43 protein-coding genes and 1 pseudogene (1 of these 44 running past the window's edge) are annotated in these 57,671 nt (G+C 61.8%); 25 read left to right on the top strand and 19 right to left on the bottom strand.

The annotated features are described in order from the left end of the window. A protein-coding gene (gene ybaL / locus OC446_RS10270; RefSeq protein WP_262028931.1) for a YbaL family putative K(+) efflux transporter crosses the window boundary here: on the top strand, window positions 1-1,083 show its 3' portion. Its footprint begins 750 nt before the window's first position; the window shows 1,083 of its 1,833 coding nt (coding positions 751-1,833); its start codon lies beyond the left edge, outside the window; the stop codon is at window positions 1,081-1,083. Here the strand turns inward: ybaL and OC446_RS10265 are convergent. The 7 genes from OC446_RS10265 to OC446_RS10235 form a co-directional block, all read right to left on the bottom strand. Next, window positions 1,006-2,226 carry an FAD-dependent oxidoreductase gene (locus tag OC446_RS10265; RefSeq protein WP_262028930.1) on the bottom strand — a complete coding sequence of 407 codons (1,221 nt, stop codon included), beginning with the start codon at window positions 2,224-2,226 and terminating at the stop codon, window positions 1,006-1,008. The genes ybaL and OC446_RS10265 overlap by 78 nt on opposite strands. A 187-nt stretch (window positions 2,227-2,413) precedes the next feature. Beyond that, window positions 2,414-2,788: an SUF system Fe-S cluster assembly protein gene (locus OC446_RS10260; RefSeq protein WP_262028967.1), complete on the bottom strand. Its 375-nt coding sequence runs from the start codon at window positions 2,786-2,788 to the stop codon at window positions 2,414-2,416. Between the two features lie 19 nt (window positions 2,789-2,807). Continuing rightward, the gene (locus tag OC446_RS10255) at window positions 2,808-4,043 is read right to left on the bottom strand and encodes a cysteine desulfurase (RefSeq protein WP_262028929.1); all 1,236 of its coding nucleotides are present in this window, start codon (window positions 4,041-4,043) and stop codon (window positions 2,808-2,810) included. 152 nt (window positions 4,044-4,195) lie between these two features. Further along, window positions 4,196-5,509: a Fe-S cluster assembly protein SufD gene (gene sufD / locus OC446_RS10250; protein WP_262028928.1), complete on the bottom strand. Its 1,314-nt coding sequence runs from the start codon at window positions 5,507-5,509 to the stop codon at window positions 4,196-4,198. A 1-nt stretch (window position 5,510) separates the two neighbouring features. Continuing rightward, window positions 5,511-6,263: a Fe-S cluster assembly ATPase SufC gene (gene sufC, locus OC446_RS10245; protein WP_262028927.1), complete on the bottom strand. Its 753-nt coding sequence runs from the start codon at window positions 6,261-6,263 to the stop codon at window positions 5,511-5,513. A gap of 125 nt (window positions 6,264-6,388) precedes the next feature. After that, the gene (sufB, locus tag OC446_RS10240; RefSeq protein ID WP_262028926.1) at window positions 6,389-7,861 is read right to left on the bottom strand and encodes a Fe-S cluster assembly protein SufB; all 1,473 of its coding nucleotides are present in this window, start codon (window positions 7,859-7,861) and stop codon (window positions 6,389-6,391) included. A 68-nt stretch (window positions 7,862-7,929) separates the two neighbouring features. Then, window positions 7,930-9,102 (bottom strand): cysteine desulfurase family protein, encoded by a 1,173-nt coding sequence (locus tag OC446_RS10235; protein ID WP_262028925.1) that lies wholly within the window; start codon window positions 9,100-9,102, stop codon window positions 7,930-7,932. Between the two features lie 233 nt (window positions 9,103-9,335). On the opposite strand from OC446_RS10235, the gene OC446_RS10230 reads away from it, so the two are divergent. Further along, window positions 9,336-10,004: an alpha/beta hydrolase gene (locus tag OC446_RS10230; RefSeq protein ID WP_262028924.1), complete on the top strand. Its 669-nt coding sequence runs from the start codon at window positions 9,336-9,338 to the stop codon at window positions 10,002-10,004. An 82-nt stretch (window positions 10,005-10,086) separates the two neighbouring features. After that, the gene (gene tyrS, locus OC446_RS10225; RefSeq protein WP_262028923.1) at window positions 10,087-11,349 is read left to right on the top strand and encodes a tyrosine--tRNA ligase; all 1,263 of its coding nucleotides are present in this window, start codon (window positions 10,087-10,089) and stop codon (window positions 11,347-11,349) included. A gap of 249 nt (window positions 11,350-11,598) precedes the next feature. Here the strand turns inward: tyrS and OC446_RS10220 are convergent, their stop codons facing one another. After that, complete coding sequence (locus OC446_RS10220; RefSeq protein WP_262028922.1) at window positions 11,599-15,060, bottom strand: DUF3971 domain-containing protein; 3,462 nt, start codon at window positions 15,058-15,060, stop codon at window positions 11,599-11,601. A 158-nt stretch (window positions 15,061-15,218) separates the two neighbouring features. On the opposite strand from OC446_RS10220, the gene OC446_RS10215 reads away from it, so the two are divergent. The 3 genes from OC446_RS10215 to OC446_RS30840 all read left to right on the top strand — a co-directional run bounded on the left by OC446_RS10215 (window position 15,219) and on the right by OC446_RS30840 (window position 18,495). Further along, complete coding sequence (locus OC446_RS10215; protein ID WP_262028921.1) at window positions 15,219-15,689, top strand: peroxiredoxin; 471 nt, start codon at window positions 15,219-15,221, stop codon at window positions 15,687-15,689. Between the two features lie 84 nt (window positions 15,690-15,773). Beyond that, entirely contained in the window at window positions 15,774-17,138 is a 1,365-nt protein-coding gene (locus OC446_RS10210) for a matrixin family metalloprotease (protein WP_262028920.1), read from the top strand. Between the two features lie 190 nt (window positions 17,139-17,328). Then, a complete protein-coding gene (locus OC446_RS30840) occupies window positions 17,329-18,495 on the top strand; it encodes a matrixin family metalloprotease (protein WP_315986492.1) in 1,167 nt (388 codons plus the stop codon). 87 nt (window positions 18,496-18,582) lie between these two features. Here OC446_RS30840 and prfB read toward each other — a convergent pair. The 3 genes from prfB to OC446_RS10190 form a co-directional block, all read right to left on the bottom strand. Continuing rightward, window positions 18,583-19,711, bottom strand: a protein-coding gene (gene prfB / locus OC446_RS10200; protein WP_262028919.1) for a peptide chain release factor 2 whose coding sequence is annotated in 2 segments (ribosomal slippage) — window positions 18,583-19,641 and window positions 19,643-19,711 — 1,128 coding nt in all. Because the reading frame shifts where the segments join, the coding sequence is not laid out codon by codon here. Window positions 19,712-19,888: 177 nt separating this feature from the next. Continuing rightward, on the bottom strand, window positions 19,889-22,342 hold the full coding sequence (locus tag OC446_RS10195) for a penicillin-binding protein 1A (protein WP_262028966.1): 2,454 nt from the start codon (window positions 22,340-22,342) through the stop codon (window positions 19,889-19,891). A 110-nt stretch (window positions 22,343-22,452) separates the two neighbouring features. After that, window positions 22,453-23,700, bottom strand: coding sequence for an N-acetylmuramoyl-L-alanine amidase (locus OC446_RS10190; protein ID WP_262028918.1), 1,248 nt, complete (start codon window positions 23,698-23,700; stop codon window positions 22,453-22,455). Window positions 23,701-24,309: 609 nt separating this feature from the next. Between OC446_RS10190 and OC446_RS10185 the strand changes: the two genes are divergently transcribed. Then, on the top strand, window positions 24,310-27,030 hold the full coding sequence (locus OC446_RS10185) for a ribonuclease E/G (protein ID WP_262028917.1): 2,721 nt from the start codon (window positions 24,310-24,312) through the stop codon (window positions 27,028-27,030). A gap of 160 nt (window positions 27,031-27,190) precedes the next feature. On the opposite strand, the gene OC446_RS10180 is transcribed toward OC446_RS10185, so the two are convergent. After that, entirely contained in the window at window positions 27,191-28,372 is a 1,182-nt protein-coding gene (locus OC446_RS10180; protein WP_262028916.1) for a pyridoxal phosphate-dependent aminotransferase, read from the bottom strand. Window positions 28,373-28,557: 185 nt separating this feature from the next. On the opposite strand from OC446_RS10180, the gene OC446_RS10175 reads away from it, so the two are divergent. From OC446_RS10175 to aat, 6 genes are all read left to right on the top strand, one after another. Next, window positions 28,558-29,337: a DsbA family protein gene (locus OC446_RS10175; protein WP_262028915.1), complete on the top strand. Its 780-nt coding sequence runs from the start codon at window positions 28,558-28,560 to the stop codon at window positions 29,335-29,337. A 265-nt stretch (window positions 29,338-29,602) separates the two neighbouring features. Next, the gene (aroQ, locus tag OC446_RS10170; protein ID WP_262028914.1) at window positions 29,603-30,070 is read left to right on the top strand and encodes a type II 3-dehydroquinate dehydratase; all 468 of its coding nucleotides are present in this window, start codon (window positions 29,603-29,605) and stop codon (window positions 30,068-30,070) included. A gap of 26 nt (window positions 30,071-30,096) precedes the next feature. Next, the gene (gene accB, locus OC446_RS10165) at window positions 30,097-30,573 is read left to right on the top strand and encodes an acetyl-CoA carboxylase biotin carboxyl carrier protein (RefSeq protein ID WP_262028913.1); all 477 of its coding nucleotides are present in this window, start codon (window positions 30,097-30,099) and stop codon (window positions 30,571-30,573) included. 8 nt (window positions 30,574-30,581) lie between these two features. Continuing rightward, window positions 30,582-31,940, top strand: a complete 1,359-nt coding sequence (accC, locus tag OC446_RS10160; protein ID WP_262028912.1) for an acetyl-CoA carboxylase biotin carboxylase subunit — start codon at window positions 30,582-30,584, stop codon at window positions 31,938-31,940. An 82-nt stretch (window positions 31,941-32,022) separates the two neighbouring features. Beyond that, on the top strand, window positions 32,023-32,625 hold the full coding sequence (locus tag OC446_RS10155; RefSeq protein ID WP_262028911.1) for a class I SAM-dependent methyltransferase: 603 nt from the start codon (window positions 32,023-32,025) through the stop codon (window positions 32,623-32,625). A 61-nt stretch (window positions 32,626-32,686) separates the two neighbouring features. Then, window positions 32,687-33,361, top strand: coding sequence for a leucyl/phenylalanyl-tRNA--protein transferase (aat, locus tag OC446_RS10150; RefSeq protein WP_262028910.1), 675 nt, complete (start codon window positions 32,687-32,689; stop codon window positions 33,359-33,361). 42 nt (window positions 33,362-33,403) lie between these two features. Here aat and OC446_RS10145 read toward each other — a convergent pair whose 3' ends face one another. Further along, complete coding sequence (locus tag OC446_RS10145; RefSeq protein ID WP_262028965.1) at window positions 33,404-33,997, bottom strand: DUF2155 domain-containing protein; 594 nt, start codon at window positions 33,995-33,997, stop codon at window positions 33,404-33,406. Between the two features lie 236 nt (window positions 33,998-34,233). Between OC446_RS10145 and OC446_RS10140 the strand changes: the two genes are divergently transcribed. Beyond that, window positions 34,234-35,244 (top strand): SDR family oxidoreductase, encoded by a 1,011-nt coding sequence (locus OC446_RS10140; RefSeq protein ID WP_410055055.1) that lies wholly within the window; start codon window positions 34,234-34,236, stop codon window positions 35,242-35,244. A gap of 157 nt (window positions 35,245-35,401) precedes the next feature. Here the strand turns inward: OC446_RS10140 and OC446_RS10135 are convergent, their stop codons facing one another. Both OC446_RS10135 and OC446_RS10130 read right to left on the bottom strand, forming a co-directional pair. Continuing rightward, a complete protein-coding gene (locus OC446_RS10135; RefSeq protein WP_262028908.1) occupies window positions 35,402-36,394 on the bottom strand; it encodes a bile acid:sodium symporter family protein in 993 nt (330 codons plus the stop codon). 175 nt (window positions 36,395-36,569) lie between these two features. Then, window positions 36,570-36,725: a DUF1127 domain-containing protein gene (locus OC446_RS10130; RefSeq protein WP_262028907.1), complete on the bottom strand. Its 156-nt coding sequence runs from the start codon at window positions 36,723-36,725 to the stop codon at window positions 36,570-36,572. 232 nt (window positions 36,726-36,957) lie between these two features. On the opposite strand from OC446_RS10130, the gene OC446_RS10125 reads away from it, so the two are divergent. Continuing rightward, a complete protein-coding gene (locus OC446_RS10125) occupies window positions 36,958-37,575 on the top strand; it encodes a hypothetical protein (protein WP_262028906.1) in 618 nt (205 codons plus the stop codon). 106 nt (window positions 37,576-37,681) lie between these two features. Here the strand turns inward: OC446_RS10125 and OC446_RS10120 are convergent, their stop codons facing one another. Continuing rightward, window positions 37,682-38,095 carry an NADH:ubiquinone oxidoreductase subunit NDUFA12 gene (locus OC446_RS10120; RefSeq protein WP_262028905.1) on the bottom strand — a complete coding sequence of 138 codons (414 nt, stop codon included), beginning with the start codon at window positions 38,093-38,095 and terminating at the stop codon, window positions 37,682-37,684. Between the two features lie 236 nt (window positions 38,096-38,331). Further along, window positions 38,332-40,317 (bottom strand): calcium-binding protein, encoded by a 1,986-nt coding sequence (locus tag OC446_RS10115; RefSeq protein WP_262028904.1) that lies wholly within the window; start codon window positions 40,315-40,317, stop codon window positions 38,332-38,334. Between the two features lie 1,003 nt (window positions 40,318-41,320). Here OC446_RS10115 and OC446_RS10110 point away from each other — a divergent pair. The 4 genes from OC446_RS10110 (at window position 41,321) to OC446_RS10095 (ending at window position 50,273) form a co-directional block, all read left to right on the top strand. Beyond that, window positions 41,321-45,016 (top strand): vitamin B12-dependent ribonucleotide reductase, encoded by a 3,696-nt coding sequence (locus OC446_RS10110; protein ID WP_262028903.1) that lies wholly within the window; start codon window positions 41,321-41,323, stop codon window positions 45,014-45,016. Between the two features lie 534 nt (window positions 45,017-45,550). Further along, entirely contained in the window at window positions 45,551-45,994 is a 444-nt protein-coding gene (locus OC446_RS10105) for a hypothetical protein (protein WP_262028902.1), read from the top strand. Between the two features lie 179 nt (window positions 45,995-46,173). After that, window positions 46,174-46,617: a hypothetical protein gene (locus OC446_RS10100; RefSeq protein ID WP_262028901.1), complete on the top strand. Its 444-nt coding sequence runs from the start codon at window positions 46,174-46,176 to the stop codon at window positions 46,615-46,617. A gap of 149 nt (window positions 46,618-46,766) precedes the next feature. Beyond that, entirely contained in the window at window positions 46,767-50,273 is a 3,507-nt protein-coding gene (locus OC446_RS10095; RefSeq protein ID WP_262028900.1) for a tetratricopeptide repeat protein, read from the top strand. Between the two features lie 63 nt (window positions 50,274-50,336). Here OC446_RS10095 and OC446_RS31010 read toward each other — a convergent pair whose 3' ends face one another. After that, on the bottom strand, window positions 50,337-50,642 hold the full coding sequence (locus OC446_RS31010) for an SPASM domain-containing protein (RefSeq protein WP_410055054.1): 306 nt from the start codon (window positions 50,640-50,642) through the stop codon (window positions 50,337-50,339). A 297-nt stretch (window positions 50,643-50,939) separates the two neighbouring features. Here OC446_RS31010 and OC446_RS10090 point away from each other — a divergent pair, with 297 nt between their 5' ends. From OC446_RS10090 to OC446_RS10070, 6 genes and pseudogenes are all read left to right on the top strand, one after another. After that, entirely contained in the window at window positions 50,940-52,025 is a 1,086-nt protein-coding gene (locus OC446_RS10090) for a radical SAM protein (RefSeq protein ID WP_262028899.1), read from the top strand. Continuing rightward, window positions 52,003-52,974: a TauD/TfdA dioxygenase family protein gene (locus OC446_RS31005; protein ID WP_410055053.1), complete on the top strand. Its 972-nt coding sequence runs from the start codon at window positions 52,003-52,005 to the stop codon at window positions 52,972-52,974. The genes OC446_RS10090 and OC446_RS31005 overlap by 23 nt, the downstream gene beginning before the upstream one ends. A gap of 140 nt (window positions 52,975-53,114) precedes the next feature. Further along, window positions 53,115-53,579, top strand: a complete 465-nt coding sequence (locus OC446_RS10085; protein ID WP_262028898.1) for an NUDIX hydrolase — start codon at window positions 53,115-53,117, stop codon at window positions 53,577-53,579. Between the two features lie 45 nt (window positions 53,580-53,624). Beyond that, the gene (locus OC446_RS10080; protein WP_262028897.1) at window positions 53,625-54,473 is read left to right on the top strand and encodes an EamA family transporter; all 849 of its coding nucleotides are present in this window, start codon (window positions 53,625-53,627) and stop codon (window positions 54,471-54,473) included. Between the two features lie 34 nt (window positions 54,474-54,507). Beyond that, on the top strand, window positions 54,508-55,296 hold the full coding sequence (locus OC446_RS10075; RefSeq protein ID WP_262028896.1) for an aldo/keto reductase: 789 nt from the start codon (window positions 54,508-54,510) through the stop codon (window positions 55,294-55,296). A 101-nt stretch (window positions 55,297-55,397) separates the two neighbouring features. Next, a pseudogene (locus OC446_RS10070) lies at window positions 55,398-56,168 on the top strand (IS5 family transposase). Window positions 56,169-56,959: 791 nt separating this feature from the next. Here the strand turns inward: OC446_RS10070 and OC446_RS10065 are convergent. Then, window positions 56,960-57,253, bottom strand: a complete 294-nt coding sequence (locus OC446_RS10065) for a GIY-YIG nuclease family protein (protein WP_262028964.1) — start codon at window positions 57,251-57,253, stop codon at window positions 56,960-56,962. Window positions 57,254-57,671: the final 418 nt, after the last annotated feature.

Here is a 57,671-nt window from a genome sequence, read left to right as displayed (position 1 = left end):
GCGCTTGGGGCCTTCTTCGCCGGCATGGTGCTGAGCGAATCCGAGCTCAGCCATCAGGCCGCCTCCGAGACCCTGCCCCTGCGCGATGCGTTCGCGGTCCTCTTCTTCGTCTCGGTCGGCATGCTGTTCGACCCGATGATCCTCATCAACCAGTTCGGGCCGGTCCTGGTGACCTTCCTGATCATCGTGGTCGGCAAGTCGCTCGCGGCCTTCGCCATCGTCCGGCTCTTCCGCCATCCGGACTCGACCGCCCTGACCATCGCGGCGAGCCTGGCGCAGATCGGCGAGTTCTCCTTCATTCTCGCCGGGCTCGGCGTGGATCTCAAGCTCATGCCGGAAATGGGCCGCGACCTGATCCTGGCCGGCTCGATCCTGTCGATCCTGATGAACCCGTTCCTGTTCGCCCTGCTCGACCGGTGGACGGCGCAGCGTGAGCTCGCCAAAGCCCCGGCCCCGAACGCCGAACCCTCGACTCCCGAGAGCGTGATCGTGGCGGAGGAGCCCGCCCCTGCCGCCGAGCCGCTGCCGGTCACGCCTCTCACGGACCATGTGGTTCTCGTGGGCCACGGACGCGTCGGCAAGTTCATTACCGGCAAGCTGACGTCCGCCGGAACGCCCTTCCTGGTCATCGAGACCAATAAGAACCAGATCGCCGAGCTGCAGAGGGACGGTCAGCAGATCATCGTCGGCAATGCCGCCGCCCCCGACGTGGCCGCCGCCGCCAACATGAAGGAGGCCCGCTGCCTCCTGGTGGCGATCCCCGACGCCTTCGAGAGCGGGCAGGTGGTCGAGCAGGCCCGGAGGATCAACCCTGACCTGCCGATCGTCGTGCGTGTCCACTCCGACGCCCAGGAGGAGCACGTGATGAAATACGGCGCGTCCCGGGTCGTGATGGGCGAGCAGGAGATCGCCCGGGCCATGTTCGCCGCCGTCCCCGACGCGCCGCGCTCCCCCGTCCTGTCTTCCGTCGAGGATGCGGACGGGATGCCCGATGGCGATGAGCCGCTACCGGACGTGCTCGGGCCGGAAGCCGATGCCGATCAGGCGGGCGGGCAGCCGGCGGAAGAGCGGCCAATGGGCTAGAAGACGGATGAACAAGGGTGCTGAGACCCGTCCCTTGCTGTTCAGGACCGGCTCAATCAACCGGTTATGCAGCAGGACCTGAAGCCTTTGCGTCATTCGCGTCGGCCACTCACGCCGTTTCTGCACGAGGGCGAGAGATTCAGACCCGATAGGACCGTGCTTCAGCAGCGGTCCCAGAATATTGGCCGATGCAACCGCGTCCTGAATGGCGAGATTGATCCCGACCCCGCCGGCCGGCGACATGGCATGAGCGGCATCGCCGATGCACAGGAGGCCCGGCTTGAACCATTGCTTCAGCCGATCCACGGCAACGGCCAGAAGCTTGATGTCGTCCCAGGATTGCAGCTCCTCGACCCGGCTCCCTAGAAAAGGAGCCATTCCTGCGAGCTTGGCCCGGAAAGCAGGAAGTCCCTCCTGTCGGAGTTGCTCGACCGTTCCCTTCGGGATGAGGTAGGCGCATTGCCAGTAATCGCCGCGGTCGATCAATACCAGCATCTGCCCGGCCTCGATCCGCCCAAGCAACTGGGCGGGGTCGCCCGGCAGCTTCGGCACCTTCATCCAGAGCACGTCCATAGGGGCCCCGATATCAAGGACCTCAAGACCTGCCTTCTCGCGCATCACCGAGTGCCGTCCATCGGCCGCCACGACAAGATCGGCCCACACGTCGAAAGGACCGTCAGGGGTCATGACCCGCACGCCCGCCACCTTCCCTTGTTCCTCGATCAGATCGGTTGCTTCCGCCAGCAACTGCAAATGAAAATTCGGATAGGCACGTGCGTGCTCTGCCATGAAATCGAGGAAGTCCCATTGCGGCATGAAGGCAATGAACTTGCACCGGGTAGGCAGGTGCGAGAAATCGCCGATCTTCAGGATCTCGCCCCCAACGACGAGGCTGACATTCTGTGTCTCCTCATGCGGCCGGGCGAGAAACTCCTGCAGCAGGCCGAGTTCGTCCATAATCTCGAGAGTCGAGGGATGAATGGTGTCGCCGCGGAAATCCCGCAGAAAATCGGCATGTTTCTCGAGGACCACCACGTCGATCCCCTGCCGGGCCAGCAGAAAACCCAGCATCATCCCGGCGGGCCCGCCGCCGACGACACAGCAGCGGGTGTGCAGGGTTTCAGGAGATTGAGGCGTGTTCATAATGGCTTCCTTCCGGGATCGATACGGGTCGATCAAACCGTGATAACGTAGCACACCTCAACCGCATAATCTCCCTGTCGTTCCGTGTTCGCCTGCAGCGCCCGGAATGACATTATGAAGCATTTTAAAACGATCATGGCCGGGACAAGCCCAGCCATGACACAAAAGAGAAATTTGAAGCCTCAGCTTACCACATGTCGAGCGCGACGCGGGCCTCGTCGGACATGCGGCTCTGATCCCACGGCGGATCGAAGACCATGTTCACCTTGACGCTCTGGACGCCCTGCACCGACGCGACGGCGTTTTCCACCCAGCCTGGCATCTCGCCGGCGACCGGGCAGCCCGGCGCGGTCAGGGTCATGTCGATGACGACGTTGCGGTCGTCGTCGATATCGACCCGGTAGATCAGGCCGAGTTCATAGATGTCGGACGGGATTTCCGGATCGTAGACGGTCTTGAGCGCTGCGATGATGTCGTCCGTCATACGGTCGAGCTCTTCCGGCGGAATCGTCGAACCCGGCGACACCTGCGGCGCGTTGGGCCCATCCTGGGTCGGGGTCATATCGTTCACAGATCAATCCTCAAGCAAACAGGGCTTCCGCCTTCTGGAGGGCTTCGGCCAGCTTATCGACTTCTTGCATGGTGTTGTAGAGGCCAAATGAGGCGCGGCAGGTCGAGGTCGCGCCGAACCGTTCCAGCAGCGGCATGGCGCAATGGGTGCCGGCCCGGACGGCGACGCCCTGCCGGTCGATGATGGTCGCGACGTCGTGGGCATGGGCGTTCTGCATCTCGAAGGACAGAATGGCGCCCTTGCCCTTGGCGCGGCCGATGATCCGGATCGAGTTCATGGCGCCCAGGCGCTCGTGGGCATAGGCCGAAAGGGCAGCCTCGTGGGCCTGGATGTTCTCCCGCCCGAGCTCCATCATGAATCGCAGGGCCGCATCGAGGCCGATGGCCTCGATGATCGGGGGCGTACCCGCCTCGAACCGGTGCGGCGGGTCGTTGTAGGTGATCGCGTCCTGCTTCACCTCGCGGATCATCTCGCCGCCGCCCGAGTAAGGTGGCATCTTCGCGAGCCATTCGCGCTTGCCGTAGAGCACGCCGATGCCGGTGGGCCCATAGACCTTGTGGCCGGTGAAGACGTAGAAATCCGCATCGAGGTCGCGCACGTCCACCTGAAGGTGCACCGCGCCCTGGGCGCCATCGATCAGAACCGGGACCCCATGAGCGTGGGCGATGCGGATGATCTCCTTGGCGGGTGTCACGGTGCCGAGCACGTTCGACATATGCGTGATCGCGACGATCTTGGTGCGCGGCGAGATGAGCTTCTCGAATTCCTCGATGAGGAAGTTGCCTTCGTCATCCACCGGAGCCCATTTGATCACCGCGCCCTTCCGCTCGCGCAGGAAATGCCACGGCACGATGTTGGAATGGTGCTCCATGATGGAAAGGATGATCTCGTCGCCCTCGCCGATATTCATGCGCCCGAAGGAATCCGCCACCAGGTTGTAGGCTTCCGTCGCCGACTTGGTGAACACGATCTCGTCGATGGACCCGGCGTTGAGGAACGCCCGCACGGTTTCGCGCGCGCGCTCGAAGCCCTCGGTCGCCACGTTCGCCATGTAGTGCAGGCCGCGGTGAACGTTGGAATAGCCCGTCTCCATGGTGTTCACCATGGCGTCGATCACGGCCTTGGGTTTCTGGGCCGAGGCGGCGTTGTCGAGATAGACGAGCGGCTTGCCATAGACTTGGCTTGCCAGGATCGGAAACTCCGCCCGGATCGCTTCGACGTCATAGGGCTTCACAGGAGCGTTCATGGTTGCCTCGTTCCCCTCCCCCTTGCGGGGAGGGGTAAGGGGTGGGGGTGGCGCAGAAGGCAACCTGAGGTGTCCCATTCTGCACCACCCCCACCCGACTTCCGTTCGCTTGCGCTCACTCCAGCCACCCTCCCCGCAAGGGGGAGGGAAAATCAGGAGCGCGCCTTCAGCCAGCTCTCGACCGTGCCGACGAGCGCCTCGCGGGCGGCGTCGTTCTCCACGAATTCGAGCGCCTCGCCCAGGAAGGCCTGGACCAGGAGGCTTTCGGCCTCCTTCTTCGGCAGGCCGCGGGCCATGAGGTAGAACAGGAGATCCTCGTCGAGCTGGCCGCAGGTCGCGCCGTGGGCGCATTGCACGTCGTCGGCGAAGATTTCGAGCTCTGGCTTGTTGTTCATGGAGCCGCCCTCCTCCAGGAGGAGCGCGGCCGACATCATCCGGCCGTCGGTCTTCTGGGCGTGATGCGGAACGATGATCTTGCCCTGGAAGACGCCGGTCGCCTCGTTGTCGATGACCGTCTTGAACAGCTCGCGGCTCTCGCAATGGGGAGCGCCGTGCTCGACCACGAGCGTCGAGTCGCCGTGCTGCGAGCCCTTGAGCATCGTCGCGCCGTTGACGCGCAGGTGGGTGTTCTCGCCGTTGAGGAGGGCGAAGACCTGATGGCGCGAGGTCGCGGCACCGGCCGTCACGTTGATGCTGTTGAACACGGCCTCGCCGCCGATCTTGGCCGCGAGAGTCGACAGGGCGAGCGCCTTGTCACCCTCGGCGTTGACGCGCACGTGCTGCACGTTAGTGCGGTCTCCGGCGATCATCTCCACCACGTCGTTCGGCTGGTGGTTGGCGCCGTCGGTGCTCTCGTGCGTCTCGAGCAGGGTCACGGATGCGCCCTCCTCCACGACCACAAGCACACGGGTCGCCGTGGCGATTGCGGAACTCGCCGCCGTCACGAAGCGCAGGTGCACGGGCGTCTCGACGGGGCCGGCGACGCGGATCATGACGCCGTCGGCCATGAAGGACGTGTTGAGCTGGTAGACCGGGTTGTCGTTCGCCCACGGCACCGGGCTCAGCCGGGACAGCCATTCATGGCCGTTCGCCAGAGCTTCCGCCAGCGGCACGATCTCCAGGTTCTCGGGAAGCGCATGGAAATCCACCGCCTCACGCATGAAATGGCCATTCACGAAAGGCACCTGAAGCGCCTCGACGCCTGCCAGAGCCTTGGCGCCCGCGAGCGCGGCCTTGGCCTCGTCGGCAGAAGGAGCAGCGGCGAAGGGCGCGACCTCGCGCAGAAGAGCACGCAGGTCGGTGTACTTGAACTCCTCGACGCGGCGGTGCGGGAGACCGCGCGCGTTGAACTGCTCAAAGGCCTGGGCGCGCGACTCGCCGTTGCCCGGCAACGCCGTCTTCGCGCTCTCGAAAGCCTGCACCAGCGCGGTTTCCGCCGGCGTCTTCATGAGGGTCACGTCAGCCATCTCAGGCGGCCTCGCTTTCCCGGTAATCGGCATAGCCGTTGGCCTCGAGCTCAAGCGCCAGCTCCTTGCCGCCCGTCTTCACGATGCGGCCCGCATGCATCACGTGCACAGTATCCGGCACGATGTGGTTCAGGAGGCGCTGGTAGTGGGTGATGACCAGGAAGGCGCGGTCGGGCGAGCGCAGGGCGTTCACGCCCTCGGACACTATGCGGAGCGCGTCAATGTCGAGACCGGAATCGGTCTCGTCCAGGATGCAGAAGGACGGCTGGAGCAGCGCCATCTGCAGGATCTCCATGCGCTTCTTCTCGCCGCCGGAGAAGCCGACATTGAGGGCGCGCTTGAGCATGTCCTTCGGGATTTCGAGCTGCTGGGCGGCGGCGTTCACGCGCTTGATGAAGTCCGGCGTGGTCAGCTCCTCCTGCCCGCGCGCCTTGCGCTGGGCATTGAGGGTGGCCTTCAGGAAGGTCATCGAGGCGACGCCCGGGATCTCCAGCGGGTACTGGAAGGCCAGGAACACGCCGGCGGCGGCGCGCTGGTCCGGCTCCATCTCCAGGAGGTTCTGGCCATCGAGCAGGATCTCGCCGTCGAGGACCTCGTAGTCCTCCTTGCCGGCGATCACGTAGGAGAGCGTCGACTTGCCGGAGCCGTTCGGGCCCATGATGGCCGCCACTTCACCCTTGTTCACGGTGAGGTTGAGACCGTTGAGAATGCGCTTGTCCTCGATCTGGACGACGAGATTCTTGATTTCGAGCATTTTAAGTTTCCATCCGCGTCATCCCGGGTGAGCGTAGCGAGACCCGGAATCGCTATCCGAATTGAACTGGTTGGGACGATCCCGGCTCGCGTTTCGCTTGGCCGGGATGACACCCTTGGCTTCGATTACCCGACCGATCCTTCGAGCGAGATCGAGATCAGCTTCTGCGCCTCGACGGCGAACTCCATGGGGAGCTGCTGCAGCACGTCCTTCACGAAGCCGTTCACGATGAGCGCCGTCGCCTCCTCTTCCGAGAGGCCGCGCTGCTGGCAGTAGAACATCTGATCTTCGGAGATCTTGGACGTCGTCGCCTCGTGCTCGAACACGGCGGTGGCGTTCTTCGACTCGATGTAGGGCACCGTGTGCGCGCCGCACTGATTGCCGATGAGAAGCGAGTCGCAGTTCGTGAAGTTGCGCGCGCCGGTCGCCTTGCGGTGAGCCGAGACAAGGCCGCGATAGGTGTTCTCGGACCTGCCCGCCGCGATGCCCTTCGAGATGATCCGGCTCGTGGTGTTCTTGCCCAGATGGATCATCTTGGTGCCGGAATCGACCTGCTGCATGCCGTTCGACACGGCAATCGAGTAGAACTCGCCGCGGGAATTATCGCCGCGCAGGATGCAGGACGGGTACTTCCAGGTGATCGCCGAACCCGTCTCCACCTGCGTCCAGGTGATAACCGAGTTTCTGCCCCGGCAATCGCCGCGCTTGGTCACGAAGTTGTAGATTCCGCCCCGGCCCTCGGCATCGCCAGGGTACCAGTTCTGGACCGTGGAGTACTTGATCTCCGCATCGTCGAGGGCGATCAGCTCGACCACGGCGGCGTGAAGCTGGTTCTCGTCACGCTTGGGCGCCGTGCAGCCCTCGAGGTAGGAGACGTAGGAGCCCTTGTCGGCGATGATCAGGGTGCGCTCGAACTGGCCGGTATTCTTCTCGTTGATGCGGAAATAGGTCGACAGCTCCATCGGGCAGCGGACGCCCGGCGGGATGTAGACGAACGAACCGTCGGTGAACACGGCCGAGTTCAGGGTAGCGAAGAAGTTGTCCGTCACCGGAACGACCGAGCCGAGGTACTGGCGCACGAGATCTGGATATTCCCGGATGGCCTCCGAGATCGGCATGAAGATCACGCCGGCCTTGGCGAGCTCTTCCTTGAAGGTTGTAGCGACCGAGACGGAATCGAACACCGCGTCGACGGCGACCCGGCGCTCCGGCTCGACGCCGGCGAGGATTTCCTGCTCGCGGAGCGGAATTCCGAGCTTCTCGTAGGTCTTGAGAATCTCCGGATCCACCTCGTCGAGGGATTTCGGTGCCGGGTTCTTCTTCGGCGCCGCATAATAGTAGATGTCGTTGTAGTCGATCTTGTCGTACGACACGCGCGCCCAGTCGGGCTCCTTCATCGTGAGCCAGCGCTTATAGGCATCGAGACGCCACTGGAGCATCCATTCCGGCTCGCCCTTCTTGGCCGAGATGAAGCGGATCACGTCCTCGGAGAGGCCCTTGGGCGACTTCTCCATCTCGACTTCGGTCTCGAAGCCGTACTTGTACTGATCGACGTCGATCAGACGGACCTGATCGATCGTTTCCTGCACTGCAGGCATCTGTCTCTCCCACCGCTCACGGCTTCAAGGGCCGCGGGTTGATGACTGAAGGAACGCGACCCGCTCAATCAGGCCGCGCTCGCCTTCCGCTTATATAAGGTGCCGACCACCCTTTCGCACGCCTCCGCAAAGCGGATCACGTCCTCTTTCGTGGTCGACCACCCCAAACTCACACGCAAAACACCCTCGGCGAGGGTCGGCTCCACGCCCATGGCGTCGAGCACATGCGATCGCTTGACCTTTCCGGACGAGCATGCCGAACCGGAGGACAGGGCTACGCCTGCCAGATCGAAAGCGATCAATGCCGTCTCGGCCTTGAGGCCGGGTATGGCAAAGGCGAAGGTGTTAGGCAACCTTTCCGCACCGGAAGCCACAACAAGTGCATCCGGAGCGATGCGGCGAACCTGCGCCTCGGCTTCGACGCGCAGGCCCCGAAGCCGCTCGGCTTCCTCGTCGAGCCGCGCCAGCGCCAGCTCGGCCGCCTCGCCGAAGCCCGCGATGGCCGCCACGTTCTCGGTCCCGGCCCTGAAACCCTTCTCCTGCCCGCCGCCCCGGATCAGCTTGTCGCCGATCTCGAACTGATCCGAGGCCAGAATCAGTGCTCCGCTTCCTTTCGGGCCGCCGATCTTGTGTGCGGACAGCGTCATCGCATCGACACCCAGCGCGACGATATCGACCGGGATCTTGCCTGCCGCCTGGACCGCATCGGTATGGATCAGGCCGCCATGCTCATGAACCAGCCGGGCCGCCTCGGCCACCGGCTGCAACACGCCGGTCTCATTGTTCGCAAGCTGGACCGAAACCAGGATCCGCCCGTCGCCAGCCTCTTCCAGTTGGGCCTTGAGCCAGGCGAGATCAAGGATTCCGTCGCGATCGACAGGAACGATGCGAGCAGCATCGGCAGGAAAGCGGTGGCCGTTCAGAACGCAAGGGTGCTCTGCGGCACCCACAAGAAGGCTTGTCGCCCCAGGCTGCCCCAGGCGCCGGAAGCCCGGCGTCAGGACGAGATTGGCCGCTTCGGTCCCGCCGCTCGTGAAGACGACGTTCTTCGCCCTGGCGCCGACGAGGCGTGCCACCTTATCGCGCGCCTTCTCGATTTCCGCCCGCGCGGCGCGGCCCTCCGCATGGACCGAGGAGGAATTGCCGGGAAGCTCGAGCACGCGCAGCACCGTCCGGGCAACCTCCGGCCGCAGGGGCGAGGTCGCGTTATGGTCGAGATAGGTGCGCGGGCTGAACGTCATAGCTGCCCAGAGGCCTCACGAATTTCTTGCAATCGACCCTGGTTGCCGTGCTAAAGCACCGCAACCACATCTGTTCCGTGTTTCTCCCGAGAGCCGTCGTCGCGCGGATCAATGAAACAATGGAACACTTTAGAATTATTCTAAGGGTTCTTTTATGAGAATCCGCGACCTGAAGTCAAGGTCGTGTCAGGGTTTTCCCTCTCCATGGAGAGGTGATCAAGAGGTTCGCGTATATGCCTGAAGTCATCTTCACGGGTCCTGCCGGTCGCATCGAGGGACGCTACCAGCCTGCCAAGGAAAAGGGCGCCCCCATCGCCATCATCCTGCACCCGCACCCGCAATTCGGCGGGACGATGAACAACCAGATCGTCTATAACCTTTATTATGACTTCGTGAAGCGCGGCTTCTCGGTCCTGCGTTTCAACTTCCGCGGCGTCGGCCGCAGCCAGGGCGCCTTCGACCACGGCCAGGGCGAGCTCTCCGATGCGGCCGCGGCCCTCGACTGGGCCCAGGCCATGAACCCGGACGCCCGCGCCTGCTGGATCGCCGGCGTGTCCTTCGGCGCCTGGATCGGCATGCAGCTGCTCATGCGCCGTCCGGAAATCGAGGGCTTCATCTCCATCGCCGCCATGGCGAACCGCTACGATTTCTCGTTCCTCGCCCCCTGCCCATCCTCCGGCCTGTTCGTACACGGCTCCGAGGATCGGGTCGCTCCGGTCAGGGACGTGGTCAGCGTCATCGAGAAGGTGAAGACCCAAAAGGGCGTCAAGCTCGAGCACGCAGTGATCGACGGCGCCAACCACTTCTTCGACGGCAAGGTCGACGAGTTGATGGTCTCCGTCGACGAGTACCTCGACAAGCGGCTCGGAGCGACCTCCGCCCCGGCAGAGATAACGGAATAAGAGTCCTGAGAAACACTATGCGGGAGGGTCCGCATAGTGTTTCCGCCCCCCTTGAGACGACCGACCAGACACGAGAGCCGCGATGAACGCGCCCCGATCCGAATTCCTCAAAGTCCTCACCGAGCGGGGCTTCATCCACCAGACCTCAGATTTCGACGGGGTGGACACGGCTGCCCTCGAGAACCGGCTGACGACGTATGTCGGGTACGACTGCACCGGCCCGTCGCTCCATGTGGGCCACCTGCTCTCCATCATGATGCTGCACTGGCTCCAGAAGACGGGCGCCGGCAGGCCGATCACGCTCATGGGCGGCGGCACGACGCGGGTCGGCGACCCCTCGGGCAAGGACGAGAGCCGCAAGCTCCTGACGGTCGAGCAGATCGAGGACAACAAGGAGAGCATCCGGACCGTCTTCTCGCGCTTCATCTCCTTCGGCGACGGCAAAGCCGACGCGATGATGGTCGATAATGCCGAGTGGCTGACCAAGCTCAACTACATCGAATTCCTGCGCGATGTGGGCCGGCATTTCTCGGTCAACCGCATGCTGTCCTTCGACAGCGTGAAGCTGCGCCTCGACCGGGAGCACGAGCTGTCGTTCCTGGAATTCAACTACATGATCCTCCAGGCCTACGACTTCGTGGAGCTGAATAAGCGCTACGGCTGCGTGCTGCAGATGGGCGGCTCGGACCAGTGGGGCAATATCGTCAACGGCATCGATCTCGGCCGCCGCCTCGGCACGCCGCAGCTCTACGCGGTCACCTGCCCGCTCCTGACGACGGCTTCCGGCGCCAAGATGGGCAAGACGGCCTCCGGGGCGGTCTGGCTCAATGCCGACATGCTGAGCCCCTACGATTACTGGCAGTTCTGGCGCAACACCGAGGATGCGGATGTCGGCCGCTTCCTGAAGCTCTTCACCATCCTGCCGATGGACGAGATCGCCAAGCTCTCCGCCCTCCAAGGCGCGGAGATCAACGAGGCGAAGAAGGTTCTCGCAACGGAAGCCACGGCCCTCCTCCATGGCCGCGAGGCCGCGCTGCTCGCAGCCGAAACAGCCCAGAAGACCTTCGAGCAGGGTGCGCTGGCCGAGAGTTTGCCGACCGTCGAAGTGCGGTCCGGCATCCTGCAGGAAGGCCTCGGCGTTCTGACGGCTTTCGGTCCGGACTATGCGAAGCTCGTGCCCTCGTCGAGCGAAGCGCGCCGGCAGGTGAAGAGCGGCGGCCTGAAGGTGAACGACGAGACGGTTTCGGACGAGCGCGCCACTCTGAGCCTGTCCGACCTGACGAGCGAAGGCGTGATCAAGCTGTCCTTCGGCAAGAAGAAGCACGTCCTCCTTCGCGCCGTCTGAGTGATTGGGATCACGCCGAAGCCATGAAGACCCTGTCCTCGGGCAAAGGAAAAGGCGCTGCAATCATCGCAGCGCCTTTCTTGTCTCTGTCGCGGCACTAAAGCATCGAACGCAAAAGTGGGAACCGGTTTTGCGTGAAAAGATGCGACACAACAAAAACTTATCGCATCGAATGTGGGGTGGAATTCACGCCTGATGCGCTAGGGTCCGGGTTCGCACGCGGCGCCTCGGAATGCCCCTCCGACGCCCTCAGCGCTCCGGCACGCTCGGCAGCGATCCCGTCTGCGGTTCCGCCGACACGCCGAAGAGTTTGCGCAGGAATCCGGGAGCGACGGCCGAGAGCGGATTGACCGTCAGGGAGGGCGAACTCGCCTGCCCGTTCAGGCGGAAATTGACCGCAAACAATCCCTCGTACTGCCCACCACCCAGAAGCGGCCCGAAGAGCGGCACCTGAGCGAACACGTTGTTGAGGCCATAGGCGGGCACGAAGGTTCCGGCGATATCGAGCCGGTCGCGGGCATAATCGATGAAGCCCCCGAGCGTGAACCCGATCTGGTTGCCCCAGATCGCAGCGTCCTTGAAATCGAGCCGGCCGGCATTGCGGGTGAATTCGAAACGGGCCTTGGTGAACTGGACCTCGTTCACGTCCACGCGGACAGACTGCGGATTGCCCGCCCGATCCTGCCCGGCGACGATCTGGGTCTGGGTCGGGATGATCCTGCGAAGGGCCGGCTCGTTGACCAGGGCGAACGAGCGCAGGATCACGTGGCCGGCCTGCGGGCCGTCGCCCGTGGCGAGCTGGAGAATGAGATCGCCGCCGGACATGCGCCGGTAGACATCGGTGAAGCGCAGCAGAGCACCCGCATCTTCAGCTTGAAGGATCACCACCTGATTGCCGGCATCCGGCATGGTGCGCCCGATGACGTCCGTCGCACCGAGCCGCCCCTTCATGTCGAGCTGGCGTAGGTTGTCCTTGCGCACGGAGGCCTTGATCACCGCATTGGTGATCGCCTCCTCGTTGTAGCCGGTGAGGATGTTCAGGTTGAGGTCGAGGTCGAAATCCTTGCCGTCCTTCTGAGCGGCCGCATTCCGGCCTGACGCGGCGGAGCCGGTAGCGCCGCCCTTCACGAAGGGGCGAGCATCGCCCACATTGCCGCGGATCGCGACCTTGTAGACGTTGTTGGCGCGCTCGACCTGGGCGCGCATGTCGTCGCCGGGCGAGAGCTTGAAGGTCGAGAGTTCGGCCTTCTCCAGCCCCCCCTCGTTCGTGAGCACCGCATTGCCCTTCAACTGCACCGCGCCGCTCTCGAGGAGCAGGTCGCGGATTTCGTTGGTCGGTCCTTCCACCATGGTGAAGGCCAGCTTTCCCGGCCGTCCGGCTGGCTTCACCCAACCGGGGATCAGCTGATCAATCCCGGCCTTGGCGAGATCCGCCTCGACGAGGATGTGCGGCGGGGCGGAAGCGCCGAGGGGCAGGCTTGCCTTCAGGCCGATCGTTCCGGTGAGCTGGGAGCCGAAGGAGAGCCCTCTCCGGCTGCGGGCCGCCTCGTCGAGGGAGAAAGCGACGCTGGCTTGGCCACCCTGCCGATTCTTCTGAAGGTCGATGGCCGCCTGGCTTCCGGCGAGCTTGCCGTCGCCTTTGACGGCAAGCTCGCCCTTGTCATAGGCGATCGTCAGATTGGCGCCTTCCAGGCGATCCTTGCCGAAGAACTTATCGACGGCGAAATCACTGACCGTTCCGCTGACTTTCAGCGGCAGGTCGGCGAAGGGCGGGATGTCGCCGACAGGGAGCCCGATGCCAACCCGCAGATCCGTCTTGCCTTTCATGGTTGCGGGATCGATGTTGAAGCCCGCGATTTCCCTGATGAGCGGCTCCAGCAGCAGCGCGCCCAGTCCATCGGCTCCCCCGCCGAGGCGGAAGTCGATGCGGGCCACGGCTTTGTCGTCCCAATAATTGTCCAGGATGAAAGCACCGTCGGAGGCCATAAGCGAGCGCCCCTCCGGCATCTGGACCAGTCCCGTGGAGGCTCGCACCCCGACCTGCTTGCCGGTCACGCGTCCGACCACATTCATGCCGGAGATCGGCGGCAGGCCGTCCGTGACCTGGAGTGTGCCGTCGGAGATGGCGAAGTCGATCTTCAGGGACTCGGGTGGGGTAGGTCCGCCCGAAAGAGCCTTGGCGATATCCGCGCCACTCATGGCTACCTTGAGATCAATGGCATCGAGCATGCCCGCCTTCAGGTTGGACACGAGGAACCTCCGGACCGGAGGAGCGACCGCCTCGGGCCAGATGCGCAGGGCGGAACGGATGTTCGTCTTATCGGCGTGCACGTCCAGGTGAAGGCCCTTCGGGTCGGCGGAAGCCCCCAGGAGACCGGAAATGCGGGCCGACAGCTCGGGCCCTTTGAGGGTGAGGCTGTTGATCGTGACGCCGTCGGAGCCGGACAGGTCGGCTGCGAACTCGCTCACCTGAAGCGGGCGATCCCTGGCCGTCGCACCGGACCACTGGAGGTCGCGGCCGCTGAGCGACAGATGCCACGGCTTGTCGGCACTGTGCGTGGCCAGACGCCCCTGGAGCTGGAGCTTCGTATCGCCACCCTTCAGGTCGAGTTTCTGGAGTTCAAGAGCCTTCTCGGCCTCGTTCCACTGCGCCTGGATCGTGGCGTGCTCTATCGGGAACAGCGACGTGTCCTTGTCCTCGATCTGGAACGTGCCGGCATTGCTCTCGAGCCGCGTCTTCAGCTCCGTGATGCGTCCCGCCGCATAGGCGATGTCGAAGCGACCGGAGAACTCGATATCGGTGCTGGCCGGCAGTTCGGATGCTCCCGCAAGCAGGAGGATGTCCTTGATCGGCACTTCGCGGGCAACCACGCCGGCCCGGTAGGCCCCGTCGCCCTCCACGACGGCGTCGCCGTTGAGCTCCCAGGGGCCCTGGTCCCCTTCGACCGTCGCGGCGAAGTGCCGTCCGCCCTTGTCGGTCCAGTCGAAGGCCGCGTCGACACGCTGGAACCTGGCCCGTTCCCGGCCATCCGCATCGACGAAGACAAGGCGCGCATTGGTCAGTTCGGCCTGTCCGAGCGCGTTGAGAACGCTCCCAGGGCCCACCATGAGTTCGAGCAGCGATCCGACGACGCCCGAGACGGGCGAAGGCCCATTGGCATCGCGCGCCATGGATGCCGCGGCTTCCTTGGAGGGCTCCGGCGCAACCGGCGGAGCCGAAGCGCCCGTCTCCCCGTCGGCGGACTGGACGGGCGAGAAAGCGAGGGAACCGTCCCGGTTCACGAGCACCCGCAATTGCAGGTCGCGGACCGAGATGGCCTTGGGCTGAAGGTTGCCGGTCAGGAGGGACGTGAGGTTGACGCTGAAGATCGCGTAGGGCGCCCTCAGGACGAGATCGCCGCCCGGCCCCCGGATATCCAGGCCGTTGGCGCGCAGGGCGGGAGAGCCCTCATGGAGCTCGATGGCGGTGTTTCGGAGCGTCACGTCCCAGCCCGGCCCAATCCGGGCCGCGAGGGCTTCGGCAACCCGCTCGGGCAGGCGCCCGAAGCTCATGGGAGCCGCGGAGAGACGCAGGTAAAACAGGCCGAACGCGGCCGCCAGGAAGACGACGAGGCCAAGCTTCACATAAAGAGTGCCACGAAGAACGCGCTTGAATAGGCTCCGTTTGACCGGGTCTCGCCGGGACAACGTGGTGCGAAATGGACGCTTCATTCTTGTGACGTTGAACAATCCGGTTCTTGCGCCTGGGCGCTTATCAGGGAATCAGAGAAGAGACCTTAACCGCCTCAGATGCCTCCCGCGACCGTTCCCGTCAGTCGTGCACACCAGAGGTTTCCAAACAGTACATTCCGCCAAAAGAAAGGCGATTCATGTCTCTTACCATCGGAACCAAAGCTCCAGCCTTCTCCCTGCCTGCGACAGATGGTCGGGAGATCAGCCTCGACACCCTGAAGGGCCGCAAGGTCGTGCTGTATTTCTACCCCAAGGACGACACCAGCGGCTGCACCATGGAGGCAAAGGACTTCCAGGCCCTCAAGGCGGATTTCGCCGCCGCCGATACGGAAATCGTGGGCGTTTCACCGGACCCGCTGAAGAGCCACGACAAGTTCCGCGCCAAGTACGGCCTCGACTTCTCCCTAGCGTCGGATGAGGCCAAGGCCATGCTGGAGGCCTACGGCGTCTGGGTCGAGAAGAGCATGTATGGCCGCAAATACATGGGCGTCGAGCGGACCACGGTGCTGATCGACCGGGATGGCAATGTCGCCCAGGTCTGGAACAAGGTGAAGGTACCAGGCCATGCGGAAGAGGTGTTGAAAGCCGCACAAGCCCTCGACGCATGAGGGAAAATAGCCTTGCAGCTTTTGATTGCAACGTAATAAAGTTTATAGAATCGTTCAATCAGTATGCTGCAGGGCCTACCCCATATGCCGGACTACAAAGCCATTCTCTCGGGCCAGAGCTGGAATGGCCTGTCCAGCCTCAAGGTCAACAAGACACCTGTTTTCCTGACCTATACGTTCAACGGCCCGCGGTGGGGAGCGACGAAGTTCGGGGGAGCGGACAAAGCCTTGGCGCGAAAGGCCCTGAAGATGTGGGGCGATGCCTCAGGCATTCGCTTCATTGAGGTCAAGGGCCAGGAAGCCGAATTGAAGTTCCAGTGGAAATGGGGATATTGGGACCATTCCGGGTGGGCCGAGTTCCCGGAGCTTGAGACTGTCGACGAAGAAGGTCTCGCCCGGGACTACGATGGCGGGAACATCTACCTGAACGAGCGTTACCGTTCCGAACTCGGAACATATAAGGGCTTCAGGCTGTATGTCATGCTCCATGAGATCGGCCACGCGCTCGGCCTCAAGCACCCTTTCCACAGGATGGACCACAACAAGCAGCTGCTGAAGTCCGAGCTCGACGACGTGAAGTACACCGTGATGAGCTACACGGGGGGCGACATCAATATGCAGCCGCCCGGCCTCGGCCCTCTGGATATCCAGGCCATCCGCGCACTCTACGGCAGCCCCTCAAAAGACGGAAAACAGGTCGCGAAGTGGAGCTGGAGCAAGACGACGCAGACCCTCACCCAGATCGGCAAGAGCAAAGCGGACGTCATCCAGGGCGTCTCGGTTAAGGATGTCATCAAGGGAGAAGCGGGTGACGACAGGATCTACGGCTTCGACGGCGACGACATGCTCCACGGGGGCGATGGCAATGATTTCCTGAGCGGCGGCGACGACGATGACAATCTGTTCGGTGAAGCCGGCAGCGACACCTTGAGCGGTGGCTATGGCGACGACATTCTGCAGGGCGGCGCCGGCAGCGACGTCCTGAACGGCGGGTCGAGCGATGACGTCCTCTACGGAGACTTGGGTAACGACGTCCTGAAAGGAGGATATGACGACGACACTCTTTACGGAGGCGTGGGAAGCGACACCCTGACAGGAGGCCGCGACAGCGACCACTTCGTTTTCGATGCCCCGTTCAACGGCATCGACGACATCGACCAGATCACGGACTTCAACCAGAACCCGAAATCGACATGGTTTGAAGATGTGGAGCAGGACAGGATCGTCCTATCGTCGGCCATCTTCAGCACCCTCGCAAAAGGCCTCCTGCAGGAGCAAGCTTTCGTCAAAGGAGCGTCCGCGGAGACTACCGGGACCAGGATCATCTTCGATCCGGAAGAGCAATTGCTCTCCTACGACCCGGACGGAACCGGCCCCGGGGCGGCTATACGCTTTGCGAAGCTCCTGGGCACGGTGACGCTCAGCGCCTCGGACTTCATCGTCGTTTAAATCGCTAGCAATACGACAGGTCCTAAAGGAGCCTACCTTATTCGTCCTTATCGATTTCACACTCTACGTGCTCACCTTCTTTATTGCCCGTGCCTCTCCCGAACCTAGGTTTTCAATCCTCATCAACCCTTGACACCTTAATGGACGAGAAATATTTTGAAATAACATTGCAATTCGTGAACTAGGCGACATGGCCAGATACGTATCCAACTACATGGGAATCATCTCGGGAGACAACTGGCTTGGCCATTCCACCTTGCGGATGACTAAGACGCCTGTCTTCCTGACATATTCGTTTCCAAAAACCATGACGAAGGACGATCGCACTTCGTGGCCGGAGGATGCTTCGACTTGGCGTCCTTTCTCCGATCAGGACAAGGCCGCCGCCAAGGCGGCGCTGGCTCAATGGGGAAAGGCATGCGGCATCACATTCTTGGAAACCAAGGGCGACCATGGTGACATTCAGTTTAGCTGGATACCATCAGGGCAAACCGCATTTGCATACCGGCCGTCCAATTACTATCCGTATGGTCCGGAGGAATTCACATATTTCTATGAAAGTGCCGGAAACGTTTACTTAAACCCAACTTACGAAGAATATTTCAGCCAGAATCCAACACAAAAAAATCTGGCCTTGCTGCATGAAATCGGCCATGCAATCGGCCTGAAGCATCCTTTCAGCACGACGGATCTCAACCCTCGTTTACTTTCCAAGACTTATGACAGCCTGAAGTATACAGTCATGGCTTATTCCGATCCGGAAGAGCCCATCCCCGCGACCCTGCGTCCGTTCGATATCCAGGCAGCACGAAAACTCTACGGCCCGCCATCGGCAGATGGAAAACAAGTGTCGAAGTGGCATTGGAGCCGATCGAAGGAAGTTCTAACGCAGATTGGAAAATCCAAGGCCGATGTCATGCTTGGAACAAGTGTAACCGACATCATGAAGGGACAGGACGGCGATGACCGTCTTCATGGTCTCAAGGGAAATGACGAACTTTACGGCGGCCTCGGAAACGATGTGTTGATCGGTGGACCGGGTAAGGACAGCTTCGTGTTCGATACTCAGCCGCAGAAAGACGCAAACGTCGATAAGATTGTCGATTTCGCTCCTGAGGAAGACCGAATTGTTCTTTCCAGCGCTATCTTCTCGGAAGCCGGCCCTGTCGGTCGGCTGAGCGAATCAGCCTTCGCGATCGGTTCAAGTGCCAAAGACGCCGCCAGCCGTCTCATTTTCGACTATAGTTACAGCTTTGCGCTTTACTATGATCCGGATGGGACAGGTGCGCGGCCACAGATCAAGATCGCAACAGTGAACGACGTTTCTATGAACGCAAGTCACTTTCTCATCGTGTGAGATCAGCTTCCCAACGACAGCCGCGCATCATATGCGCGGCCCCATGCATGACGAAAGGCCCGCTCTTGTCGAGTGGGCCTTGTCTCCTTAATCGATATCCTCGACCTCAGCGTCGCCGCCATAGACGCGCTGGGCGAGCGAGGCTTCCATGAAGGGGTCGAGGTCACCGTCGAGCACGTCCTGCGGGCTTGTGGACTGGGCGCCGGTGCGCAGGTCCTTCACCATCTGGTAGGGCTGAAGCACATAGGAGCGGATCTGGTGGCCCCAGCCGATATCCGTCTTCGCAGCGGCCTCGGCGTTGGCCTTCTCCTCCCGCTTCTTCAACTCGGCCTCGTAGAGGCGGGCGCGCAGCATGTTCCAAGCGGTGGCCCGGTTCTTGTGCTGGGAGCGCTCCTGCTGGCAGGCCACGACGATGCCGCTCGGAATATGCGTGATGCGCACCGCCGAGTCGGTGGTGTTCACGTGCTGGCCGCCGGCGCCCGAGGACCGGAACGTATCAATGCGGCAGTCGGATTCCTTGATCTCGATGTTGATGCGGTCGTCCACCACCGGATAGACCCAGACCGACGCGAAGCTCGTGTGGCGGCGGGCATTCGAATCGTAGGGCGAGATGCGCACGAGCCGGTGCACGCCGGACTCGGTCTTGAGCCAGCCATAGGCGTTGAGGCCCTTGATCAGGAGCGTGGCGCTCTTGATCCCGGCCTCTTCGCCGTCGGTGATTTCGAGCAGCTCGACCTTGTACTTCCGGCGCTCGGCCCAGCGGGCATACATGCGCTGGAGCATGTTGGCCCAGTCCTGGCTTTCCGTGCCGCCCGCGCCCGAATGCACTTCCACATAGGTGTCGTTGGCATCCGCCTCGCCCGAGAGCAGGGTCTCGACCTGGCGGCGGGCCGCCTCGGCCTGGAGGCTGCGGATCGTCTCCTCACCCTCGCGGATCGTGGCCTCGTCCTCTTCGGCGTCGCCGAGTTCGATCAGCGTGATGGCGTCTTCGAGGTCCTGCTCGAGGCGCTTCACGGCCGAGATCTGGTCCTCGAGCGACGTGCGCTCGCGCATGATCTTCTGCGCGGCGTCGGCATCGTTCCAGAGGTTCGGATCCTCAGCCTGGGCGTTCAGTTCTGCGAGGCGTCGCTGGGCAGTATCCCAGTCAAAGATGCCTCCTCAGCAGCCCGACTGACTGCTTGGTCTCTTCTACGAGATGTTGAATTTCGGCGCGCATGGGTTCTCTTGAGTCCGTGCCTGTGATGGGTGCGTCTTAGAGCATCGGGCCTCAAAGTGGAATGCACTTTCGGCCCCGATGCCCAAGTCGGCGGATCGCCGGCGGCTGCTTTCGCGGCCGTCGGGCAATCCGCTTTCCGGGTGTGATTGGGCGATTTCTATATGGGGGCGAAGCCGCTCAGTACAATCCGCCCGGGCCTACGCCCACGGCCCGCTGCCCGCTTGGCGGAGGAGCCGGAACGTACTCGGCCTGCGGGACCTCTTCCGCCGAAGGTTCCGGCGGCACGTATTCCGGCGGGGCCTGACCCGGCTTGAACGCTTCGAGGATCGTGCCGCCGCCCTCGCCGCCCGCGCGGGTGCCGGTAGCGGCGTTGACACGGATCAGCTTGATGCCCGCAGGCACGCGGAACGGCGTCGCCGGCTTGTCCTTGAGCGCCATCTGCATGAAGTCGCGGAAGACCGGCGCCGCGTATTGGCCCGCCGTCGCCGCGTTGCCGAGCGACTTCGGCTGGTCGTAGCCGAGGAACACGCCGACCGCGAGATCGGGCGAGAAGCCTACGAACCACACGTCCTTGGCGTCGTTGGTGGTGCCGGTCTTGCCTGCGAGCGGCTTGCCGACGGCCTTGACCGACTGCGCCGTGCCACGCTGGACCACGCCTTCGAGGATCGAGGTGATCTGGTAGGCGGTCAGCGGATCGAGCACCTGCTCGCGAGTCTCGGTCAGCTTGGGGGCAGCGCCGCCATCCCACTTCTCCGCATCGCAGCCGCTGCACTTGCGGTCGTCGTGACGATAGAGCGTCCGGCCGTTGCGGTCCTGGATCTGGTCGATCAGGGTCGGCTTGATGCGGCGGCCGCCATTGGCGAACATGGAATAGGCCGCCGTCATGCGCATGACCGTGGTCTCGCCGGCGCCCAGCGACATGGAAAGCAGCGGCAGCAGGTCGTCATAGACGCCGAAGCGACGGGCATATTCCGAGATGGCCGGCATGCCGACCTCGTTGGCGAGACGCACCGTCATCAGGTTCTTGGAATGCTCGATGCCATAGCGCAGGGTGCGCAGCCCGCCCGACTTGCCGTCGTAGTTGGACGGCGCCCAGGCCGCCTGCCCCGGCCCCATGTCGAGCACGAAGGGCGAGTCCATGATCTGGTTCGACGGCGTGTAGCCGTTGTCCAGGGCGGTCGCGTAGACGATGGGCTTGAACGAGGAACCCGGCTGGCGCATGGCCTGAACCGCTCGGTTGAACTCGCTCTGATCGTAGGAGAAGCCGCCCACCATGGCGTGGACGCGGCCCGTGTTGGGATCCATGGCCACGATGGCGCCCGAAATCTCGGGGATCTGGCGCAGGCGGAACTGGCCCTGCTTGTCGGCCAGCGGCTCCACATAGACCACGTCGCCCACGGACACGGCACGCTCGACGGGGCGACGGGTCCATTTGGCGCCATCGGCCGTCACGAGACCGGTCTCGCGGTCCTTGGCCACCTGCCCGGACGCTTCGCGCTTAGGCTGCAGGCCGATCTTCGCGCGGCCACCGGCCACCTCCAGCACGACGGCCAGGCGCCAGGGCTGCACGTCGCCGAGTGCCGATACGTCGGCCAGGGCGAGCCCCCATTCGCGGCCGGCGAGGTCGATCTTCTGCTGGGATCCGCGCCAGCCGCGCGCCTCGTCGAAGCGCACGAGACCGTCGACCAGGGCCTTGCGGGCCATGGCCTGCATCTTGGGATCCAGGGTCGAACGGATGAGCAGGCCGCCCTCATAGAGGGTCTCCTCGCCGTAGCGCTCGGCGATGTCGCGGCGCACGCCCTCGGCGAAGTAGCCCGACGCGATGCTATTCGGCGAGACCACGCGCGGCTTGACGTTGAGGGGCTCTTTCTGGGCCGCCTCCGCGTCCGCCTTCGAGATGTAGCCGTTGGCGGCCATGCGGTCGATCACCCAGTTCCGGCGGTCGATGGCGGCCTTGCGCTGGCGGAAGGGATGGTAATTGTTCGGCCCCTTGGGCAGAGCGGCGATGTAGGCGGCTTCCGCGATGGTCAGCTCGTGGATGGACTTACCGAAATAATCGAGCGCCGCCGCCGCGATCCCGTGCAGGTTGCGGCCCGGGGTCAGGGTGCCGAGGAAGATTTCGTTGAGATAGAGCTCGAGGATCTTGTCCTTGGAGAACGTCGATTCCATGCGCAGCGCGATCAGCGCCTCTCGAATCTTGCGCTCGTAGCTCCGCTCGTTACCGACGAGGAAGTTCTTGGCGACCTGCTGCGTGATGGTCGAGGCGCCCTGCTCCCGGGCTCCGCCGGAGCGGAGGTTGGCCACGACGGCGCGCACGAGGCCCTCGGGATCGACGCCGACATGCTTGTAGAAGTTTTTGTCCTCGGCCGAGAGGAAAGCCCCGATCACGAGCTTGGGCACGGCCTGGATCGGCACGTAAAGGCGGCGCTCACGAGCGTATTCGGCAATCAGGCTGCCGTCCGACGCATGGATGCGGGTCATCACCGGCGGCTCGTAATTGGCCAGCTGGGCGTGATCCGGCAGGTCCTTCGAATAGAACCAGAACCCATAGGCGAGCCCCACGGCGCCGATCAGGAAGAAGATCGCTCCAACGCTGAAGAGGAAGCCGAAAAATCGTAGGACGAAGCGCATCCGATGGTATTCCATGACGGCGCCCATGGCGCCTGTTTATGCAGATCTTGAAACGCGCATCCTCGTTACCCGATGAATCGCGCCCCCGCTATGGGGTATCCACACTGTCTCTATGGTAAAACTGCGGCAGCGCCCCTGCGGGCAAACCGCGCGGCGAAAAAGCGATCCACCGCGACCGACATGGCTGACACCATTTTGGCGCGCCAGTCCTCTGACATCAACAGGTCCAGGTCCTTTTGGCTCGAGAGATAGCCGAGTTCGACCAGCACGGACGGCACGTCATGGGCCCGCAGCACCTGGAAACGGGCTTGCCGGTGAGGATTCTTGTTGAGACGGGCGACGGAATCGAACTCGCCCACGAGACGGCTGGCGAAGCCGTGCGAGAAGCTCCGGGTTTCCCGGAGAGTCAGCTCCATGAGGATGTCCGATACGTCGTCGGGAATGTCGCGCGATTCGACACCGGCGACTGCGTCCGCCTTGTTTTCACGGTCGGCGAGCCGGGCGGAATCGGCGTCCGAGGCGCGTTCGGCCCCGGTATAGACCGTCAGCCCCCTCACCTCCTGGCCTCCGGAGATCGAATCCGCGTGGACGGAGATGAACAGATCGGCCTGGACCCCGCGGGCGGCGCGAACCCGGTCGCCGAGGGAGATGAACACGTCCTCGTCGCGGGTCATGACGATCCGGTAGCGACCGTTCTCCTCCAGCTTCCTCTTGAGCCTCTGGGCGAAGGCCAGAACCAGGTCCTTCTCGTAGACATTGCCCGAAGAGGCATTCGCCCCCGGGTCGATTCCGCCATGGCCGGGGTCGATCACGATGACCGGCCGGGCGTCCTTAGGCCCCTGGACGGCGGGCACCGACGAAGCTTCCCGAGTAGCGGATGCATTGTCGGCGGCCGCCTTGTGGAACTCCTCCCGCTCGGTGCGGGACAGCTCGATGGTCAGGATCGTCGCCACGCCCGTGGGGTCGGGCGCGGTGGTCATGCCCGAGACTACGGCCGGCTGAGTCAGTTCCATGACCACCCGGGAGCGGCCCGGAGCAAAGAGACCGTAGCGGTAGGAGGCGATGAGCCCCTCCCTGCCGCGCCCCGCTTCCTGGGGCAAGTGGAAGGCAACCTCGGGCAGGTCGATGATGACCCGATCCGGACGCTCCATCAGCGAAACCTGCGCCAGGACCGGTTTCGACAGAGTAACCTTAAAGCGAGTTTTCGCTCCCTCCGATTCGACCGTGACGGCCGCCGCGATGGTTTGAGCGCCGGCCTTCGCGCCCTCTCCGGCCGCATGGGCATGCCCCGTCCACGCGGCCACGAGGGCCACCATGAGGCATGCGCCGACAAGGCGGATGAAGGGGAAAACGGGCATGGGTAATCGCTGAGCTGTCTCGCGTCCTTCCTATACTGATAGACGCGGCTTGGTTAACGGAACCTCACGTCGCACGCTGGAATACTGACACTCTGTTGCATTCATAGCACAGTGATACGGGATCTTGCCAAATGCCCCAATCGCTCTGTAATGATCTTGATCCCGTTCGGCATGGCCGAATCTGACGGCGGATCCGGAGGAGACGGTTGGCTTGACCGATCCTCCAGGAGACCCGTCACCCTCGACAGGCTCACGGACAGGACCATTTGGCGACGCTTGTCGCCACCCGCCGATGACCGAGTTTCGGCTCATCGATATCTAGTACGAAAGGGCCGTGTCGAATGGTTGCGCGCACGAAGTCAGTTCTGACCTTCGTTTCTGCACCGTTCGAATCGCGCGTTTCATCCCGCGCACGCCCTGGCTTCACCCTTTCCGGCCCAGAGCCGGCCCAATTCAACCCAGAATGCGCCCCACCGCGGCGCACGATGGCGATCGACAGCACTCCGAACGCAATTTCAGCCCGCCGTCCTTCCGGGCGGCGCGGCCATCCGCCCACAATGCGGCCCCTGCCTCAGGTCCTGCCCTCGATCGCCATGTCGAGAGTTCAACATGGCAAACAAGATGCTCATCGATGCCTCACACCCGGAAGAAACCCGGGTCGTGGTGGTACGTGGTCAGAAGGTCGAAGAATTCGACTTCGAATCCGCTAACCGGAAGCAGCTGCGCGGGAATATCTATCTCGCCAAGGTCACCCGGGTCGAACCGTCGCTCCAGGCGGCCTTTGTGGAATACGGCGGAAACCGCCACGGGTTCCTCGCATTCAGCGAAATCCATCCCGATTACTATCAGATTCCCGTCGCCGACCGTCAGGCGCTGCTCGAAGCCGAAGCCGAGGCTCAGGCCGAGGAGGAGCGCGAGGAGGAGCGTCGCAGCAACCGCCGCCGCCGCCGGTCCTCGCCGCGCCGCGCCGAGAACGACGAGACATTGGTCTCGACGGAGGCCGAAGCCGGAACCGAAGGCGCCGTCGAGGGGCCCCAGGAGAACAACGGCTCCGAGCACGCCGGCGAAGAGCGCGAGGCCTCGGGTTCCGACACGCATGACGCCGTTGCCCTGGTGATGGCCGACGATCAGGCCCCGGGCGAGAAGACCGAAGAGGCCGCCATCGAGGCGGTCGAGGGCTCGGCCCACGTGGAGGCCCCGGAGGGATTCGAGACCGCCGAGGGCGATGAGGCTGCTGAAACGGCCGAGGCCCGGACGCCCGAGGGCGACACGGAAGCCGACGAGGACGAAGAAGACGAGGACGAAGACGAAGACGATCAGGACGTGGAAGAGCACGAGATCGTCGAGCAGCTCGGCGGCGACGACGCGATCGAGGACCTGCCTCCTCGCCGGCGCACGCCCCGCAAGCAGTACAAGATCCAGGAAGTCATCAAGCGCCGCCAGATCCTGCTGGTCCAGGTCGTGAAGGAGGAGCGCGGCAACAAGGGCGCGGCTCTGACCACCTACCTGTCGCTCGCCGGCCGCTATTCCGTGCTCATGCCCAACACGGGCCGGGGCGGCGGCATCTCCCGCAAGATCACCAACGCGGCCGACCGCAAGCGCCTGAAGGAAATCGCCCAGGAGCTGGAGGTGCCCGAGGGAATGGGCATCATCCTGCGCACGGCCGGCGCCTCGCGGACCAAGCCCGAGATCAAGCGCGACTACGAATACCTGATGCGCCTCTGGGAGAGCGTGCGCGAGCTGACCCTCAAGTCGGCCGCCCCCGCCCTCGTCTACGAGGAAGGCTCCCTCATCAAGCGGGCCATCCGCGACCTCTACAACAAGGACATCGACGACGTCATGGTCGCCGGCGAGGAGGGCTATCGCGAGGCCAAGGACTTCATGCGGATGCTCATGCCGAGCCATTCGAAGCTGGTCCAGCCCTATCGCGACCCGCAGCCGCTCTTCGCGAAGTTCGGCGTCGAGGCGCAGCTCGATGCCATGTTCTCGAACGTGGTGACCCTGAAATCGGGCGGCTATCTCGTCATCAACCCGACAGAAGCCCTGGTTTCCATCGACGTGAACTCCGGCCGTTCGACCCGCGAGCACAACATCGAGGACACGGCGCTGCGCACCAACCTCGAGGCGTCCGAGGAAATCGCCCGGCAGCTGCGCCTGCGCGACCTCGCCGGCCTCGTCGTGATCGACTTCATCGACATGGAGGAGAAGCGCAACAACCGCGCCGTCGAGAAGAAGCTCAACGAGTGCCTGAAGAACGACCGCGCCCGCATCCAGGTGGGCCGCATCTCGCCCTTCGGCCTGCTCGAGATGTCGCGCCAGCGCATCCGCACCGGCGTGCTGGAATCCTCCTCGATCCCCTGCCCGCACTGCGCCGGCACCGGCTTCGTGCGCTCGACGCCGTCGGTGGCCCTGCAGGTGCTGCGCTCGATCGAGGAAACCCTCATCAAGAATGCCAGTTACAACCTCGTCGTCCGCACTCGGATGGAGGCGGCCTTCTACATCCTGAACCAGAAGCGCATTCATCTGCGCGACCTGGAGACCCGCTTCGGCGTCGCGATTTCCATCGTGGCCGACGACAGCCTCCACGGCACGACCACCTATGCCATCGAGCGCGGCGAGCCTGCCCTCAAGCTCGAGCATAAGGCGGCCGCGACCGGCATCCAGATCGACGCGATTGACATCGACGAACCCGTCGAGGAGATCGAGGTCGAGGCTGAGGAGGAGGCCGCCGAGGAGACTCAGGGCAGCGAAGAGCGTGGCGAGGAAGGCGAAGGCGGTGGACGCCGCCGCCGTCGGCGCCGTCGCCGTCGCGGACGCGACCGTGAAGGCTTTGCCGGCGAAGCCCAGGGCGAAGAAGGCGCGGAAGCCGGAGAGGCCGAGGGAGAATCCGACGAGGAAGAGGCCGAGGTCGGGGCTTCCGGTGACGAGCCCGCCCCCGTCGAGGCCGGCGAGACGGACGAGGATTCCCGTGGTGGACGCCGCCGTCGTCGCGGTCGCCGCGGCGGCCGCGGACGCGGCCGTGACGAGGCGACCGAGGAATTCGCCCTTGAGGAAGGTTTCGTCGCCCCCGATGAGGTCCAGGCCCCGCTTCCTCCAGTCGAAGCCGCCCCTTCAGAGGTCGCCACGGAGACGCCGGAGCCGCAGCAGGCCGCCGGGAGCGAGCCGATCGTCACGCCAGAGCGTCCCGTCGCCGAGGCCCCCGTTCCGCCGCCGGCTCCCGCCGCTCCCGAGCCGGAACCGGTCGCCGTGGTCCTGACCCCGGAAGATCCCAATCGCCCCAAGCGCGCCGGCTGGTGGTCCAAGGCCAAGTCGGTCCTGAGCGGGTCGTAAGGTTTAAAAACAAAATGCCCGGCTCGAAGCCGGGCATTTTGCAGAAAGAGACTTGTTCTTCGCGTCATGGCCGGCCGTGTGCCGGCCATCTCAATTTGAAGAGCGTTGCGCCCTTCGGATCAGAATCATCGGCACGAGGCCGGTGGTGATGTGAGCGGAATTACTTCAACCAGCTCTTCAATCGCGCCACCGTCTCGCGGCAATCGTTCTCCGATCCGGCAAAGGACAGGCGCAGGTAGTGGGAACCTTCGATGGGGTCGAAATCGAGCCCCGGCGTGGCCGCGACACCCGCCTCCTCCAGCATCCGCCGGGAAAAGCCGATGGAATCGTTCGTGAATCGGGCGATGTCGGCGTAGATGTAGAAGGCGCCGTCCACGGGGTGCATCTCGTTGATGCCGATCTTGGGCAGCTCCTCGAGGAGATAGGCGCGGTTGCGGGCATAACCCGCCTTCACGGCCTCGAGCTCCTCGGCCGCATCGAAGGCGGCGAGCGCCGCCACTTGGGAGAGATAGGGCGGCGAGATGTAGAGGTTCTGCGCCAGCCGCTCGATGGGCCGGACCAGACGATCCGGCACCACGATCCAGCCGATGCGCCAGCCGGTCATGCAGTAATATTTCGAGAACGAGTTGATCACGACGGCATCGTCGTCGGAGGCGAGCGCCGTAGACGCCGCTTCGCCATAGGTCAGTCCGTGATAGATCTCGTCGGACACGAACCACAGCCCCAGGCGGCGACAGGTCTCGCCCAGCTCGGCCAGGGCCTTGCGGCCGATCATGGTGCCGGAGGGGTTCGCCGGGCTCATGGCGAGGATGCCGTGCAGGGGCTTTTCCCCATGGGCCTTCTCGATGGCCCGGGCGGTCATGATCCAGCCATCCGCCTTGGCGAGCGGGATCGTCACCGGCTCGATGCCGAGCGCCTCCAGGATGTTCCGGTAGGCAGGATAGCCCGGCGCGGTAATCGCCACCCGCTGCCCCTGATCGAAGAGGCTCAAGAAAGCCAGGACGAACCCGGCCGACGAACCGGTCGTCACCACGACCCGCTCGGGCGCGATGCTGACCCCATAGGCGTCGCGGTAATGCCGGGCGATCCGCTCCCGCAGCGCCGCGATGCCAAGGGCCTCCGTATAGCCGATGCGGCCGAGATCGAGCGCCGCCTTGGCGGCCTCGCGGGCGGCGCGCGGGGCAGGCGCGGACGGCTGGCCTACCTCCATGTGGATGACGCTGTCGCCCCGCCGCTCCTTGGCCGCGGCAGCACTCAGAACATCCATGGCCAGGAAGGAGGCGACGCGATCCATGCGGCGGGCGACGAGGGGCTGGTGAAGATCGGCGGATGATTTGGTCATGGCAGGCTCGTATCCCGTTGCAGGGCCGGTCTCAAGGCAGTTGATGACAGTGAAACGTCCAATACGAACCCGTGATTTGACGACGCAGGGCGCAAGACGCTAACTCGCGGTAGAACACAGAGTCTCAACTCCGCCCCGAACCATTGCTAGAGAGGGGCGTCAAGGACTTCCGCAAAGGACCGAACATGCGCTTTTCGCTTCTCACCATCGGCCGGACCGCAGCCCTGCTCGGCGCGCTGGCGATCGCACCCGCCGCGATGGCGCAAGGGTCGGTCTTCAACGATCAGCAGAAGCAGGCCATCGGCGAGATCGTGAAAGACTATCTCATCAAGAACCCGGAGGTTCTGACCGAGGTGATCGCGGAGCTCGAGAAGCGCCAGGCGGAGGCCCAGCAGGTCGCCCAGGCCAGCGCCGTGAAGGAAACGAAGCAGTCGCTCCTGAACGCGTCCCACTCCTACGTGGTCGGCAACCCCTCCGGCGACATCACCATGGTGGAATTCTTCGATTACAATTGCGGCTACTGCAAGAAGGCCCTGTCCGACCTCCAGACCCTCATGAAGAGCGACCCGAAGCTGCGGGTCGTCCTGAAGGATTTCCCGGTGCTCGGGCCCGATTCCGTCGAGGCGAGCCGGGTGGCGCTGGCGGTCAAGAACCAGCTCCAGGGCCAGAAGCTCTTCGATTACCATACGAAGGTCCTGGAAAGCCGTGGCCGCGTGAACGGCGAGCGTGCCATGGCTGTGGCCAAGGAGATGGGCGTCGACATGGCCCGCCTCCAGAAAGACGTGGAGAGCGCCGAAATCCTCAGCGCCCTTCAGGAGAACATGGCCCTCGGCGACAAGCTCAACCTGACCGGCACACCCGCCTTCATCGTGGGCGAAACCGTCATCCCCGGCGCCGTCGGCCTCCAGCCCCTGAAGCAGCTCGTGGACAACGTGCGCCAATGCGGCAAGGCGAGCTGCGGCTAGGCTTCCAAGCCAGGCCATAGGCCCGGCCTCCGGTCTCGCGCTCACCAGCCTCGTGCCGGTGATCTCAACCCAAAAGATGCGACGCTTGACGGTATCGGGACGGCCAGGACGGGCACGTCCATGAAGAGAGAATGCCTTTATTACGCTACGGAACTCACGCCAAGCTTGGGAAAGCCTTGGTTTTCCCCTTCCCCCGTGCTCGCCTTTTGGCTAAGAGGGCGTTTCTGCTCCGCCAGACGGAGCTGCAAGGAACGCTCCTTATCCGATGACCACCGTCTTCGTCCTCAACGGACCCAATCTCAACCTGCTCGGCCGCAGAGAGCCTCACGTCTATGGCAGCACCACGCTGGCCGACATCGAGACGCTCGTGCGCGAGAAGGCCGAGACCCTGGGGGCGACGGTCATGTTCCGGCAGTCGAACCACGAGGGACAGCTCGTGGACTGGATTCAGGAAGCGGGAGCCCAGGGAGCCGGTATCGTCATCAATGCCGGCGCCTATACCCACACCTCGATCGCGCTCCGTGACGCCATCTCGGGCAGCGGCGCCCCGACGGTCGAGATCCACATTTCGAATGTTCATGCCCGCGAGGGCTTTCGCCATCGCTCGTTCTTAGCGCCCGTCTCCGTCGGCGTGATCTGTGGTTTCGGGCCCATGAGCTACGTGCTCGGCCTGGAAGCGGTTCACCAGGTGATGGCCGAGCGCGCACGGCAGGCGAAGCCCTCCCAGCACTAGTTCCTCAGGAAGTAGAGGTAAGCCCCATGGCCAAGGAAAACCCTTTCGATCCCGATCTAGTCCGTGAGCTGGCGAATTTGATCGCCGACACGGATCTCAGCGAGATCGAAGTGGAGAAGGGCGACCTTCGTATCCGCGTGGCGCGCACGGTCACGGCCGCGGTTTCCGTCCCGGTCGCGGCTCCTGCCGCTCTCGCCCCCGCGCCGGTCATCGCCCCGCCTCCGGCCGCCGCCGGAGACAATGCTGCGGCCAAGCCCGGCGCTCCGCATCCGGGCGCAGTTCTGTCGCCCATGGTCGGCACCGCCTACCGCAAGCCCTCTCCGGACGCGAAGTCCTTCGTCGAGATTGGCTCCAAGGTCCAGGCCGGCGACAAGGTCCTCCTCGTCGAGGCCATGAAGACCTTCAACGAGATTGTGGCGCCCCGCGCCGGCACCGTGACCGCCATCTATGTCGAAGACGGAACTCCTGTTGAATACGGTGAACCCCTCCTCGTCATCGAGTAAGGCGCGACATGTTCGATAAGATCCTCATTGCCAATCGCGGCGAGATCGCCCTGCGAATCCTGCGCGCCGCGAAGGAGCTCGGCATCGCCACCGTGGCCGTGCACTCCACCGCCGACGCGGACGCCATGCATGTGCGGCTCGCGGACGAGAGCGTCTGCATCGGCCCGCCGGCCGCCCGCGACAGCTACCTCAACATCCCGGCCCTGATCGCCGCCTGCGAGATCACCGGGGCGGACGCCATCCATCCCGGTTACGGGTTCCTGTCCGAGAACGCCCGCTTCGCGGAGGTGCTGGAGCACCACCGCATCGCCTTCATCGGCCCGAAGGCGGAGCATATCCGCATCATGGGCGACAAGATCGAGGCCAAGCGGACCGCCAAGCGGCTCGGGATCCCGTGCGTGCCAGGTTCCGAGGGCGGCATCAACGACGAGACCGAGGCCAAGAAGGTCGCCAAGGAGATCGGCTACCCGGTCATCATCAAGGCGGCGGCCGGCGGCGGCGGGCGCGGCATGAAGGTGGCGCGCAACGAGGACGATCTCGTTCACGCCTTCCAGACCGCCCGCACCGAGGCCAAGGCCGCCTTCGGCGACGATGCGGTCTATATCGAGAAGTATCTCGAGAAGCCGCGCCATATCGAGATCCAGGTCCTGGGCGATGGCAAGGGCAACGCCATCCATCTGGGTGAGCGGGACTGCTCGCTGCAGCGCCGCCACCAGAAGGTCTGGGAGGAAGGCCCCTCGCCCGCGTTGAATCTCGAAATGCGCGAGCGCATCGGCGGCGTCGTGGCGAAGGCCATGCAGGAACTGCAATATGCGGGCGCCGGGACCATCGAGTTCCTCTACGAGGATGGCGAGTTCTATTTCATCGAGATGAACACCCGTATCCAGGTGGAGCACCCGGTCACCGAGATGATCACGGGCATCGACCTGGTGAACGAGCAGATTCGCGTGGCCGCCGGTCATCCGCTTTCGGTGCGGCAGGAAGACATCAAGATCGAAGGCCATGCCATCGAGTGCCGCGTGAATGCCGAGCACCCCTCGACGTTCCGCCCCTCGCCCGGCACGATCAGCTACTTCCACCCGCCGGGTGGCCTCGGCGTGCGCGTCGACTCGGCCGCCTACCAGGGCTACCGCATCCCGCCGCACTACGATTCCCTCGTGGGCAAGCTCATCGTCCATGGCCGCACTCGCAACGAGTGCCTCATGCGCCTGCGCCGCGCCCTCGACGAGTTCGTGGTCGACGGGATCGACACCACCCTGCCGCTCTTCCGCACACTGGTGCGCAACCCGGACATCCAGAACGGCCAGTACGACATCCACTGGCTGGAGAATTTCCTGAAGACCGGCGGTTTGAGCGAAACGGAATAATATTGTTACATCGTAATAGACCCTCTATTCTGCCGCCGTCGGAATAGAGGGCTTCGTTCCTGAAGCGAGGCCATGAGAAACCATGCCTCGCTTTCTTCATATTGGCTGCGGCCGCAAACGTAAGCACCAGACCGTTGCGGCTTTTGCCGATGCGGCATGGGACGAGGTGACGCTCGATATCGACGCGAACGTCGAACGGGATATCGTCGATAAACTGCCCGAGCTGTCCAAGGTCGGTTCAGACACCTTCGATGCCGCCTATTCGGCCCACAACATCGAGCATCTTTATCCGCACGAGGTTCCCTTAGCGCTCAAGGCGATGCGACGTGTGATCAACCCGGACGGCTTCGTCATTCTGACCTGTCCGGACCTGCAGACGGTAGGGGAAAGGCTATCGGTAGGAGATATCGAGACGCCGATCTATACGAGCCGTAGCGGCCCTGTCTCACCCCTGGACATGCTTTATGGGTTCAGGCCAGCCATGAAAGGCGGTAACCTCTACATGGCTCACCATACGGGCTTCACGCTGAAATCTCTCGCGAACGCCTGTGGTCAAGCCGGGTTTGCCCAGTTCTTCGGGTTCCGTCGCCCGAACCGCCACGACTTGTGGGGTCTTGCAACGAAGACTCAGAAAACGGGTGACGAGATCCAGGAACTCGGCAAAATCTACCTCAGGCCAATCTGATTTCGCGTTTCTGCTGTCCTATTTTATGAAGGATAGCCCGAACGATCGGATAGATGAGTGAATGACCCGGTCTCCCGACCACGCGATCGATATTACCCCCGATATCCTGCTGAAAGCCTATGCGGCTGGCATCTTTCCCATGGCGGAGGATGCCGACGATCCGTCCCTCTTCTGGGTCGAACCCCGTGAGCGGGGCATCATTCCGCTCGACACTTTCCACATCTCCAAGCGCCTGGCGCGCACCGTCCGCTCGGACCAGTTCGAGATCTGGATCGACCGGGATTTCGACGGTGTTATCGCCGGTTGCGCAGCTCCGGGAGTGGACCGGGAGAAGACCTGGATCAGCCGGCGCATCCGTGAACTCTACGGCGAGCTTTTCGATGCGGGCTACTGCCACACGGTGGAGGCCTATCGGGAAGGTCGACTCGTCGGCGGCCTCTACGGGGTGCGCCTCAACGGGGCCTTCTTCGGCGAGAGCATGTTCCATACGGAACGGGACGCCTCCAAGGTCGCGCTGGTGCATCTGGTGGCGCGCCTGCGACGGGGCGGGTTCTCGCTCCTTGATACCCAGTTCGTGACCTCCCATCTGGCCCAATTCGGCGCCGTCGAGGTTCCCAGACGCATCTACAAGCAGATGCTGCACAATGCCATGGAGCATGGCGCCGACTGGGATTCCTGGCCGCCCGGCAAGGCCGTCAGCGGCGAGGTGGCCCTCGCCGCCCTTCAGAGCGCCTGAAACACAGGATGTGCGTCTGAGTTCGCGTCCGATGCTCCCAGGTCAGCGATCCGTGTTGATGATCGGGGCCGCGGGAGCTTGGCGCCGGGTCGGCTGACGCAGAGGAGCCGTCTGCACGGCCGGCGGACGCGGTGCCGTGGCGCCGCCGGTCGGGGCCATGATGTCGCCCGGTCGTCCGGTATCGCTCGGTGCCCGGGCGGAATCCTGGATCGGCGGAAGCTCCTCGGGCATTTCCTTGGGCTCCGCGATCACCTCCGTGCCGCCTTTGCAATCCACGAGCCAGATGTCGTAAACCGGGTGCTCGAGCCCATGCAGGCCGGGGCTGGCGGCAAAGAGCCAGCCGGAGAAGACCCGCTTGTTCTGCCCATCGGGACCCGGCTCGTCCACTTCGACGAACGAGGTGGTGTTCGGCGCTTCCGTGGGCGGCTTGGTGAAGCAGACCCTCGGGGTCATCTGCAGGGCGCCGAATTGAACAGTTTCGTCGATCCCGACCTCGAACGAAACGATACGCCCGGTGATCTTGTCGAGTCCCGAAAAGACCGCCGTGGGATTCTTGATCCGGTCCGCCTGAGCCGCACCCGCTGCGCCGATTACCCCTGCGAGCACGACAGCCGCCCGCGTCCATCCGAGTTTCATCATATTTTCCAAGCCAGGTCCGATTTGGCGGTTCTTGTCCGGTCTGCCCGGTCGTACCCCTTATCCCGGCACCGCGATAACACGCGAACCATGATGGAAAAAGGGCAAGCGGGAAAAGACCCGTCAGATCGAACCGAAGCCTGGGCATTTCCCCTCACGACAACGTCAAAGAAAATTCTGAACCTCCGGTCCGGCCACAGGTTAACCGGCCTCTATTGATGACGAGAGGCTGGAACATGGACATGAGCGACGGCAACGGGATCTCACGACGGGGCGTGATGGGAGGCGCGGCGGCTGGTCTCGCGACGGCGGCGGCGGCCGGTCAGGCCTCGGCCCAGACGGCTGCCCCAGCCGCGAGCGACGGCGTCGCGAAGGAGGACCCGACGACGAAATACGCCAAGCCACCGTTTCGCTCACAATCCCAGCCCTGGCCGGGCTTGGCCGGCCAGATGGACCCGCGCCCCGACCACGGCGAGACGAGCTATAAGGGATCCGGACGCCTGCGCGGTCGGAAGGCCCTGATCACCGGCGGTGATTCCGGCATGGGCCGGGCGGCCGCCATCGCCTTCGCCCGCGAGGGCGCGGATGTGGCCATCAGCTATCACCCGGACGAGGAGCCCGACGCACGGGAGGTCATCGACCTGATCAAGAAGGAGGGCCGGATCGCCGTAGCCCTGCCGGGCGACATCCGCGACGAAGCCCTGTGCGCGCGCATCGTGGCAGATGCCGTGCAGCAGCTCGGCGGTCTCGATATCCTGGTCAACAACGCCGCCCGCCAGCAGCAGCGGCCAGCGCTCCTCGACATCACGTCGGAAGACTTCGACGCGACCTTAAAGACCAATGTCTACGCCATGTTCTGGCTGACCAAGGCGGCCCTGCCCCACCTGACGCCGGGCTCGGCGATCATCCAGACGACCTCCGAGCAGGCCTATGACCCGTCGGAAAATCTGGTCGATTACGCAATGACCAAGGCCGCGATGATGAACTTCACCAAATCCATGGCGAAGCAGCTCGGCCCCAAGGGAATCCGCGTCAACGGCGTCGCTCCGGGGCCGATCTGGACCCCGCTTCAGGTCAGCGGCGGCGCAACCCAGGAGAAGCTGCAGCAATTCGGCGGCGACACGCCTATGGGCCGACCCGGCCAGCCGGCCGAGCTCGCCTCGATCTATGTCCAGCTCGCCGCAGCCGATGCGAGCTATGCGACGGGGCAGATCTACGGGGCTGCGGGAGGCAGCGGCCAGCCGTAATCCCCTCCTCCGAGCACCGCTCCTCGGACGATGCCTGAGGAGCGGCATCAGACTTAACGTGCGGCTAGAGCTGTTTCCATTGACATGGAATCAGCTCTCTTTCTTGTTTGACCGCATTTTTTGGCGGTGAACCGGATCCACTTCACCGAAAAATGCTCTAGACGACCTTCGCCTTCTCCGGAACGGCAGGAGCCTTCGCGCTGCTCGCGAAGCGACGCGCCAGGACCGCGCAGGTCATCAGCTGGATCTGATGGAAGATCATGAGCGGCAGCACGATGGAGCCCACATCCTGTCCGGCGAAGATCACGTTCGCCATCGGGGCGCCGGAGGCAAGGCTCTTCTTGGAGCCGCAGAAGGTGATGGTGATCCGGTCCGCGCGATTGAACCCGAACCAGCCGCTGACATAAAACGTGAAGAGCAGCACCGCCATCAGCAGCACGATGTCGATCACGACTACCGCGATGAGATCCGTGGCCGAAAGCCTGTGCCAGAGCCCCTCGATCACAGCCTCGCTGAAGGCCCCATAGACCACCATCAGGATGGAGCCGCGATCGACGAACTGCGTGAGCGTCCTATGCCGGCTTAGCCACCTTCCGAGGAAGGGCTGAAGCACCTGACCGAGGATGAAGGGCGCAAGAAGCTGCAGCAGGATGCCCTCGAGCGCCTCGAGGGAAAAGCCCCCGCCGCCTTGCGTGTGGAACAGCAGGCCCACGAGGAGCGGGGTCAGGAACATGCCGAGGATGTTCGATGCTGAAGCCGAGCAGATCGCGGCCGGCACATTGCCCTCCGCAATCGACGTGAACGCGATCGACGACTGAACGGTCGAGGGGAGGACGCACAGGAACAGGATGCCCGTGGCCAGCGCCGGGGTCATCAGGTTCGGTACGGCGAGGACGATGAGGCCGAGAATCGGGAAGACTACGAAAGTGGTGACCAGCACGAAGAGGTGCAGCCGCCAATGGATCATGCCGGCGATCACCACGTCGCGGGACAGGCGCGCGCCATGGAGGAAGAACAGCAGGGCAATCGCGAGATTGGTCGCGACCGAGAACACCTCCGCCGGCTCGCCGCCGATGGGTAGGATCGACGCCAGCACGACCATGCCGAAGATGGCGATCGTGTACCATTCCCGTGAGATCAGAGAAGCCATGGTTACCTTCGTATGGTTGACGCCTGAAACGACGTTTTGTGCCCTGTCCTATGCCTGAAGCTCGTGAAACCCGTTCATCCTTGGCCTGGCCTGGACGGCTTGGCCGAAGACGTCTCCTGAAAAGCGAACGCCCGCCGAGGGCGGGCGATTGCTGCGAGAACCGGTGTTGTGCCGCTTACGCGAAGGTCGCTTCACGGGCGACCCGGGCGATATCATAGCGGGCGATGCCGAGATCGGCCAGCTCACGGTCGGAGAGCTGCGCCAGCTCGCGGACGGTCTCGCGATACAGGCTATAGGTACGAATTTTCGACAGGATGTAAGAAACGAACATGGAAAGCCCCAGCAGTGGACCGGCCCCATGGCCGGTTGTCTTTGCTCTTGTTGCGGTGCGGATATACGGATGCGCTCCCGACTTGAGGAGCCATAAGAATTGATGTCCGTTATGCCCTGACGGCATAGCACCCGAAGGGTATCGCCCTGTGCCGCCCCCTACTCAAGACGGCTTATGAGTCCCACGCCGATCGGTTAAGCTCCCGGGGCAGATGGATCGGAAGCGGACTCACATGGACGAAACGGATCGGCAGGGCGACGCGGCGCGAAGGCGCCTGGGCTTCCTGTCGCTGGAGGAAACGGCCGCCCTCAGCCGGCGCGGCATCCTGCTGCCGGATCCGGGTTCCGTCCTGGTCTCGTCCGATGTTCAGCTGGAAGAGGACGTGGTGCTCTGGCCCAATGTCATCCTCCAGGCTTCTTCCCACGGGCGCATCGCCATCGGCCGCGGAACGAACGTTTTTCCTGGCACCCGGGTCGTTGCCTCGGGCGGGGCGGTCACGATCGGCTCCGGAGCCGAGATCGGCGAGGAAGGCGGCTTCACGATCAAGGCCGGCGCTGGCGACACCATCGCGATCGGGGACGGAACCCGGCTTCTCGGTGGCGGATCACTCACGATGTCGAACCGAATCGGACGAGGTGCCCAAATCCTGGGTCCGGTCCGCTGCCAGAACTGCATCCTGGGCGATGGCGGGACCTATCGCGACCCCGAACCGGACGAGCGGGCCGGCGTCCTGAAGGGTTCAGGCGTGGCACGAGGCATCGAGGTGCCGCAGGGCCACGTGATCCAGGCCTTCGGCCTCTTCGGCGAGGCCGTCATGAGGCGGCAATCGTATTTCCATCCGAAAGGCTGATGTCAGCCGCCGCCGCGCCTCCGCGAATCGAAAAGGCCGCCCTTGGATCAAGTCCAGGGACGGCCATGACGTCAAAGATGTCGAGGGCGGGCTGAGCGGCTTGGCCTCACTCTCCGGGGGTCCACGGCACGTAATCGCCCGTGGCAGCGGGGCGTTGCCCGACCGAGAGGCTTGAGCCCTGCGGACGGTAGGCCTGGGCCGTGCCGGTCATGTTGGGCACGTACGCCCTTTCCCAGGGATGCGCCTTGTAGCTCTCCTCGCTCGGAGCCACGTCACCGTTATGGCACAGCCATGCGCGCCAGCCGGGCGGGACCTTCGAGGCATCGGCATAGCCGTTATAGACGACCCAGCGGCGCTCCGCCCCTACGTTCGAGTCGATGGCCTGGGGCTGCGTGTAACGGTAGTAGCGGTTGCCGAACTCGTCCTCGCCCACGAACTGCCCCTTGCGCCAGGTGAAATACCGCGTGCCGAGGGTCTGGCCGTTCCACCAGGTGAAGAATTGGGTCCAAAACTGTTTCATCGCTGCTGCCTAGAGGAGCCAAAGTTGCGCGGAATATGGCGTCTGACTTCGAAGAAGTCGAGCATAAAGATGCCCGCCGGCCTGGGAGCGTACCGGTGCCGGTGCGCCCTGGCAGACAGCACTTCCGCCCCTCCGGGGCTTGGACGTGGCCTGATCCGTAACGTCCCCCAGAACGTGAGAAGGGCCGGTCGCTCGACCAGCCCTTCTGCTTGTGGTGCGTAAGACTACGCTCTGGATCAAATCAGGATGAAGTTGCCTGAAGTCAGCGTCAGACCGGTCGCAAGATGGGCAAACTTGACCTGCGCCACTCCACCTGCACCGTCTGCGTCATAGAACAAGTTACCGGTTGTATCGTCGTAAACGATCTGCGCACCGCCAGGCCCGGCCCCTTGCCCCACGGCCACCCACACCGAAGAACCGAAGCCGCCGAAGACGCTGCGGCTCAATGCTATGGTGTCTTCCGATACGCTGAAGTCGTAGATCCAATCATCATTGTCCGGGCCAAGAGCCGCATCGAACACGAAGGTGTCCCGTCCCTGGTTACCCACGAGTATGTCCGTGCCGGCGCCGCCAACCAGGCGATCATCACCGGCGCCGCCCGTAAGCAGATCCCATCCGTTGCCGCCTTCGAGCCAGTCGTTGCCCTCTTGGCCGTGCAAGGTGTCATCTCCATCCGCGCCAGCCAGGATGTCGTCCCCGCCCCGGCCCCACATTTCGTTGTCTCCGGAACTGCCATAGATCGTATCCCGGCCCGAACCGCCCATCACGTTCTCGAAGTTGCTGATCCGGTCGCCCTCGGCATCGCCATGGAAGGCCGAGTTGGTGCGCAGGTCGATGTAAACGCCCGCCGTATCGGTACGGTAGTCGAGCCAGTCCCTGCCGTCGCCGCCGTCCAGCGTATCGGCACCCGCGCCACCCTGGATAACGTCATTGCCGGCCTCGCCCCAGACGACATCATTACCGTCGTCGCCGTAGAGATAATCGAACCCGTCGCCGCCCCAGATGACGTCGTCGCCGCCGGCGCCGGCGATGACATCGTCGCCCAATGACCCATCCAGCACGTTGGCATCATGGCTGCCGTAGATCGTGTCGTTGCCCGATCCGCCAATAACGTTCTCGAAGTTGCTGATCCGATCGCCTTCGGCATCGCCATAGAGCGCGGTATTTGTGCGCACATCGATATAGACGGCGGCTGTGCTGGAGACATAACTGAGCGTGTCGATTCCGTCGCCACCGTCCAGTCTGTCGGAACCCTCACCGCCTACGATCAGATCGTTGCCGGCATCGCCATAGAGGGCATCGTTGCCCGTATTACCCGAGAGGGAGTCGTCGCCGCCTGCACCTGCGATGATATCGTCTCCGCCCCCGCCCCAGATCATGTTGGCATCATGGCTGCCATAGATCGTGTCGTTGCCCGAGCCGCCGACCACGTTCTCGAAGCCGCTGATCACGTCGCCTGCGGCCTCGCCATAAAAGGCCGAGTTGGTGCGCACGTCGATGTACACACCGGCGGTGTCCCCGCGGTAGTCGAGCATGTCGATGCCATCACCACCGTCCATCGTATCGGCACCTGCACCGCCCTGGATGGTATCATTGCCGCCATAGCCATAGAGGACGTCGTTGCCGTCGCCGCCGAAAAGGAACTCAGAACCGGAACTGCCGTATGTCGTGTCATTGCCCGACGTGCCGAAGGTCATGCGAACCGTGAAGCTCGACACTTCACCTGTCGGGACCGTGGAATTTGCTCCGGCACCGCCCGCATAAACGACGTTATCGCCAGGGTGAATGTGGCCATCCGAGAAATGCTCACCGCGAGATTCAATAAGAAAAGAGTACGGCCAGATATTTGACTTGCCATAAAACAACATGTCGTAATTATACTCTAGGCGAAGCAATTCTCTCTGCATCGAACTGAGGTTACCTGGCATCGTAACCGGCGCGTAAATCTTCATATCGATATAGATCTGGTTACCGTTCTCATCCGTCAGACCGCCATCAACTCCGCCCCCGTCGTCCTCACAATAGTCCTCCGGCACTGGGTTTGTCTGTGCATAAGGATTGATTACGGGCGCCTTATATGATGACCCCGTTCCCGAGCCACCGGTGACGTTTCCCGTGATCTGGCCGCCAGTTCCGGTTCCCCCGTATTCGATGCCTTTGCCATCTTTGCCACCGCTGTTATCCCAAAACTCGGCAAATGCCTGTTCAATGCTGAAGGTCATAGCCCCTTGATCCCTTACGCTAGTGACGCCGTCGCGGGAGACTTGCGCAGTCCCGGCACAACATCTCGTTTTTTACGTTATAAATTATCAATTAGGTTTCTAGCGCAACTTAGTTGCATTTCTTGGGACCAATGAGCTTTCCAGTTGCACGACGTTACGTGATCGACGGTGGCTTTCCGTACCCACCGACCAACCTACCCTCACATTGTCCATTTGCTTTCTAGGCGGACCGTGCCGGCCGGCTTATCTCGCTCGGCACTTGGTTCTGTGACGAATCTCGATTCGGAAGCGGGCGCCTCACCAGATCCTGGCCAACTCGTCTAAAGAATCGTTCTGCTCCAGACGTATTGATCGAATCCGTCTGAGGCCTCTGAGTCGCGCCCCTCTTCCGTGCCCGCCGTCGTCAAGAGGGTCACAACCTGCGTGCGACCCGATTCTCAATCTCAGTCACCGACGACCAAGACGTGTTTTCCGGGAATCTGGGCCATTTCTAACACCTATTGGCATGTCACGAGCTGGCCGCGAGCTGTCCCATCGATATGATGCGCCGGCACAACATCTCGTTGGATTTCTTACCGGTCCTGAGCCGGCACATTTCGGCCTCTGTGGAATCCCTGAAAGGATTCTCAGAGGAGTCTCCAAGGCTTAGCTAGTTTTCCACATTCTTAACATCCTTCCACTATATATAGTTGGAACCACGAGCCGCGACACAAGTTCTTGACGTAAGGCTCGCAACACGACTAGCTTGCCGGGGTACCGATCAGAGACCGGCGGCCGACCTCAAAAGGGCGGCTGGAACCTCCCCAGAGTAAGCGTCAGAGCTCCGTGGCAATGTGTTGCCGCGCGGCCCTTGGCGTCTCGAGGAGGCCCGTAACTCGGGCGGTTACGTGTGGCGATCCGAAAGAACGGGTCGTTGGGGCGTCGAACAATAATTTGGGCTGATGAGCTGCGGGGCAAAATCGCGGCCAGGAGACCTTTTGTCTCCATATTTGGGAAAATGACTATGCGGATCGAGCGGCGTTATACGCAAACGGGCCAATCGCCTTATTCCTCCCTCGCCTTCCGGCTCGCCACGAGCGAGATCCGCAATCCGGACGGTTCGGTCGTCTTCAGGCTGGAGAACATCGAGGTGCCCGAGACCTGGAGCCAGGTGGCGTCCGACGTTCTGGCCCAGAAGTATTTCCGCAAGGCCGGCGTTCCGGCCCGCCTGAAGAAGGTGGAAGAGAACGACGTCCCGTCCTGGCTCTGGCGCTCCGTGGCTGACGAGGCGGCGCTTGCCTCCCTGCCGGAAGATCAGCGCTTCGGCTCCGAGATTTCCTCCAAGCAGGTCTTCGACCGCCTCGCGGGCTGCTGGACCTATTGGGGCTGGAAGGGCGGCTATTTCTCCTCCGAGGAGGACGCCCAGGCCTTCTATGACGAGCTGCGCTTCATGCTCGCCAATCAGATGGTGGCGCCGAACTCCCCGCAATGGTTCAACACCGGCCTGCACTGGGCCTACGGCATCGACGGTCCCGGCCAGGGCCACTATTACGTGGACTACAAGACCGGCAAGCTGACCAAGTCCAAGTCGGCCTACGAGCACCCGCAGCCCCATGCCTGCTTCATTCAGGGCGTCGAGGACGATCTGGTGAACGAGGGCGGCATCATGGACCTGTGGGTCCGCGAGGCGCGCCTGTTCAAGTACGGCTCCGGCACCGGCTCTAACTTCTCGAAGCTGCGCGGCGAGGGCGAAAAGCTCTCCGGCGGCGGCCGCTCGTCGGGCCTCATGAGCTTCCTCAAGATCGGCGACCGCGCCGCCGGCGCGATCAAGTCGGGCGGCACCACGCGCCGCGCCGCCAAGATGGTGGTGGTCGATGTCGATCATCCGGACATCGAGGCCTATATCGACTGGAAGGTGAAGGAGGAGCAGAAGGTCGCCGCCCTCGTGACCGGCTCCAAGCTCGGCAACAAGCACCTGAAGGCCATCATGAAGGCCTGCGTGAACTGCGAGGCCGAAGGCGATGCCTGCTTCGATCCGGAGAAGAACCCGGCCCTGAAGAAGGAAATCAAGCTGGCGCGCCGGGTCATGATCCCGGACAACTACATCAAGCGCGTCATTCAGTTCGCCAAGCAGGGCTACACCGACATCGACTTCCCGATCTACGACACCGATTGGGATTCGGACGCCTACCTGACGGTCTCCGGCCAGAACTCCAACAACTCCGTCTCGCTCACCGACGACTTTTTGCGCGCGGTGGAGACCGATGCCGATTGGCACCTCAAGGCCCGCAAGGACGGCAAGGTCCTGAAGACCCTGAAGGCCCGCGACCTGTGGGAGCAGATCGGCCACGCCGCCTGGGCGTCGGCGGATCCGGGCCTGCACTTCAACACCACCATGAACGACTGGCACACCAGCCCCGCCGGTGGCCGCATCCGGGCGTCGAACCCGTGCTCGGAATACATGTTCCTGGACGACACGGCGTGCAATCTCGCCTCCGCCAACCTGCTGCAGTTCTTCGACCGCCAGAACCACAAGTTCGACGCCGGTTCGTTCGAACATGCCTGCCGCCTGTGGACCGTGGTGCTCGAAATCTCGGTCATGATGGCGCAGTTCCCGTCGAAGGAGATCGCGCAGCTCTCCTACGAATACCGCACGCTGGGCCTCGGCTTCGCCAATATCGGCGGCCTGCTCATGACCATGGGCCTGCCCTACGATTCCGACGCGGGCCGGGCGCTGGGCGGCGCCATCACGGCGATCATGACCGGCGTGTCCTATGCCACCTCCGCCGAGATGGCCGGCGAGCTCGGGCCGTTCCCGAACTACAAGGCCAACGCGAAGCACATGCTGCGCGTGATCCGCAACCATCGCCGCGCGGCGCATGGACAGGCGGAGGGCTATGAGGGCCTCGCCGTCAACCCGGTCCCGCTCGATCACGCCTCCTGCCCGGATGCCGATCTCGTCGCCCATGCGAAGGCCGCCTGGGACCGCGCCCTGGAACTCGGCGAGACGAACGGCTACCGCAACGCGCAAGCCACCGTGATCGCGCCCACCGGCACGATCGGCCTCGTGATGGATTGCGACACCACCGGCATCGAGCCCGACTTCGCTCTCGTGAAGTTCAAGAAGCTCGCCGGCGGCGGCTACTTCAAGATCATCAACCGGGCCGTCCCCGACGCGCTGCGGACCTTGGGCTATCGCGAATCCGAGATCGCCGAGATCGAGGCTTACGCAGTCGGCCACGGCTCCATGCGCCAAGCTCCCGCCATCAACCCAGGCTCGCTCGCTGCGAAGGGCTTCACGGACGAGAAGATCGACGCGGTGGAGAAGGGCCTGAAATCGGCCTTCGACATCAAGTTCGTCTTCAACCGCTGGACGCTCGGCGAGGACTTCCTCACCGGCACGCTCAACGTCCCGGCCGAGAAGCTCAACGATCCGTCCTTCGACCTGCTCTCCTTCCTCGGCTTCTCGAAGGCCGATATCGAGGCCGCGAACATCCACATCTGCGGAGCGATGACGCTGGAAGGCGCCCCGCACCTCAAGACCGAGCATTACGCGGTGTTCGATTGCGCCAATCCCTGCGGCAAGATCGGCAAGCGCTATCTCTCGGTGGAGAGCCACATCCGCATGATGGCGGCGTCGCAGCCCTTCATCTCGGGCGCGATCTCCAAGACCATCAACATGCCCAACGACGCCACCGTCGAGGATTGCAAGAACGCCTACATGCTGTCCTGGAAGCTGGCGCTGAAGGCGAACGCCCTCTACCGCGACGGCTCCAAGCTCTCGCAGCCGCTGAACTCCGCCCTCATCGCCGATGAGGACGAGGATGCGGAGGACGCCGTCGAGCAGGTCGCCGCCATGCCGACCGCCGCGAAAGCCGCCCACGTGTCGGAAAAGATCGTGGAGAAGATCGTCGAGCGTGTCGTGGCGCTTCGCGACCGCGAGAAGATGCCCGACCGCCGCAAGGGCTACACCCAGAAAGCCGTCGTCGGCGGCCACAAGGTGTACCTGCGCACGGGCGAGTACGACGACGGACGCCTCGGCGAGATCTTCATCGACATGCACAAGGAAGGCGCCGCCTTCCGGGCCATGATGAACAACTTCGCCATCGCGATCTCGCTCGGCCTGCAATACGGCGTGCCGCTGGAGGAATACGTGGAGGCCTTCACCTTCACGCGCTTCGAGCCGGCCGGCTTCGTCCAGGGCAACGAGCGCATCAAGTCCGCGACCTCGATCCTCGACTACGTGTTCCGCGAGCTCGCGGTGTCGTATCTCTCCCGCAACGATCTCGCCCACGTGGACCCGTCGGAAGCAGGCCCCACCACCATCGGCCAGGGCGAAGCCCAGTCGAAGGCGCCGGAGCCCGCCCCGGCCACCGCCGTCGTGTCCCGCGGCTTCACCCGCGGCTCCGTCGACCGCCTCATGCTGATCCCGGGTGGCGCCAGCCAGCCGCAGCGCATCGGCGGCCTGACGGCCGGCGCGAACGCTCTCAAGAGCGAACTGGCCCAGCCCGCCGTGCAGGTGGAGGAAAAGGTCGGCGAAGCCGAGATGTCCAAGCTCGCCTTCGCAGCCCCCGCCCCGTCGGTCGCCGACCGGCGCGCTGAGGCCAAGATGAAGGGCTATGTGGGCGAAGCCTGCCCCGAATGCGCGAACTTCACGCTGGTGCGGAATGGGACCTGCTTGAAGTGCGATACGTGCGGCAGCACGACGGGGTGCTCGTAAACAAAATTGGCAATTGAGGACTGAGAATGTGAGAGTGGAACCAAAGTTAGGCTGGATTCACCCTTCAGCCTGACTCAATTGACGCAACAGCTCGCCGCAGTTGCATGTGGCGAGTTGGAACGGTGAGACTTGTAGTTTGGATCTGGATCTGTTCCACGTGCTAAAACTGTTGATACACAACGATGGCTATCGAGTTCTGGCTTAGGGTTTGCTGATGAGGACGCTCGCAAGGGATGGCCATAATCACCCCATAGCGCGCCTCAGATGAAGCCAAAGCCCGCCTCACCCCAATGAGGCGGGCTTTAATCTGTCACGGCAAGTCAATCACTCTCTTGTCACGATCCTCATAACTCGGCAGTCGTGCCGTCTCGTCTGAATCGCGCTACTAAAGCCAAAGACGAGAACTCTCTCCCTAACCCTATGATCGTTCTTAAGACACTCCCGGCCCGCTCAGTTGTCATCCTCCGAAAAACCAAGGCCTTCCTGACTGGAGGAGTCTCTGCAAGACAAGCATGCTTTAGGAAGCATCCCATCGTGGCTTCCGTCGCTGCTCTTCTGGTAATCATCCCAATTGCCAGTTGGATCGTATCTGACCTTTTATGGCCCTATTACGCCGCCGACATGGTGGCGCGGTTTATGTTCACCAACTCTCATGCACTCTTAGGCCCTTTAGGCATGGCTGCCGCTGCCCTTAGCATTGGTCTCATCGCCTATCTTCTTCGACAGAAGGTACGTCCGATTTACGCCCTCCTCGAACTCATCTTTGGTGCCATGGGTGCGGTCATTGCAGCCATGCCGCTTTACATTAATCCCAAGACTTCCCTAACACCAACCGAGCAATTCACTGCCTATGCGGCCCTCATCGGCGCCCTTTACGTCATCGTGCGTGGTTGGGACAATCTCAGCAAATTCGCCGACATCAATCTCAATATACCCTATCTTAAGAAGCACGGGCATCGCTGGTTCGGAAAGCTCTAAGTGGAAATGGATGCACGTCTAGGGTTAGCGCCACCCCGAACACCAACTCCATTCGCGCAACACAGCTTAGCCAGCTCCTTGAAGGCACTTCTATTTCTTCAAGGGACCCATTATGTGTGAATGGACAACCACCGGCTGAGTCTCTCCCACACATGCTTGAAGCTATCGATATCCCTTTTTTGCTTAAAACGATTGAGGCAGGCGCGATTGTGGCCGCCACGGCCACCGTTGAGGAAGCTACCAAGGACGTCTACAACAAGTTGAAAGGTACGATCGTCGGCATCTTCGGCCGGCAAGCGGGCCGGGCCGCCGACAAGATCGGGGATGCCGCGACCCGGGACGAGGGACGCGCCGAACTCGCGGCTGCAATCAATCCCATTCCAAATGAAGACACTGCCGAGATCCAGGAAAGCGTCCAGGCCCTCCTTGCGGCGCTGAAGGCTGATCCGAACGCCCAGGCTGCCGTCCAGCGGGCCCAGATCGACCTGGATCTGGACGTGGTGGGCAATGTCCTTCTGAAGAACATTCAGAATGCCCAGGACATCGGCGTGAAGGCGAAAGTCGGCGGAGACTTCACGCTCAGCGGCCTGACGATGGGAAACCGGGACGAGCCGGGAAACTGATCGGCGCATCGTCAACCGACCCTTACGATGCGCCCCTCCCTATTGGTCATCAATCGTCACAACTGAGCGCCAATATCTCGGTCGCCGCGACCCGCGACGCCTCGATCCAGCTCATCCAGGCACACCAGGTCATCCAGACCGAGTCAGGCATGACGCCGGACGATGTTCGGAACACGGTAAGCGAGACACTGCGTCAACTGATGTTCCTGCCCCCTCACGGGGGAGCGGCCTCTCACATCGTTCAGAGCGACGGCCCACCATCGCCTGATCCGCTCGAGGCGTACCTCAATCAAGACATCGACCGGTTAAGAGACGAGGCACGCCACAAAGATCCTCGCGAGGCCCTCAAGGATTTCCAGAGTCTGCTGGCACGTCTTCCTTCACATGCGAGCGGTACGATCCTGTTTCGGGTCAAGGCTAACATTGCCTTCCAGCATTTCGCCAGCGACAACCTTGAGGCGGCGTCGCGCTGGTGGCTCGAGGCTTACGACCATGCACCACAGGATCCGCGCGCCGCAGCTAACAAGATCCTGGCCCTGTGGATGGGCGGCGATCCGCTGTCAGCTGTGGAGTTCGGCCGGTCCGTCTTACGGGCTGACCCGGCCAACGAACTTGCCGCCTCGTACATCCCCCAGGCAGCCGCCATGGTCCCGGAGATCGAGGACGGGCTCGAGGGCATTCCTCCTGGGCTGCGCGAGCGGGAGCCGGTGCTCGGTGGCGAGATCATTTTCTTGCGCAGCCGCGCGTCGAAGATTTGGCATGCCAAAGCGCGCCGCGGCCTGGAGCTTTATCCGGACAGCGAGACCCTGCAGGTCTACTGCGCCTACGCGACGCTCGACGAGGCGGTGGCAGACGAGGAGATCCAACGCACCCGGATCATCCCCGAACCGAGGCGGAAAGAGCTTGAGACTGCAGCCACCGTGCTGGACGCCTATTGGCGGTCCAAGCCGAGCGCGTTCCTGACGCGCCAATACGACGACGCCGTCCCGGCCTTGGCAAACGCGATGGTGGCGTACCATCTCCTGCAGGACAAGGAGAAGGCCCTCGCTCTCGCGACGGAGATCGCGGACCGGAAGATCGGCGAGAAGGAGGTTTTGGCCAACGCCGCCTACGTCGCGCTTGAAAGCCGGAAATACGATCTTGCAAGGAGGATCCTCGATGTTCTCCCGGACGATCCGGACCTAGCCTTCAACCGCGGCCTCCTACTGATGCACCTGGGAGACGTCGACGGGGCCATCGAGGCCTTTGGACGGGCCAACGTCCCGGAGCACGAGAAAGGCGTTGTCCGGACCATCCTCGCGCTCGCGCCGTTCCGGAAGCCGGAGACACATCCCGGCGTCGACGCGCTGAAGGCTATCCAGCAGGCTGCTGTAGGTCACCCGCGCCAATCGGCGCTCGTGGCCCAGGAGGCCGTGCTGCTGGGCGAACCCGACATCGCCGATGAGGCGTACCGGGCCGCCCTCGCCGCCATCACGCCCGACAGCCACATCGCCGCCCGCCTCATGGTGGCAAACTATGCGGAGCAGTCCGGCTCGCCGAGCGACGTCATCAACCTGCTCGACGGGTATCTGCCGGCGCACGGCTTCGAGAAGGAGTATGTCTGGCTCGCTATGGCCCACGCCCAGGAATATCCGCCGCGGAAGCGGAACCTGAGCTTTTTCGAGAAGGTGCGGCCGGATCTCCGGGCAAGGCGCAGCGTCGCGGTAGCGCACGCCACGGTCCTGCTGAACGCCAACAAGCTTACCGACGCGCAACGGATGTTCCGCCGCCTCCACAAGGAGGATCCGAACGACCCCTACGTCGCCTACCGACTGGCCGAGACATACCGGCGGCTCAGGAAGCCGGGCAAGGCGCGCAACGTGTTCAAACGCCTCAACCTCGACCGGCTGACCGGACACGTCCAGCAGCAGGCGGCCGTTATCCAGGAGGTCGGCAAGGCGGGTGAGCCAGACCGCGCGCTCGTCGCGGCCTTTAATCTCGCCCGGCGGCACCCCGACGACCATGTCGCGGCGCTGTCCCTGGTCTACCTGGTGTTCTCGTCGGCCAACCGGAGCGAGCTGCTCCAAATCTCGGTGGCCGGCCCGGACACATGGGTGTCGATCGCAGGCCCCCACGGCGAGAGCCGAACGTTCGTCATCGACGAGGGTTCGGACCTCTTCGGGACGACGGTCTATCCCCCGGACCACACCTTGGCGGCCCTGGTGACGGGGAAGCGCGCCGGAGACACGTTCACCATCCCCAAGGCAATGGGCGAGCCCGAAGAATGGAAGGTTGCCGAGGTCAGGAGCAAGTACCTGCACCTCCACCTCGTGATCAGCGAGGAGTATGAGCTGCGTTATCCGGGAAAGCCGGGGCTCACCCGCTTCGTCATGCAGGACGGCAACGTGGACGCCGCGCTGCAGATGGTCAAGGAGACGTCGGAGGCGCAGCGCAGGATGGCGCTGCTGCACCGCGAAGGCATGCCGCTGGCCGCTTTGGCCCGCCGCCTCGGCGGCGACCCGGTTGGATTCGCCTGGTATCTCCGCAGCCTCGGCGAGGACGTCCGAACCTGCGTCGGCGCGGCAGACGAGCGCATCGGGGCGTTCAGGACCGTCGATGCGGGCCGCGGCAAGGGCGTCGTGCTCGACCCGTACACGACCTGGATCGCCGCCGAGCTGGACCTCTTCTCCGTCCTCCGGGAGTGGTTCGGCACGGTCTACACGCCGGCATCGACGTTGCGCATGGCCGACCGCATGAAGGTGAGCCTTCAGGAGCGCTACGGCGGCAGCCAGATGACGATGGGCTGGCGTGACGGGCAGTTCTACCGGGACGACATCACCCCGGAACGCATTGCCGAACAGATCTCGGTCGTGGAGGCGGCCAAGGAGAAGATCGAGGCGGGCTGCCAGATCGAGACGGTGCTACTTCCCGACGACTTGGCCCCGGAAGTCCGGAAGACCCTGGATATTTTCGGATCCCGATTTTTCGACGCCGCCTTCCTGGCTAAGGAGAAGGGCTGCCCTCTCCTATCCGATGACCTCAACTACCGTGTCTTCGCCTGGTATGGCACCAGGGTCGCGGCCATCTGGCTCCAGGCCGTCCTCTACCGCATGAACGATAGAGGGCACCTCGGCTTGGCGTCCTACGCTAGAGCCGTGATTGGCTTGGCAGGCCGCTGCCACAGCTTTGTCACGTTCGACGCCGACCTGCTGCAGGAGGTGCTGCGCCAAGCGGGAGACGAACTATGGGAGTTCAAGGCCGTTTCGCGCTACGTCGGCTTTCACGATGCGGATATGAAATCCCACGTCGAAGTAGTCGGCAACTTCATCGACGCCCTCTGGACCAGCGCGGGCGCCCCTTGCCCCAAGGCGCGCCAAGCCGTCTCGATCCTGCTGGACGACCTGCTACGCAACCACTGCGCCGAGTGGGGTCAATGGGTCGCGATGTTGCTCTACGGCATCTCTGGCAACAAGCCAGCCTCCTTGTTCATCCAAGCATGGGTGAGAGGAAGGCTCCTGCCGTGGGATGTTTTGGAGCAGAACGTCAGCAGCCTTGCTCATAGCTTGAAGCGCCCAAGATTGGGGGCATTCGTCAAGAGCAGGCACAAGCAAGGCATCCGGTTTCGGCTCAAAGAGACGGCATGGCGCAATACTGGAGACATTATATATTCGGGCTGAGGCAACGGCCCGGATCCAACAGCAAATACAGGTAGCTCAAAAACGGCAGCCACACCGCCGAAGCTAGCGGTTCCCGCAAACAACCAGCTGGTCGAAGAGAGGACAGCCGTTCATGCAGTTCTTCCTGTGTGAGCACCCCCCACACCGATCAGACGCGAAATAACGCCTGAAAGAGCGGACATTTTCCGAAGTGTGCCAAATATCAAGAAGTGACGTTTCATCGGTCAGCCTATCGCCAGCGGCTAGTCCGCTCTGAAACGAGCAGGGGTAAACCTTGAGGTCCTCAGATACGTATAACGAAAACCGACCCGCGTCGCATGCATCGACTAAACTGGCGCTGGCCTTTGTCCTGGCGAATACGCCGCTCACGCAACAGGCGTCGAAACCCACCTTAAATTTCAAGTTCGCGGACGTCGCTAGTTTGAAAAACTCATCTACTCGCGGGCTATTCCTGAGAAGACGCTCTTCAAAAACTTTACGACCAGAAGGCTTATAATTTAGAAAGATAAGGGCGTTGATCTCTCTGAGAAAATCCGGCGGATCTCGAAGCCATGTAATCGCGGTGTCTACGCTCTCGCTATCGATGATGAAGTGTACGTTTGTTTTGACTTTTCGGTCAGATAGTCAGAGCAATACTCCGAGGTTTTCTCAACCTATGAAATGGATGTGAAGGACTATCAGCCTTACTGGAGATATATCAACGACAACTATGACGATGAATTGCTTCAGATCCTTGATCTGAGCCCGAAGATGATTAGGCTGATTACGTCGAACTATTGCCCTTACGGCTGTTCGTTCTGCATCAGTACAAACTTTCTTAAACTTGCGTCAGACGAGAAAAAAGTGCGGGTCGTTGGCGCGTCCGCACAAGAATTGGTCGATAAATGCGTGAAGATCCTCGCAACCGACCCAGAGATCTTCATATATTTTGACGACGAAAACTTTCTCGCCATGCCTCAGCGCGCCAAGCAGTTTTGCGAAGCCATCATCGAACAAGGGATAGACGGCCACTTTGGATGTCGTGCAACGGCGCAAATGATTACCGATGACATTTGTGCGTTGATGTACAAAGCAGGATTCAAGGTCGTGGCCTTCGGCGCTGAGTCATGGGACGGAGAAAGCTTAAAGGACTTCAACAAGCGCCTGGAGAACGACCGTTCCGATATAGCGATCAGAAACATTTTGAACAACCATATGAAATGTTCGTTCAACATTATTCTTTTTGCACCCAAGATTACCCGGGACGGCCTGATCTACACGTGCGACAAAATTCTGAAGTATGTTGGGCTCGAATGTAATGTTGGTATTACCACATTCATCGCCCCATATCCGGGAACGCACTACTTCGACAACGATCAATACGTTATCGTACCCGGAGAGATTACCGTACCAGGGACCGGGCAGGTCTTATCTCATCCACAAGCCGTTCTCCCTAGTGATGAATACCTACGTGACATCGCACATCGCGCTCAAGCGCGTGGCGCAGAGATTCTTTCATTCTGGAAAAGTGAATTCCAATGGAAACATCCCATCATGCCGCGAGAAGTATCATGTCTCGCTCTCATATATGCGGTTTACCTTGAACTCGACGTAGCGTCTCAGAATGATCGCGAAAATCAGATCATGCAGATCGTAGCCAGCATATTGGGCAACCAGCGAAACAACTTTGTTCGCATTAGCCGGCCGCCACAGGACCTTGCCAAACATCTGCGTATCGACGGCGAACATTATGCAGTTGAGAACCCCTATTGAGGCGTCTCAGGCTGTATCGAGGAAAGGCATCAGTTCAATGAATCTAAAATACGAACCCCTCTCGCCCCATCTGGGCGTCGAGCTAAAGGATGTAGTCCTCAGCGAACTTTATCCCTCGGACGAGTTCTATTGGCGACTGCGCCAAATTTTAGCAGATCACCTCGTGGTACTAATTCGGCATCAGGAGCTATCGGCAGAACAACTCGAGGGGCTAGCGGGTCGTTTTGGACCATTAATGAATAGTAGAACACCGTCGGTTGAAGCCCATCACGTTGGGGGGTCAATCAAGGTGATTTCTAATGGAACTGATAGCAACGGACGACGCTTCGGCAATGGCAATGCCTCCGCCCAAGTGTGGCATACGGATTCGTCCGCTCCATGGGAGGTTCCATCCGGGCATGTCTTCCTTTACTGCAAGAAAGCTCCGCGCAATCCTCCGCGGACCTTTTTCATGGATATGCGCAAGGTCTACGCATCACTCCCTTCTGAGCTCAAAAGCAAAATCTCAAAGTTACGTGTAATTCATCACCACTATCCGCGAGAACACGAAGTTACCATATCAGAAGCAGGACCATCCTATCCAATAGAGATCCGAAAGATTGGCCCAGTACACCCGCTCGTGCGCCGCCACCTCTCGACACAAGTTCCCATGCTGTACCTGCCCACCCGCAGAGACAGCCTTGTCGTGGGTCTCACGGAAGGGGAAAGTCGAGCTCTGCTGACCGAGCTATGGCGTTATGTGGAAGAAGCTCCTTATCGCTGTGCGGCAGCATTGGAGCCCAACGACCTTGTTCTATGGGATAACGGGGCATGTGTTCACAGCAGAGAAGGCTGGAGCGAGGATGAAGTCCGAGTTCTATGGCATCAGTCTGCCGCAGGTGAGATTCCCGTTCCATACTCACCAGAAACAGGAACAAGAAACGAAAGCCTGCTCCCGCCCCTATCATAGGCTGAGATGGCAACCTGGTAATGCAATAGCGCCTTGCCATCCTTGACTGGATGTCACGCAAGTATCTTTCGGCAAACGAAGCCACGGAAAATAGGGGAATCTGCTCCTCTTGCTTCCCGCTCAAACTTTGGAGTGATCAGATGGCAGGCTGGATTAGAGAAATTCGGAGTAAGATTGGGAGCGACCTCATTTTCGTCAATTCGGCAGGCGGCTGGATTGAGGATCACGAAGGGAAAGTCCTTCTTCAGAAGAGGTCGGCAGTACATGATCACTGGGGGTTCCCTGGGGGCATCGTTGAACTGGGAGAGTCCGCAGCTGACGCGGCAGTGAGGGAAATCTTTGAAGAAACGGGGTTGATCGTCTCACCGATAGAGCTGCTCGGGGTCTACTCGAAATACTTCGTAACCTGTGAAAACGGCGATCAATGCCAAACCTTCACCGTCTTCTTCAAGATGAAGATTATCGGAGGAGAACTGTTAGTCGACAACAAGGAAACGTTCGAGCTCTCGTTCTTCTCTCCTACATCTCTCCCACCTTTGATTTACGAGCAACATCAGCATCTGGTGAGTGACGTTGCAGCGGGACGTATTCCTGCTTTCCGGTAGGAGTGGCGCTGCCGATGAACCGCATTTCTAAGTGAGCAATATATCGTGAGCCTGTTACCTCTATCATTGGTTCTCTTCTCCGCAGCCCTGCATGCTTCATGGAATGCCATGATCAAGGTTGGGAATAGCGCATCTATTGTTTTAGCAATGGCTGTATGCTCTGCTGTGCTTGGCCTGATCGGCATTTTTATATTTGACGAGATTTCGTCTGCTTCGATCAAGTATCTGATTTACGGCGCTTCATTCCATATCGCTGCGCGCATCGTCGGCCAACAAGCCTACCGTTTTGGAGATATGGGCCAGGTCTACCCGATCGTTCGCGGATCCACCCCGATATTCGTCGCGCTGCTCGCCCTCTACATAAGCGGCGAGGCAGTCTCAACCGGAGGTACCTTCGCCTTGATCGGCATTGCGCTAGGTGTTGCAATCGTAGCATTGAAGGGGGGAGCAATCCGAAGCGGTTTTAGCACTGGAGCCGTAATATACAGCCTCTTGGCTGCCGTGCTGTCCACATCCTACATCGTGATTGACGGTGTCGGTGTAAGAGCGTCTCAATCTCCACTCGCGTATGTAGCGTGGATTTCACTAATTGATGGGTTGGGAAGCGCAGCTGTTCTCTACTTTTCGGCAAAGACGAATTACCGCAGCATTCCTCTTTCGACTTGGAAGCTCGGATTTTCTGCTGGAATCCTCCAAGTGATATCCTGGGGACTTGTGGTAGTTGCAATGAATTATGCCCCAATGTCTCTTGTGGCAGCTACCCGTGAGACCAGCTTGGTTTTTGGCTTCGGGATTTCCTTACTTATCCTCAAGGAAAGATATTCGCATTGGCGGGCGCTTGGCTCGAGCACAATCGCACTGTCACTCATACTTTTCCAGAGTTTCAGAGGGTAGCGTAGCAACTTTTAGCCGCAAAAGTATCTGTATTATGCGAGGACCTGGACGCAGCTCGGTTAGCCTAGGCTTAGGACTTCTTTCGATTGGACGCCCATGGGGGTACAAGCAGGGTATGCCTCCTCGTGAGGAACGGGCTTATGCATTGCTCGATCATGCAATTTCCAAAGGGATCACTTTCGTCGATACTGCTCCAGGCTACGGCTCGAGTGAAAAGATCCTTGGGGCATTTCTAGAGAAGCGACCGACCAACAGTCCTCCGATCTATGTCAGCACCAAAATTGCCGAGCACTGGGATTGGACCTCACAGACGCCATTTGTCGATCACTCGTACCACGCATTATGCCGAAGCATCGATCAGAGTATGAAGACCCTTGGAAAGGTCGACCTTCTTCAGGTTCATCGGCCGAAGGCTAGTACGCTGAGATCAAGGGATTTAGTAAGGGCGCTCAGCTATGCACAAACACAAGGCATACCGACGTTTGGGGTGAGCGTAAGCGACATTGAATCGGCAAAGATTGCTTGTCGTTCAGGTGCATTTGGTTACCTACAATTTACGTACAATAAACTTAACACGTCGTTGACGCACGCCTTTCAACTCGCAACGAAGCATTCGTTAAACGTGATTGTCAATCGACCGCTCGCGATGGGAGAGATCGTTGAAACCACTACCGGAGAAAAAGCAGAAGCGCTCAAGAATGCGTTCAGCTTCATTCTCGATAACTGCTTCAGCGGGGTAATATTGACGGGGACTCGATCCGAACATCATCTTACTGAAAATGTAAGTGCCTTTCGCGCTGTCAACCGAGTTCCGCGTTTATAACATGTTCCCCTCCTTTGCCTATCCTACTAGGGCGTGAACTCATAAAAGATCTTTCATTTGCAGCGAGTTGATGATTCACCTCCCGAAGAAGGGAGGGGCCGATGCGTCGACACGAGCTGACTGATTTTGAGTGGAAGATCATTGAGCCTTTGCTGCCCAACAAGGCGCGGGGCGTGCCGCGGGTGAACGACCGACGGGTGCTCAACGGCATTCTCTGGCGCTTCCGCACCGGGTCGCCCTGGCGCGACATTCCTGAGCGCTATGGCGCCTCCACAACCTGCTACAGTCGTTTTGTGCGCTGGCGTGAGGCCGGCGTGTGGGACCGCATCCTTCAGGCGGTCTCGGTGGCCTACGATGGCGATCTGATCATGATCGACAGTACGTACGTGCGTGCGCGTTCATCAGCATGGCGCGACGGGTAAAAAGGGGGGCCAGATGGTGGCATGGGACGTTCCCGTGGTGGCCTGAGCACCAAGATCCACGCGCTGGTGGATGCCGAAGGCCGCCCGATCCGGATCTCTCTCACGCCGGGACAGGCTCATGACGGCACCGCAGCCGAGCAGTTGTTGGCCAATCTGACGCCAGGGACGATCCTGCTGGCGGATAAAGCTTACGACAGCAATGCCATTCGCGAGCAGGCGCAGGAGCAACACCTCTGGGCCAACATCCCGCCCAAGAGCAACCGCAAAGGCTCGTTCGTCTTCAGTGCCTTTCTGTACCGTTACAGAAACCTGGTGGAGCGCTTCTTCAACAAGCTCAAGCAGTTCCGCGGCATCGCCACGCGATACGACAAGAACCCGGACAACTTCCTGGCCGCCATCAAACTGGTCTCAACTCGCATCTGGATCCGCAGTTATGAGTCCACAACCTAGATGGGCTTACGACACCAGCGAATAACCAACTACCACCATCCGATTTCAAGACAACAGATGGGTATTTTCATTGCTTGCTCGAAGATGACAAGTTAGTCACTAGAGTGTCCATCGAAGCAGATCAACACTTAGGTCTAGACAGAAAGTCACCTTCCGTACTAGCGATTATCAATATAAAAATCAGATTTTCCACTGGAACTATGTCAAATCTTGGCTTGGTAAGCTAATATTTGATATAATTTATATATACTTTCTAAATACTACGAAAGATAGCTACAAATAACGTATTGTATCTCCCACTAACAATTAAATTATTTTATTTAAACTCATCTCGTATTCTTTTCCACTCCGCCAAGACCTCTTCGTACCTTCTCAATAGGATGTCGCGCTCATCTCCCTGAAGAGGATTATGGGCTGTAGAGAAGGACGCGCTACGTAGAACATCTAACATCCGTAGATCATCCGGCGGATAGTTCGCGAGAGCTTGATCCAAGAGCCACAAGCCTATCCTTGCGGCCTCATCTGAAAGCTCGGAATCCTCGCTAAAATAGGGGTAGATCAATCTATTGAACTGATCGCCGATCTTCAACGCCAATAAGTTTTCGACTTTAATGACGACGCCGATCTCTGGAACAGCATTTCGTATGCCTATCCACCGTCATGGCCGTCCCCGGACTTGATCCGGGGATCAGTCCCGACCATCCACGTCTTAAGCAACGGAGCGCCTTGAAGACGTGGATGCCCGCAACACGTGCGGGCATGACGTGGAGGGTGTCGGGAATGGCGCCCGCCTAGTGGTTCAGCGTCTCGTAGAGATCGTCCCAGAGCGGGTTCAGGCCGTGGATGAGGCGGATTTTCCAGGCGCGGGGCCAGTGCTTCATGGTTTTCTCGCGCTGGATCGCATCGCGGATGTCCTCGAAGCACTCGTACCAGACGAGGCGCGTGAGGCCGTATTGCTTCGTGAAGCCGGGAATGACGCCCTCGCGGTGCTCCCAGGCGCGGCGGGCGAGATCGCTCGTCACGCCGCAATAGAGCGTCCCGTTGCGCCGGTTCGTCATGATGTAGACCCAGCCGCCCTTCTGCATGGGGCGATGATACTGAGTTGCGTCATATCCTCCATCGTCATGCCCGCGCTTGTCGCGGGTATCCACGCCTTTTTCGACGCGGTGGGTTTAAGACGTGGGTGGCCGGGACTGATCCCCGGATCAAGTCCGGGGACGGCCATGACGGCGAGGCTAGGCGAGATGTTCTTACTTTGTTCTTGACAGATGTTTGAACCTTGGCTATATCATTGCGCAGCCTGATCCGACGAGGGGCGCGCTTCGCGAGGCGTCGCAAGTTGTGGGAGCAGGCACGGTCCTGTCCGTCGGTCACGCAGCCGGCGCCAGGAGGCCCTTGGTGCCTGCGGGCTGCCAAGTCGAAACGCCTAAAAGAACCGTGCGTGACGAGCAGTTCGGCTCTCACCTTCACCACTAGAGATCGAGCCGGGCTGCCCGACGCGCC

The organism is Microvirga sp. Mcv34 (assembly GCF_024519725.1).
In the GTDB taxonomy this organism is placed as follows: Bacteria; Pseudomonadota; Alphaproteobacteria; order Rhizobiales; family Beijerinckiaceae; genus Microvirga.
This window is presented reverse-complemented; position numbering and strand designations above follow the sequence as displayed.

Coding starts and splice junctions, on each gene's coding strand:
- OC446_RS10265 (WP_262028930.1), bottom strand. CDS start 2,226: ATGAACACGCCTCAATCTCCTGAAACCCTGCACACCCGCTGCTGTGTC.
- OC446_RS10260 (WP_262028967.1), bottom strand. CDS start 2,788: ATGACCCCGACCCAGGATGGGCCCAACGCGCCGCAGGTGTCGCCGGGT.
- OC446_RS10255 (WP_262028929.1), bottom strand. CDS start 4,043: ATGAACGCTCCTGTGAAGCCCTATGACGTCGAAGCGATCCGGGCGGAG.
- sufD (WP_262028928.1), bottom strand. CDS start 5,509: ATGGCTGACGTGACCCTCATGAAGACGCCGGCGGAAACCGCGCTGGTG.
- sufC (WP_262028927.1), bottom strand. CDS start 6,263: ATGCTCGAAATCAAGAATCTCGTCGTCCAGATCGAGGACAAGCGCATT.
- sufB (WP_262028926.1), bottom strand. CDS start 7,861: ATGCCTGCAGTGCAGGAAACGATCGATCAGGTCCGTCTGATCGACGTC.
- OC446_RS10235 (WP_262028925.1), bottom strand. CDS start 9,102: ATGACGTTCAGCCCGCGCACCTATCTCGACCATAACGCGACCTCGCCC.
- OC446_RS10230 (WP_262028924.1), top strand. CDS start 9,336: ATGCCTGAAGTCATCTTCACGGGTCCTGCCGGTCGCATCGAGGGACGC.
- tyrS (WP_262028923.1), top strand. CDS start 10,087: ATGAACGCGCCCCGATCCGAATTCCTCAAAGTCCTCACCGAGCGGGGC.
- OC446_RS10220 (WP_262028922.1), bottom strand. CDS start 15,060: ATGAAGCGTCCATTTCGCACCACGTTGTCCCGGCGAGACCCGGTCAAA.
- OC446_RS10215 (WP_262028921.1), top strand. CDS start 15,219: ATGTCTCTTACCATCGGAACCAAAGCTCCAGCCTTCTCCCTGCCTGCG.
- OC446_RS10210 (WP_262028920.1), top strand. CDS start 15,774: ATGCCGGACTACAAAGCCATTCTCTCGGGCCAGAGCTGGAATGGCCTG.
- OC446_RS30840 (WP_315986492.1), top strand. CDS start 17,329: ATGGCCAGATACGTATCCAACTACATGGGAATCATCTCGGGAGACAAC.
- OC446_RS10195 (WP_262028966.1), bottom strand. CDS start 22,342: ATGCGCTTCGTCCTACGATTTTTCGGCTTCCTCTTCAGCGTTGGAGCG.
- OC446_RS10190 (WP_262028918.1), bottom strand. CDS start 23,700: ATGCCCGTTTTCCCCTTCATCCGCCTTGTCGGCGCATGCCTCATGGTG.
- OC446_RS10185 (WP_262028917.1), top strand. CDS start 24,310: ATGGCAAACAAGATGCTCATCGATGCCTCACACCCGGAAGAAACCCGG.
- OC446_RS10180 (WP_262028916.1), bottom strand. CDS start 28,372: ATGACCAAATCATCCGCCGATCTTCACCAGCCCCTCGTCGCCCGCCGC.
- OC446_RS10175 (WP_262028915.1), top strand. CDS start 28,558: ATGCGCTTTTCGCTTCTCACCATCGGCCGGACCGCAGCCCTGCTCGGC.
- aroQ (WP_262028914.1), top strand. CDS start 29,603: ATGACCACCGTCTTCGTCCTCAACGGACCCAATCTCAACCTGCTCGGC.
- accB (WP_262028913.1), top strand. CDS start 30,097: ATGGCCAAGGAAAACCCTTTCGATCCCGATCTAGTCCGTGAGCTGGCG.
- accC (WP_262028912.1), top strand. CDS start 30,582: ATGTTCGATAAGATCCTCATTGCCAATCGCGGCGAGATCGCCCTGCGA.
- OC446_RS10155 (WP_262028911.1), top strand. CDS start 32,023: ATGCCTCGCTTTCTTCATATTGGCTGCGGCCGCAAACGTAAGCACCAG.
- aat (WP_262028910.1), top strand. CDS start 32,687: ATGACCCGGTCTCCCGACCACGCGATCGATATTACCCCCGATATCCTG.
- OC446_RS10145 (WP_262028965.1), bottom strand. CDS start 33,997: ATGAAACTCGGATGGACGCGGGCGGCTGTCGTGCTCGCAGGGGTAATC.
- OC446_RS10140 (WP_410055055.1), top strand. CDS start 34,234: ATGGACATGAGCGACGGCAACGGGATCTCACGACGGGGCGTGATGGGA.
- OC446_RS10135 (WP_262028908.1), bottom strand. CDS start 36,394: ATGGCTTCTCTGATCTCACGGGAATGGTACACGATCGCCATCTTCGGC.
- OC446_RS10130 (WP_262028907.1), bottom strand. CDS start 36,725: ATGTTCGTTTCTTACATCCTGTCGAAAATTCGTACCTATAGCCTGTAT.
- OC446_RS10125 (WP_262028906.1), top strand. CDS start 36,958: ATGGACGAAACGGATCGGCAGGGCGACGCGGCGCGAAGGCGCCTGGGC.
- OC446_RS10120 (WP_262028905.1), bottom strand. CDS start 38,095: ATGAAACAGTTTTGGACCCAATTCTTCACCTGGTGGAACGGCCAGACC.
- OC446_RS10115 (WP_262028904.1), bottom strand. CDS start 40,317: ATGACCTTCAGCATTGAACAGGCATTTGCCGAGTTTTGGGATAACAGC.
- OC446_RS10110 (WP_262028903.1), top strand. CDS start 41,321: ATGCGGATCGAGCGGCGTTATACGCAAACGGGCCAATCGCCTTATTCC.
- OC446_RS10095 (WP_262028900.1), top strand. CDS start 46,767: ATGACGCCGGACGATGTTCGGAACACGGTAAGCGAGACACTGCGTCAA.
- OC446_RS31005 (WP_410055053.1), top strand. CDS start 52,003: ATGCAGTTGAGAACCCCTATTGAGGCGTCTCAGGCTGTATCGAGGAAA.
- OC446_RS10085 (WP_262028898.1), top strand. CDS start 53,115: ATGGCAGGCTGGATTAGAGAAATTCGGAGTAAGATTGGGAGCGACCTC.
- OC446_RS10075 (WP_262028896.1), top strand. CDS start 54,508: ATGCGAGGACCTGGACGCAGCTCGGTTAGCCTAGGCTTAGGACTTCTT.
- OC446_RS10065 (WP_262028964.1), bottom strand. CDS start 57,253: ATGCAGAAGGGCGGCTGGGTCTACATCATGACGAACCGGCGCAACGGG.